Source organism: Rhizobium sp. SVR5-9E (assembly GCF_056755095.1).
In genome coordinates this window covers 1-52,087 of record NZ_JBNDHS010000040.1, presented here as the reverse complement: position 1 = coordinate 52,087, position 52,087 = coordinate 1, and the positions used below count along the sequence as shown (strand labels likewise).

64 protein-coding genes and 2 tRNA genes (1 of these 66 cut by a window edge) are annotated in these 52,087 nt (G+C 59.3%); 43 read left to right on the top strand and 23 right to left on the bottom strand.

What is annotated here, in order from left to right:
* The 8 genes from ACPYOJ_RS18610 to ACPYOJ_RS18575 all read right to left on the bottom strand — a co-directional run.
* A protein-coding gene (locus ACPYOJ_RS18610) for a BatD family protein (protein WP_481417576.1) crosses the window boundary here: on the bottom strand, positions 1-955 show its 5' portion. 335 nt of this gene lie to the left of the window's left edge; 955 of the gene's 1,290 nt are visible here — the first part of the coding sequence; the start codon lies at positions 953-955; the stop codon falls past the left edge of the window.
* On the bottom strand, positions 952-2,505 hold the full coding sequence (locus tag ACPYOJ_RS18605) for a VWA domain-containing protein (RefSeq protein WP_481417575.1): 1,554 nt from the start codon (positions 2,503-2,505) through the stop codon (positions 952-954). The genes ACPYOJ_RS18610 and ACPYOJ_RS18605 overlap by 4 nt, the downstream gene beginning before the upstream one ends.
* On the bottom strand, positions 2,502-3,491 hold the full coding sequence (locus ACPYOJ_RS18600; protein WP_481417574.1) for a vWA domain-containing protein: 990 nt from the start codon (positions 3,489-3,491) through the stop codon (positions 2,502-2,504). Before ACPYOJ_RS18600 ends, ACPYOJ_RS18605 begins: the two co-directional genes overlap by 4 nt.
* Complete coding sequence (locus tag ACPYOJ_RS18595; protein WP_481417573.1) at positions 3,478-3,999, bottom strand: DUF4381 domain-containing protein; 522 nt, start codon at positions 3,997-3,999, stop codon at positions 3,478-3,480. The genes ACPYOJ_RS18600 and ACPYOJ_RS18595 overlap by 14 nt, the downstream gene beginning before the upstream one ends.
* Positions 3,999-4,949 (bottom strand): DUF58 domain-containing protein, encoded by a 951-nt coding sequence (locus tag ACPYOJ_RS18590; RefSeq protein WP_481417572.1) that lies wholly within the window; start codon positions 4,947-4,949, stop codon positions 3,999-4,001. Before ACPYOJ_RS18590 ends, ACPYOJ_RS18595 begins: the two co-directional genes overlap by 1 nt.
* On the bottom strand, positions 4,946-5,923 hold the full coding sequence (locus tag ACPYOJ_RS18585) for an AAA family ATPase (protein ID WP_481417571.1): 978 nt from the start codon (positions 5,921-5,923) through the stop codon (positions 4,946-4,948). The genes ACPYOJ_RS18590 and ACPYOJ_RS18585 overlap by 4 nt, the downstream gene beginning before the upstream one ends.
* 68 nt (positions 5,924-5,991) lie before the next feature.
* Positions 5,992-7,635 carry an arylsulfatase gene (locus ACPYOJ_RS18580; RefSeq protein WP_481417570.1) on the bottom strand — a complete coding sequence of 548 codons (1,644 nt, stop codon included), beginning with the start codon at positions 7,633-7,635 and terminating at the stop codon, positions 5,992-5,994.
* 232 nt (positions 7,636-7,867) lie between these two features.
* Positions 7,868-8,770 carry a LysR family transcriptional regulator gene (locus tag ACPYOJ_RS18575; protein ID WP_481417569.1) on the bottom strand — a complete coding sequence of 301 codons (903 nt, stop codon included), beginning with the start codon at positions 8,768-8,770 and terminating at the stop codon, positions 7,868-7,870.
* A gap of 136 nt (positions 8,771-8,906) precedes the next feature.
* Between ACPYOJ_RS18575 and ACPYOJ_RS18570 the strand changes: the two genes are divergently transcribed.
* The 3 genes from ACPYOJ_RS18570 to ACPYOJ_RS18560 all read left to right on the top strand — a co-directional run bounded on the left by ACPYOJ_RS18570 (position 8,907) and on the right by ACPYOJ_RS18560 (position 13,026).
* Positions 8,907-10,082 carry an HlyD family secretion protein gene (locus ACPYOJ_RS18570; RefSeq protein ID WP_481417568.1) on the top strand — a complete coding sequence of 392 codons (1,176 nt, stop codon included), beginning with the start codon at positions 8,907-8,909 and terminating at the stop codon, positions 10,080-10,082.
* 99 nt (positions 10,083-10,181) lie between these two features.
* The gene (locus ACPYOJ_RS18565) at positions 10,182-11,798 is read left to right on the top strand and encodes an MDR family MFS transporter (RefSeq protein ID WP_481417567.1); all 1,617 of its coding nucleotides are present in this window, start codon (positions 10,182-10,184) and stop codon (positions 11,796-11,798) included.
* A 10-nt stretch (positions 11,799-11,808) separates the two neighbouring features.
* Positions 11,809-13,026: an adenylate/guanylate cyclase domain-containing protein gene (locus ACPYOJ_RS18560; RefSeq protein WP_481417566.1), complete on the top strand. Its 1,218-nt coding sequence runs from the start codon at positions 11,809-11,811 to the stop codon at positions 13,024-13,026.
* A gap of 250 nt (positions 13,027-13,276) precedes the next feature.
* Here the strand turns inward: ACPYOJ_RS18560 and ACPYOJ_RS18555 are convergent, their stop codons facing one another.
* The 3 genes from ACPYOJ_RS18555 to ACPYOJ_RS18545 form a co-directional block, all read right to left on the bottom strand.
* Positions 13,277-13,879, bottom strand: a complete 603-nt coding sequence (locus tag ACPYOJ_RS18555; RefSeq protein ID WP_481417565.1) for a HEPN domain-containing protein — start codon at positions 13,877-13,879, stop codon at positions 13,277-13,279.
* Complete coding sequence (locus ACPYOJ_RS18550) at positions 13,872-14,900, bottom strand: ParA family protein (protein ID WP_481417564.1); 1,029 nt, start codon at positions 14,898-14,900, stop codon at positions 13,872-13,874. The genes ACPYOJ_RS18555 and ACPYOJ_RS18550 overlap by 8 nt, the downstream gene beginning before the upstream one ends.
* 471 nt (positions 14,901-15,371) lie before the next feature.
* A tRNA-Pro gene (locus ACPYOJ_RS18545) sits at positions 15,372-15,448 on the bottom strand.
* 187 nt (positions 15,449-15,635) lie between these two features.
* On the opposite strand from ACPYOJ_RS18545, the gene ACPYOJ_RS18540 reads away from it, so the two are divergent.
* The 3 genes from ACPYOJ_RS18540 to ACPYOJ_RS18530 all read left to right on the top strand — a co-directional run bounded on the left by ACPYOJ_RS18540 (position 15,636) and on the right by ACPYOJ_RS18530 (position 17,862).
* A complete protein-coding gene (locus tag ACPYOJ_RS18540; RefSeq protein WP_481417563.1) occupies positions 15,636-17,285 on the top strand; it encodes a phosphoethanolamine transferase in 1,650 nt (549 codons plus the stop codon).
* A gap of 149 nt (positions 17,286-17,434) precedes the next feature.
* Positions 17,435-17,740: an ETC complex I subunit gene (locus ACPYOJ_RS18535; RefSeq protein WP_168829527.1), complete on the top strand. Its 306-nt coding sequence runs from the start codon at positions 17,435-17,437 to the stop codon at positions 17,738-17,740.
* A gap of 45 nt (positions 17,741-17,785) precedes the next feature.
* Positions 17,786-17,862, top strand: a tRNA-Arg gene (locus ACPYOJ_RS18530).
* A gap of 125 nt (positions 17,863-17,987) precedes the next feature.
* On the opposite strand, the gene ACPYOJ_RS18525 is transcribed toward ACPYOJ_RS18530, so the two are convergent.
* The 3 genes from ACPYOJ_RS18525 to ACPYOJ_RS18515 are packed head-to-tail and all read right to left on the bottom strand — an operon-like array spanning position 17,988 to position 19,416.
* The gene (locus ACPYOJ_RS18525) at positions 17,988-18,248 is read right to left on the bottom strand and encodes a hypothetical protein (protein ID WP_481417562.1); all 261 of its coding nucleotides are present in this window, start codon (positions 18,246-18,248) and stop codon (positions 17,988-17,990) included.
* Positions 18,245-18,913 carry a hypothetical protein gene (locus ACPYOJ_RS18520; RefSeq protein WP_481417561.1) on the bottom strand — a complete coding sequence of 223 codons (669 nt, stop codon included), beginning with the start codon at positions 18,911-18,913 and terminating at the stop codon, positions 18,245-18,247. The genes ACPYOJ_RS18525 and ACPYOJ_RS18520 overlap by 4 nt, the downstream gene beginning before the upstream one ends.
* 2 nt (positions 18,914-18,915) lie before the next feature.
* The gene (locus tag ACPYOJ_RS18515) at positions 18,916-19,416 is read right to left on the bottom strand and encodes a hypothetical protein (RefSeq protein ID WP_481417560.1); all 501 of its coding nucleotides are present in this window, start codon (positions 19,414-19,416) and stop codon (positions 18,916-18,918) included.
* Positions 19,417-19,569: 153 nt separating this feature from the next.
* Here ACPYOJ_RS18515 and ACPYOJ_RS18510 point away from each other — a divergent pair, with 153 nt between their 5' ends.
* From ACPYOJ_RS18510 to ACPYOJ_RS18465, 10 genes are all read left to right on the top strand, one after another.
* Positions 19,570-19,809, top strand: a complete 240-nt coding sequence (locus ACPYOJ_RS18510) for a helix-turn-helix domain-containing protein (RefSeq protein ID WP_481417559.1) — start codon at positions 19,570-19,572, stop codon at positions 19,807-19,809.
* Positions 19,810-20,000: 191 nt separating this feature from the next.
* Positions 20,001-20,183, top strand: a complete 183-nt coding sequence (locus ACPYOJ_RS18505; protein ID WP_481417558.1) for a helix-turn-helix transcriptional regulator — start codon at positions 20,001-20,003, stop codon at positions 20,181-20,183.
* 123 nt (positions 20,184-20,306) lie between these two features.
* Complete coding sequence (locus ACPYOJ_RS18500) at positions 20,307-20,645, top strand: winged helix domain-containing protein (protein ID WP_481417557.1); 339 nt, start codon at positions 20,307-20,309, stop codon at positions 20,643-20,645.
* Positions 20,642-20,905: a hypothetical protein gene (locus ACPYOJ_RS18495; RefSeq protein WP_481417556.1), complete on the top strand. Its 264-nt coding sequence runs from the start codon at positions 20,642-20,644 to the stop codon at positions 20,903-20,905. Before ACPYOJ_RS18500 ends, ACPYOJ_RS18495 begins: the two co-directional genes overlap by 4 nt.
* Entirely contained in the window at positions 20,905-21,084 is a 180-nt protein-coding gene (locus tag ACPYOJ_RS18490; RefSeq protein WP_481417555.1) for a hypothetical protein, read from the top strand. Before ACPYOJ_RS18495 ends, ACPYOJ_RS18490 begins: the two co-directional genes overlap by 1 nt.
* Entirely contained in the window at positions 21,077-21,907 is an 831-nt protein-coding gene (locus ACPYOJ_RS18485) for a helix-turn-helix domain-containing protein (protein ID WP_481417554.1), read from the top strand. The genes ACPYOJ_RS18490 and ACPYOJ_RS18485 overlap by 8 nt, the downstream gene beginning before the upstream one ends.
* Positions 21,904-22,158, top strand: coding sequence for a DUF6074 family protein (locus tag ACPYOJ_RS18480; protein WP_481417553.1), 255 nt, complete (start codon positions 21,904-21,906; stop codon positions 22,156-22,158). Before ACPYOJ_RS18485 ends, ACPYOJ_RS18480 begins: the two co-directional genes overlap by 4 nt.
* Positions 22,155-22,439 (top strand): hypothetical protein, encoded by a 285-nt coding sequence (locus tag ACPYOJ_RS18475; protein WP_481417552.1) that lies wholly within the window; start codon positions 22,155-22,157, stop codon positions 22,437-22,439. The genes ACPYOJ_RS18480 and ACPYOJ_RS18475 overlap by 4 nt, the downstream gene beginning before the upstream one ends.
* A gap of 94 nt (positions 22,440-22,533) precedes the next feature.
* On the top strand, positions 22,534-23,325 hold the full coding sequence (locus tag ACPYOJ_RS18470; protein ID WP_481417551.1) for a ribonuclease H family protein: 792 nt from the start codon (positions 22,534-22,536) through the stop codon (positions 23,323-23,325).
* Between the two features lie 162 nt (positions 23,326-23,487).
* On the top strand, positions 23,488-23,856 hold the full coding sequence (locus ACPYOJ_RS18465; RefSeq protein WP_481417550.1) for a DUF6362 family protein: 369 nt from the start codon (positions 23,488-23,490) through the stop codon (positions 23,854-23,856).
* A 1,256-nt stretch (positions 23,857-25,112) separates the two neighbouring features.
* On the opposite strand, the gene ACPYOJ_RS18460 is transcribed toward ACPYOJ_RS18465, so the two are convergent.
* A complete protein-coding gene (locus tag ACPYOJ_RS18460; protein ID WP_481417549.1) occupies positions 25,113-25,328 on the bottom strand; it encodes a hypothetical protein in 216 nt (71 codons plus the stop codon).
* A 129-nt stretch (positions 25,329-25,457) separates the two neighbouring features.
* On the opposite strand from ACPYOJ_RS18460, the gene ACPYOJ_RS18455 reads away from it, so the two are divergent.
* The gene (locus ACPYOJ_RS18455; RefSeq protein ID WP_481417548.1) at positions 25,458-25,811 is read left to right on the top strand and encodes a DUF3307 domain-containing protein; all 354 of its coding nucleotides are present in this window, start codon (positions 25,458-25,460) and stop codon (positions 25,809-25,811) included.
* Positions 25,812-25,874: 63 nt separating this feature from the next.
* Here the strand turns inward: ACPYOJ_RS18455 and ACPYOJ_RS18450 are convergent, their stop codons facing one another.
* From ACPYOJ_RS18450 to ACPYOJ_RS18440, 3 genes are all read right to left on the bottom strand, one after another.
* A complete protein-coding gene (locus tag ACPYOJ_RS18450) occupies positions 25,875-26,144 on the bottom strand; it encodes a hypothetical protein (protein WP_481417547.1) in 270 nt (89 codons plus the stop codon).
* A gap of 67 nt (positions 26,145-26,211) precedes the next feature.
* On the bottom strand, positions 26,212-26,655 hold the full coding sequence (locus ACPYOJ_RS18445; protein ID WP_481417546.1) for a hypothetical protein: 444 nt from the start codon (positions 26,653-26,655) through the stop codon (positions 26,212-26,214).
* Positions 26,656-26,976: 321 nt separating this feature from the next.
* Positions 26,977-27,237 carry a hypothetical protein gene (locus ACPYOJ_RS18440; RefSeq protein WP_481417545.1) on the bottom strand — a complete coding sequence of 87 codons (261 nt, stop codon included), beginning with the start codon at positions 27,235-27,237 and terminating at the stop codon, positions 26,977-26,979.
* A 64-nt stretch (positions 27,238-27,301) separates the two neighbouring features.
* On the opposite strand from ACPYOJ_RS18440, the gene ACPYOJ_RS18435 reads away from it, so the two are divergent.
* Complete coding sequence (locus ACPYOJ_RS18435; protein WP_481417544.1) at positions 27,302-27,673, top strand: HNH endonuclease; 372 nt, start codon at positions 27,302-27,304, stop codon at positions 27,671-27,673.
* On the opposite strand, the gene ACPYOJ_RS18430 is transcribed toward ACPYOJ_RS18435, so the two are convergent.
* Entirely contained in the window at positions 27,630-28,049 is a 420-nt protein-coding gene (locus ACPYOJ_RS18430; protein WP_481417543.1) for a hypothetical protein, read from the bottom strand. The two genes, ACPYOJ_RS18435 and ACPYOJ_RS18430, sit on opposite strands and share 44 nt — an antisense overlap.
* 103 nt (positions 28,050-28,152) lie before the next feature.
* On the opposite strand from ACPYOJ_RS18430, the gene ACPYOJ_RS18425 reads away from it, so the two are divergent.
* The 17 genes from ACPYOJ_RS18425 to ACPYOJ_RS18345 are packed head-to-tail and all read left to right on the top strand — an operon-like array spanning position 28,153 to position 40,884.
* Positions 28,153-28,680 (top strand): hypothetical protein, encoded by a 528-nt coding sequence (locus ACPYOJ_RS18425; RefSeq protein WP_481417542.1) that lies wholly within the window; start codon positions 28,153-28,155, stop codon positions 28,678-28,680.
* Complete coding sequence (locus ACPYOJ_RS18420) at positions 28,680-30,398, top strand: terminase large subunit (RefSeq protein WP_481417541.1); 1,719 nt, start codon at positions 28,680-28,682, stop codon at positions 30,396-30,398. Before ACPYOJ_RS18425 ends, ACPYOJ_RS18420 begins: the two co-directional genes overlap by 1 nt.
* A gap of 10 nt (positions 30,399-30,408) precedes the next feature.
* A complete protein-coding gene (locus ACPYOJ_RS18415) occupies positions 30,409-32,361 on the top strand; it encodes a phage major capsid protein (protein ID WP_481417540.1) in 1,953 nt (650 codons plus the stop codon).
* A gap of 53 nt (positions 32,362-32,414) precedes the next feature.
* Entirely contained in the window at positions 32,415-32,738 is a 324-nt protein-coding gene (locus ACPYOJ_RS18410) for a hypothetical protein (protein ID WP_481417539.1), read from the top strand.
* Positions 32,738-34,090, top strand: a complete 1,353-nt coding sequence (locus ACPYOJ_RS18405; RefSeq protein ID WP_481417538.1) for a phage portal protein — start codon at positions 32,738-32,740, stop codon at positions 34,088-34,090. Before ACPYOJ_RS18410 ends, ACPYOJ_RS18405 begins: the two co-directional genes overlap by 1 nt.
* Positions 34,090-34,968, top strand: coding sequence for a hypothetical protein (locus tag ACPYOJ_RS18400; protein ID WP_481417537.1), 879 nt, complete (start codon positions 34,090-34,092; stop codon positions 34,966-34,968). The genes ACPYOJ_RS18405 and ACPYOJ_RS18400 overlap by 1 nt, the downstream gene beginning before the upstream one ends.
* 1 nt (position 34,969) lies before the next feature.
* Complete coding sequence (locus ACPYOJ_RS18395; protein ID WP_481417536.1) at positions 34,970-35,284, top strand: head-tail connector protein; 315 nt, start codon at positions 34,970-34,972, stop codon at positions 35,282-35,284.
* A gap of 12 nt (positions 35,285-35,296) precedes the next feature.
* The gene (locus tag ACPYOJ_RS18390; RefSeq protein ID WP_481417535.1) at positions 35,297-35,473 is read left to right on the top strand and encodes a hypothetical protein; all 177 of its coding nucleotides are present in this window, start codon (positions 35,297-35,299) and stop codon (positions 35,471-35,473) included.
* Positions 35,460-35,810 (top strand): phage head closure protein, encoded by a 351-nt coding sequence (locus ACPYOJ_RS18385; protein WP_481417534.1) that lies wholly within the window; start codon positions 35,460-35,462, stop codon positions 35,808-35,810. The genes ACPYOJ_RS18390 and ACPYOJ_RS18385 overlap by 14 nt, the downstream gene beginning before the upstream one ends.
* Positions 35,810-36,229 carry an HK97-gp10 family putative phage morphogenesis protein gene (locus ACPYOJ_RS18380; RefSeq protein WP_481417533.1) on the top strand — a complete coding sequence of 140 codons (420 nt, stop codon included), beginning with the start codon at positions 35,810-35,812 and terminating at the stop codon, positions 36,227-36,229. Before ACPYOJ_RS18385 ends, ACPYOJ_RS18380 begins: the two co-directional genes overlap by 1 nt.
* Positions 36,230-36,231: 2 nt before the next feature.
* The gene (locus ACPYOJ_RS18375) at positions 36,232-36,666 is read left to right on the top strand and encodes a DUF3168 domain-containing protein (protein WP_481417532.1); all 435 of its coding nucleotides are present in this window, start codon (positions 36,232-36,234) and stop codon (positions 36,664-36,666) included.
* The gene (locus ACPYOJ_RS18370) at positions 36,659-37,111 is read left to right on the top strand and encodes a phage tail tube protein (protein WP_481417531.1); all 453 of its coding nucleotides are present in this window, start codon (positions 36,659-36,661) and stop codon (positions 37,109-37,111) included. Before ACPYOJ_RS18375 ends, ACPYOJ_RS18370 begins: the two co-directional genes overlap by 8 nt.
* Before the next feature lie 5 nt (positions 37,112-37,116).
* Entirely contained in the window at positions 37,117-37,530 is a 414-nt protein-coding gene (locus tag ACPYOJ_RS18365) for a gene transfer agent family protein (RefSeq protein ID WP_481417530.1), read from the top strand.
* Positions 37,531-37,532: 2 nt separating this feature from the next.
* Positions 37,533-37,688 carry a hypothetical protein gene (locus ACPYOJ_RS18360; RefSeq protein ID WP_481417529.1) on the top strand — a complete coding sequence of 52 codons (156 nt, stop codon included), beginning with the start codon at positions 37,533-37,535 and terminating at the stop codon, positions 37,686-37,688.
* Complete coding sequence (locus tag ACPYOJ_RS18355) at positions 37,688-39,625, top strand: phage tail length tape measure family protein (RefSeq protein ID WP_481417528.1); 1,938 nt, start codon at positions 37,688-37,690, stop codon at positions 39,623-39,625. Before ACPYOJ_RS18360 ends, ACPYOJ_RS18355 begins: the two co-directional genes overlap by 1 nt.
* Entirely contained in the window at positions 39,622-40,239 is a 618-nt protein-coding gene (locus ACPYOJ_RS18350) for a hypothetical protein (RefSeq protein WP_481417527.1), read from the top strand. Before ACPYOJ_RS18355 ends, ACPYOJ_RS18350 begins: the two co-directional genes overlap by 4 nt.
* The gene (locus tag ACPYOJ_RS18345; protein ID WP_481417526.1) at positions 40,240-40,884 is read left to right on the top strand and encodes a DUF2163 domain-containing protein; all 645 of its coding nucleotides are present in this window, start codon (positions 40,240-40,242) and stop codon (positions 40,882-40,884) included.
* Here ACPYOJ_RS18345 and ACPYOJ_RS18340 read toward each other — a convergent pair whose 3' ends face one another.
* Positions 40,885-41,169 (bottom strand): hypothetical protein, encoded by a 285-nt coding sequence (locus tag ACPYOJ_RS18340; protein ID WP_481417525.1) that lies wholly within the window; start codon positions 41,167-41,169, stop codon positions 40,885-40,887.
* A 95-nt stretch (positions 41,170-41,264) separates the two neighbouring features.
* Complete coding sequence (locus tag ACPYOJ_RS18335) at positions 41,265-41,492, bottom strand: hypothetical protein (RefSeq protein WP_481417524.1); 228 nt, start codon at positions 41,490-41,492, stop codon at positions 41,265-41,267.
* A 45-nt stretch (positions 41,493-41,537) separates the two neighbouring features.
* On the opposite strand from ACPYOJ_RS18335, the gene ACPYOJ_RS18330 reads away from it, so the two are divergent.
* The 5 genes from ACPYOJ_RS18330 to ACPYOJ_RS18310 are packed head-to-tail and all read left to right on the top strand — an operon-like array spanning position 41,538 to position 48,328.
* On the top strand, positions 41,538-41,945 hold the full coding sequence (locus ACPYOJ_RS18330) for a DUF6950 family protein (protein WP_481417523.1): 408 nt from the start codon (positions 41,538-41,540) through the stop codon (positions 41,943-41,945).
* Positions 41,945-44,347, top strand: coding sequence for a phage tail protein (locus tag ACPYOJ_RS18325; RefSeq protein ID WP_481417522.1), 2,403 nt, complete (start codon positions 41,945-41,947; stop codon positions 44,345-44,347). The genes ACPYOJ_RS18330 and ACPYOJ_RS18325 overlap by 1 nt, the downstream gene beginning before the upstream one ends.
* 1 nt (position 44,348) lies before the next feature.
* On the top strand, positions 44,349-45,887 hold the full coding sequence (locus ACPYOJ_RS18320) for a hypothetical protein (protein ID WP_481417521.1): 1,539 nt from the start codon (positions 44,349-44,351) through the stop codon (positions 45,885-45,887).
* A 27-nt stretch (positions 45,888-45,914) separates the two neighbouring features.
* On the top strand, positions 45,915-48,026 hold the full coding sequence (locus tag ACPYOJ_RS18315; RefSeq protein WP_481417520.1) for a hypothetical protein: 2,112 nt from the start codon (positions 45,915-45,917) through the stop codon (positions 48,024-48,026).
* On the top strand, positions 48,017-48,328 hold the full coding sequence (locus ACPYOJ_RS18310) for a hypothetical protein (RefSeq protein WP_481417519.1): 312 nt from the start codon (positions 48,017-48,019) through the stop codon (positions 48,326-48,328). Before ACPYOJ_RS18315 ends, ACPYOJ_RS18310 begins: the two co-directional genes overlap by 10 nt.
* Here the strand turns inward: ACPYOJ_RS18310 and ACPYOJ_RS18305 are convergent.
* Positions 48,325-48,516 (bottom strand): hypothetical protein, encoded by a 192-nt coding sequence (locus tag ACPYOJ_RS18305; RefSeq protein WP_481417518.1) that lies wholly within the window; start codon positions 48,514-48,516, stop codon positions 48,325-48,327. The genes ACPYOJ_RS18310 and ACPYOJ_RS18305 overlap by 4 nt on opposite strands.
* Positions 48,517-49,108: 592 nt before the next feature.
* Complete coding sequence (locus tag ACPYOJ_RS18300; protein ID WP_481417517.1) at positions 49,109-49,477, bottom strand: hypothetical protein; 369 nt, start codon at positions 49,475-49,477, stop codon at positions 49,109-49,111.
* A gap of 674 nt (positions 49,478-50,151) precedes the next feature.
* Here ACPYOJ_RS18300 and ACPYOJ_RS18295 point away from each other — a divergent pair.
* From ACPYOJ_RS18295 to ACPYOJ_RS18285, 3 genes are all read left to right on the top strand, one after another.
* Positions 50,152-51,042 carry a glycoside hydrolase family 108 protein gene (locus ACPYOJ_RS18295; RefSeq protein WP_481417516.1) on the top strand — a complete coding sequence of 297 codons (891 nt, stop codon included), beginning with the start codon at positions 50,152-50,154 and terminating at the stop codon, positions 51,040-51,042.
* Positions 51,023-51,304 (top strand): hypothetical protein, encoded by a 282-nt coding sequence (locus tag ACPYOJ_RS18290; RefSeq protein ID WP_481417515.1) that lies wholly within the window; start codon positions 51,023-51,025, stop codon positions 51,302-51,304. The genes ACPYOJ_RS18295 and ACPYOJ_RS18290 overlap by 20 nt, the downstream gene beginning before the upstream one ends.
* A gap of 245 nt (positions 51,305-51,549) precedes the next feature.
* Positions 51,550-51,981 (top strand): hypothetical protein, encoded by a 432-nt coding sequence (locus ACPYOJ_RS18285; protein ID WP_481417514.1) that lies wholly within the window; start codon positions 51,550-51,552, stop codon positions 51,979-51,981.
* Positions 51,982-52,087 lie beyond the last annotated feature (106 nt).

The window sequence follows — 52,087 nt, the reverse complement described above, 5'->3', positions numbered from 1 at the left end:
GTTCGGCCAAGAGAGGCCCCAGCCGCCGGCCGAGCCACACGAGCGCCGCAGCTGCGAGCAGCGAAAGTATGCCTATCGCCAGCCTCTGCCTGTCGACGTGCGCGGGGCGGCCTTCGTCCTGCGTGCCCGCGTCCGGTGTGATGGTCTGGCGTATCGGTGCCGGTGCTACGGTGACCGGGACGGCGGGAAGGGAGGCCGTATCCTCCCGATGGTTGTCGACATCGAACCAGTCGTAATCGATCTCCGGAAGCGAATAGCTTCCGACCGCTTCGGCCGTGTATACGAGGGTCTCGATCCGTCGGCTGGCCATCTCCCGTCCGATGGCGATGCCGTCTTCGATCTTGGGCTGCTTCACATATTCGTGGAGTCCAGCCACCGTTCCGCCTCGCACGGCAGGAATCATCATGGCTTGAGTGTCCTCAGCGGTGATCGTGATCGTCCGGACGAGGGCGTCTCCCGCCTTCAGCGACGCCGGATCGCGGTCGAACGTCTGTTCTATGGTCAGTTTGCGTGCGGCGAAGGCGACCCGCTCCTGCATGCCGGGGCTTCCCTGTACCACGAAGGAGACCGACGGCGCTGTGACGACGCCGCGGGCGGGCTTGCCATCGACCGAGTAGCCGAGTTCCATTTCGATTGGCGGGACGACGTAGCGGCCGGGCATTTGGGGCACGACCGCGTAACGTCTCCGGATACCGGAATATTGGACGCCGTCCACGGTCTGGAGGAGGTTCTGCGCGCGTTCGTCCGGAAGCGTAACGAGTGCGTTCGGAAGATCAAACAGCGGAAACTGCGGAGGCGACGTGAAGAAGTCCGGCGCGAAGACATCCACCGTGACATACACCTGCCGTCCGGGAACAATGTCGCCGCCGTCGTCGACCGTCGCCTGCGCGAAGGGTTCTGCCGCCAGCGCCTGCAGCGGCGTCAGGAGAAGGAATAGTAGAAAGGCCAGTCTCATGGCGTCGCCTTCCGATCCTCAAGCGCGAACTTCCGCGTCATCAGGTCAGCGGGGCTCACCTGGATGTTCTTCATCCACATCTCCGATGTCTGCTCGGCAACGTTGACCTGCCCCGCCTTGCCTTGCTTGCCCTTGTCGTCGAACTGGACGCTGTCCGGCTTCTGGTTCGGGTCCTGCTGCTGCTCCTCGTCCTCCTCTTGCTGCTGCTTCAGCAGCTGCTCGGCAATACCGAGATTTGCCTCTGCCTCCGGCCAGCCGTTTCGCTTTTCCAGCGCCTTGCCGTAGGCGGCGCCGGCTTCTTCGAACTTTCCGAGGTGGAGGAGGGCATTGCCCTGATCGAACCAGCTTTCGGCGGTGTCGACATTGGCCAAGGAATCGACCGCATCCTGGAACCGGCCGGCCCGGTACAGGGCGACGCCTTTCCACATCGGGTCCTTGAAATGCATCGAAGCTGACGCGAAGTCTCCGCGCTCGAAGGCGAGGCGGCCTTGCTGGTCGGGCGTCAGCCACATGTCCACGAGGCTCGCAGCCTCGGCGGGCGGCGGGGAGAGGAGCCTTGCGCAGGCCAGCAGCACCGCGACCTTCACAACCCATCCGCGGCGGAATGAAAGCCCAAGCAGCAATGCCACCGGTATAAGGAGCCACCATCCGAGATCCCGCCAGCGATCGCCCTCCTTCGCCGCCTGCTGGGCGAAATTCCTTCGCACGTGCTGGGCTATCCATCGGACATCGGAATCGTCGTCGGTGATGGTTGCGACGCCGGCTCCCGTCTCGCTTCCGAACTGCTTCAGGCCATCGAGATCGAGCTTCGAGGCGACCCTGTCTCCCCCGGCGCCGGTCAGGAAGCCGCCGTCCGCCTGCTTGACGAGCCCGCCTTCCGCGGTGCCGACGCCGAGGACGAGGATGCCGCTGCCGATCTCTTTGGCCGAAGCGTTGGCCGCCTCTTCGACACCGTCGGTCATGAGAAGGATCGTGCCCGAGGAGCCATCCGCCTTCAGGAGGCTATCCGCAAGCCTCAGAGCAGCCGCGGTGTCCTTGCCGGGCTTGGGCATGATGCCGGTCGCCAGCGCATCGGTGTAGGTTTGGACGAGCGCTTCGTCCTCTGTGAGCGGCACGACGAGATGAGCGGTTCCCGAATAGGCGACCACGGCCGTGCGCGCTCCATCACGGGCCGCCAGAATGTCATGGATCTTCAGCTTCGCACGTTCGATGCGGCTCGGACTGATGTCCACGGCGTCCATAGTCGGCGAGAGGTCGACGGCGATGACGAGGGAGGCTGTGTCCGAGACGAAGGGTGGGGCTTCGCGCTGCCAGGTTGGCCCGGCCACTCCGAGGACGGCCAATGCCATGAGCGCGGCGATCATCCAGGCCGGTTTCAGCTGATTGCGCCGATCCGGCTCGATGACGAGGCTGTCGAGCAGGTGCGGCGCGAGCATGCCTTTCCATCGGCTTCGGATGTCTCCCGAGTGCGCGGCGAGCCAGACAATCATCGGCGGCACGATGAGCGCGAGAAGCCACCAGGGGCGGAGGAAATGGAAGTCGGCGATCATGCGACAGCCCTCCGTCGAACGAGGCCGATCGCTCCAGCGACGCAATACCAACCCGCCAGCAAGGCCACCGCTGCAGCGAGCGGCCAATGGAAGAGTTCGGTCCGTGGCCGCCAGGAAAGGTTCTTCTGGTCCTCCGGCGTGATGGTGTCGAGTTCCGCGTAGATGGCAGCCAGTTGATCTTGGTCGCCGCCGAAGAAGTATCGTCCGCCGGTGCCGGCGGCGATTTTCTGCAGCGTCGTCGTATCGAGCTTGTCCTCGCCCGTGGCGGCAGGATCCCCGATGCCGACGGTGTGGATCACGATGCTTTTTGCCTTGGCGACCTCGGCAGCCTTCAGCGGCGGCATCTTGCTTGCGGTGTCGTTGCCATCGGTGAGGACGATCAGCACTTTTTCCGGAACGGTTGTCTTGTCGAACATCCGAATGGCCAATCCGAGGGAATCTCCGAGCGAAGTCCTCGGGCCGGCGATGCCCGGAAGCAGGCCGTCGACCATGGTGCGGACGAGCTCGTGATCCATGGTGAAGGGCGCCAGAGGGTAGGGTGCATCGCCGAAGGCGATCAGTCCGATCCGGTCTCCTGTCCGTTTGACGATGAAATCGGAGACGACCTGCCGGACGGCGTCAACGCGTGGCTCGAGCGTCCCGCCGGGCGCGCGAAAGTCCTTGGTGTCCATCGACTGCGACAGGTCGAGCGCCAGCAAGATGTCGCGTTGCGGCTCCGTCTTTTCGATCGGCGGCTCGACGAACTGGGGGCGGGCGAGCGCCAAGACGACCAGGCACCAGGCGAGGCCCTCGACGATCGCCTGCGGCCAGGAGCGGCGAGGAACAACCGAGCCTTCGGTCGGACTCATGCCTGCTGCCTTTGCGACGAGTTCGAAGAACGGCAGGCGGATGGAGGCGGAGGTTTCCCGGTGAGGCGGCAGCAGCCACCAGACAAGCAGCGGCGCCGGCAAGAGAAGGAGCAGCCATGGGAGGTCAAATTGGTACATGGTGCTTCTCGATCCAGCGGCGGGCGCCGAGCAGGAGATCGTCGCCCACGCTCGGCGGAAGGGCTGCGAGGGACCCTTCGTCACGATACTCGAAGTCGTCGAACAACCGCTCCAATGCATGGCCTTCGCCTGCCTCTGCGGAGCCATCCAGGAATTCGTTCCAATGCGGGCCGGCCAGCGACGCCACCCGCTCCCGAGGCCAGACGGCAAGCGCCGTCCGTTTCAGCACCTCGGCAAGGCCTTGAAGGCCGCGTTTGCGCGTCATGGGACTACGGATATCGCCAGCGACGGCGTCGAGCAGGCGTAGCGCCTCCCGGCGATAGGCATTGCGGCGGTAGCGTCTCAGCGCGAGGAAAGCCCAGGCGAGCAGGGCCACGAGAAGGATTGCCGCGAGTGCCGCCCACCCCCAGGTCTGCGGCATCCACGAAACCGGCGGCGGAACCGCGATGTCGTGCAGCGAGCGCAGTGCGGTTTCCGTTATCGGGTCGAGCTTGGGGTTGGGCTCCATCAGTGCCTCCGTTGCCGCCAGGCCGATTGCTCGAGGAGGCGACGAAGCTGGGGCGCGGTTTCCTCCGCTGCCGATACCGGCAGCATCGGAAGGCCGAGATCCTTCTGCCAGGCGCGCAGGTCCCTGCCGCGGTTGCGGGCAAACGCATCGACGGAGCCGCGAACGGAACTTCGTCCGAGCGCAAGCTCCGCCTGCAGTGTGCCGCCACTGACGACGATCTCGCCGCTCGTCGGCGGTTCCAGCAGAAAGGGATCGTAGACAAGCAGGCAGATGACATCGTTACGGCCGGAAAGCCTGAGCAGGAGATTTCGCGTGGTCTCGCCATAGCCGTCGAAATCACTGACGACGATCACCAGATGGTCGTGATGGGCGATGCTGGCGACCTTATGCAGCGCGTCGTCCAGTGCCGCGGGCGAGGGTGTGACGGCATAGGTGGCGGAGAGCTGCGCATTCTTTTCCGCAATTCTGTTGGCGAGCGCGATGACGGCATTGCGGCTGCGGTGCGGCTTGACCTCATCGGTGCCGCCATCGCCGAAGACGAAGCCGCCGACCCGGTCGCCGGAACCGAGAATGCGCCAGGCGCAGAGCACGGCCGCCTCGGCCGCGGTGACGGATTTCATCGACCGGCGGCTGCCGAAGAACATGTTGATCCGCTGATCGACGACGAGGATTGCCGGGCGCTCCTTCTCCTCGCCGTAGGCGCGGACGACCGGCCTGCTGGTGCGGGCCGTCACGCGCCAGTCGATCGAGCGGATGTCGTCGCCCGGCAGATATTCACGCAGCTCCTCGAATATGAGGCCACGGCCGCGCAGGGACGATTGCATGCGCCCTGCAAGCTGCTGATGGCTGCGGGCCTTCTGGACGAAGCTCAGGTCGCGGGCGCGGGCTTCGAGAGCCACGAGCTGTTCAGTCGTCACATAAACACCGCCGCTGACCTTTGCCCCGGTCATGAGACAGCCACCAGTTCGGTGATGCGGTCGATGACCTTGTCGGCGCTCGTGTTCGAGGCATGGGCGTCATAGGAGAGGATCAGCCGGTGCCGGAATACGTCGTTGACGATCGCCTTCACGTCATCCGGCGTCACGTAGTCGCGGCCCTTCAGCCAGGCATAGGCGCGCGAGACCTTGTCGAGGCCGATGACGCCGCGCGGGCTGACGCCGACCTGCAGCAGCTTCGCGAGGTCCTTGTCGTAACGGTCCGGATAGCGCGTCGCAAAGACAAGGGCGACGATGTATTTCTCCACCGGGTCGGAAACCGTCACACTGCCGATCTCCTTGCGGGCATCGAAGACGGCCCGTGGATTGAGGCGTTCTACGGGAGCAGGCTTGGCGCCGCCATGGGCGGCGTTCTCTTCGTCGCGATTGAGCCGCATGATCGCGGCCTCCGATTTCTCGTCGGGATAGCCGACCTCGACATGCATCAGGAAGCGATCGAGCTGCGCTTCGGGCAACGGATAGGTGCCTTCCTGCTCGATCGGGTTCTGTGTCGCCATCACCATGAAAAGATCGGGCAGCGGGTAGCTCTTGCCGCCGACCGTGACCTGCCGCTCCTCCATCGCTTCCAGCAAGGCGGATTGCACCTTGGCGGGCGCGCGGTTGATCTCGTCGGCGAGAATGAGATTGGCGAAGATCGGGCCCTGCTGGAACTTGAACTCGCCTTTTCCGCCTTCGGAAAAGTAGACTTCCGAACCGGTGATGTCGGCCGGCAGCAGGTCCGGCGTGAACTGGACGCGCGAGAGCTCGGAATCGAGGTTCTTCGCAAGGCTCTTGATCGCGCGCGTCTTGGCAAGGCCGGGCAAGCCTTCGACGAGCAGATGGCCGTTGGCCAGGAGCCCGAGCAGCAGCCGTTCGACCATGGTTTCCTGGCCGATGATGGACTGGCCGATGCGCTCGCCGAGGGCGAGGATATCATCACGTGCCGTCATGTGTGCTCCGTGGAATTACGGATGGCGGGCGCGGCGACCGACCGCGCCCGCTTTGTCGATACCGCGCGTTAGCGCGCCGCGGCCGGGCTCTGGTCCAGCGACCGCATCAGCGCCTCGACCATCTGGTCAACGCTGAAGCTTGCCGGGCGTTGGCTCGGCGGATAGTCGCGGAAAGTCTGAAGGAACGGGGCCACCCGCCAGACACCGTACTGAAGGAGGTAGGCGTTCTTGGCCAGCCAGTCGTAGTACTGGTCGGATACCACGTCAGCTCGCTCGTAGGGGTCCATCCTCAAGTTGAAGACCTTCGGCGCGCGCAGGCAGACGAAGGGGTTGGCCCACACCACGAAACCGCCCGGCTCCCGCTGCTCGCAGAAGACGATCTTCCAGTTGCCGTAGCGGTAAGCGACAAGCTCGCCGTCGTCGTTGAAGTAATAGAATTCATCACGCGACGACTTGCTATCCTGGCCCGTCAGATACGGGAGTTGGTTATAGCCGTCGAGATGGACCTTGAACTGGTTGCCGCCGATCGTCGAGCCTTTCACGAGCTTGTCCTTGATGTCGGGATCGCCTGCGGCTGCAAGCAAGGTCGGGAACCAGTCCAGTCCGGACATCATCTGGTTCGAGACCTCGCCGGCCTTGATGTGTCCTGGCCAGCGAACCATTGCCGGAACGCGGAACGCGCCTTCCCAATTGGTGTCCTTCTCGCTGCGGAACGATGTGGTCGCGGCATCCGGCCATGACCACTGGTTTGGACCGTTGTCGGTGGTGTAGACCACAATTGTGTTGTCGGCGATACCAAGATCGTCGAGGCTTTTCAGCAGCTTGCCGACGTCGCCGTCATGCTCGACCATGCCATCGGCATACTCGTTGCCCGGCATCCCGCTCTGGTCCTTCATCGATTCCCGTACATGCGTGAAGGCATGCATGCGGGTCGTGTTCATCCAGGTGAAGAAGGGCTTGCCTGCCTTCACCTGCCGGTCCATGAAGTCGATCGCCGCTGCAGTCGTCTCGTCGTCGATCGTCTCCATGCGCTTCGTGTTGAGCGCGCCGGTATCTTCGATCTTGCCGTCTGCTGACGCTTTCAGGACGCCGCGCGGTGAATTCGTACGCACGAATTCCTGATCGTCTTTGGGATAGTAAGGCCGTTCCGGCTCCTCCTCGGCATTCAGGTGGTAGAGGTTGCCGAAGAATTCGTCGAAGCCGTGATTGGTCGGCAGGAACTCGTCGCGGTCGCCGAGATGGTTCTTGCCGAACTGGCCCGTCGCATAGCCAAGCGGCTTGAGGGCCTGGGCGATGGTGATGTCACGCGGTTGGAGACCCACCGTGGCTCCTGGGATGCCGACCTTGCAGAGGCCGGTGCGCAGGCAGACCTGGCCGGTGATGAAGGTGGAACGCCCAGCCGTGCAGGAGTTCTCGGCATAATAATCCGTGAACATCATGCCTTCCTTGGCGATACGATCGATATTCGGCGTGCGGTAGCCCATCACGCCGAACGAATAGGCGCTGATGTTCGTCTGGCCGACGTCGTCGCCGAAGATGACGAGGATGTTCGGCTTTGACGTGTCCTGAGGCGCTGCGGGTTCGGCGGCGGGCGCTGGCGCTGCGGGTGCCGGCTGCTGGGCCCTTGCCGCCGTGAGGAATGTTGTCGATGCCAGCGCCATGGCGACGGCGGCCGTTGCGGTGAGAAGTCTTCCGGAGAGTTTCGTGCCCATCACGTCCTCCCGGCTTTCAGGTCGTCCAACATTACGCTCTCCCTTATATCCGGCAGGGTACGGCCATGCCTGAACTGGATCGTCGTCATTCGACCCGGAGAGACTTCTCCTTAAAGTGCCTTAGCGGAAGTACGTTACAGTAAACGCTGACGTTGCATGCCGTAAATCCTGCCGTAAATCCTTGCCTCCTATTCGGTTGGCGGCTTCGATCCCGGATCCTCGCCGCATTGGCTTAGGTCATCCACTTCCGATGTTCGACGAACCGTTCGGCGAGCAGATCGATGAACAGACGGACCTTTGTCGGCAGGTGGCTTCTGTTCGGGTACACGGCGTTGATCACGAATTCCACGCCGCGGTAGCCGGGGAGCAGGCGGACGAGCCGGCCTTCGGCCAGGTCTTCCGATACGACGAAGCTCGGGGCGAGCCAGACCGCGCGCCCGCTGATGGCCAGATATCTCAGTGTCTCGGCGCTGTTCGAGACGACCGAGCCGTTGATCTTCACCTGGGTCCGGTCGCCCGTTTCAGTCTCGAAGGTCCATTCGTCGCCGTACGGATAGTACGTGTATTGAAGGCAGTCGTGACCGGCAAGATCGGCGGGAGTTTCCGGCGCCTTGTGTGCTTCGAGGTAGGAAGGCGAGCACACGAGCAAGTGCCTCCATGGCGTGAGCTTTCTGGCGATCAGGCTGGAGTCGGGCGAGGGAACCGGGCGGATGGCAAGGTCATATCCATCTTCGATCATGTCGATCATCCGCTCGCCGGTGATCATGTTGAGTGAGACGGAAGGATAGAGCTCGAGGAACTCGTCGATGACAGGCAGAAGGAAGGGTACGACTGCGGTTGTTGAATGGAGCTTGAGAACTCCGCGCGGCGTCGTGGTCAGCGCTCCTGCGGCGCGGTCGGCCTCCTCGAGATCGGCAAGGATCTGGGCGGACCGGTCGTAGTAGAACTTGCCCGTCTCCGTCAGGCTGACCTTGCGCGTGGTCCGGTTCAGAAGTCTGACGCCCAGCCTCTCTTCCAATGACTGCACGTGCGTGGCGACCATCGTCACCGACATGTTCAGGCGGCGCGCCGCCGCGCTGAAACCGCCGCATTCAACGACCTTTCCGAAGACCGAAAGACTTGTCAGCCGGTCCATGCCTGCCTCCTGATTATCCGCTCTCAGCGTATGATCCTTACCGATATACGCGGATTATCAATCGATGAATAGCGCGGCATCTTCGCGCCATTCAAGCAAGCCCGCGCTCGTTGCGCGAAACCGCAGGAGAATTGAAATGGTTGAGCTGCCCCGCAAGGAGGTGTTCGAGACTTCCGCCGAAGCCGACACGAAGATCAAAGACATCCCATCCGTGCCCGAGCAGAAGCCGGTCCCCGCACCGCCGGCGACTGCCAAGTCGCGGAAGGGCGGCGTCAAGAAGGGTGTGCTTCTGGCCGTTCTTCTCGCAGGTGCTGCCTACGGCGTCCATTTCGGCCACCACTACTGGACCGTCGGCCGCTTTATCGAATCCACCGATGACGCCTACGTGAAGGCGGACTATACGACTGTCGCTCCGAAGGTTGCCGGCTACATCAAGGACGTCCTCGTCAGCGACAATGACGTCGTAAAGGCCGGGCAGGTGCTCGCCCGGATCGACGACCGCGACTTCCAGGCCGCCCTCAACCAGGCAAAGGCCGACGTGAAGGCAGCGGAGGCAGCGATCACGAACATCGACGCCCAGGTCGACCTGCAGCAGTCGGTCATCGGTCAGGCGAAGGCCTCGCTCGACGCCTCCCAGGCCTCGCTGGTTTTTGCAAAATCCGATGCTGCCAGAAACGCCCGCCTCACGACCAATGGCGCTGGTACGCAATCCCGCGCCGAGCAGAGCCAGTCGCTGATGGATCAGGCTTCCGCCGCAGTCGAACGCGACCAGGCCGCCCTCGTCGCCGCCCAGAACAAGGTGCCCGTGCTCAAGACGCAGCACGACCAGGCCGTCGCCCAGAAGGATCGAGCCCTTGCCGTCGCCCATCAGGCCGAGCTGAATCTCTCCTACACGAACATCGTCGCCGCTGTGGATGGCACCGTCGGGGCCCGTTCGATCCGCGTCGGACAGTTCGTAACCTCCGGCACGCAGCTGATGGCGATCGTCCCGCTGCATTCGGTCTACATTGTCGCCAACTTCAAGGAAACGCAGCTCACCTACGTGCAGCCCGGTCAGCCGGTCGAGATCAAGGTCGACAGCTTCCCTGACCTCGAAGTCAAGGGGCATGTCGACAGCGTCTCGCCCGCAAGCGGTCTCGAGTTCTCGCTGCTGCCTCCGGACAATGCGACGGGCAACTTCACGAAGATCGTCCAGCGTATTCCGGTCAAGATCGTCATCGACGACGAGGACCTCGCCGGCCGTCTTCGCTCCGGCATGTCCGTCGAACCCGAGGTCAACACCAAGGCCGCGCAGCTATCGGAAGGGAAGTGAGGATTATCCAACCCCACCGGATAATCCTTCCGTTCCTTTCCCGATTATCGACCACCCAGCGTCATGAGAGATTCCGGACCAGCCGGAAGGAGAAAAGTCATGGCTACCCTTGAGATTGCAGCCAATAGCAATCCGCGCCCGCAGGCGCCCCTGGCGCAGCCCGCCAAATCCGAGATGAGCGCATTGCGCATGTGGATCGCCGTCGTCGGCTCTACGCTTGGCGCGTTCATGGCCGTCCTCAACATCCAGATCGTCAACGCATCGCTCGCAGACATCCAGGGCGCGATCGGCGCCGGCAAGGACGACGGCGGGTGGATTTCAACGTCCTACCTCATCGCCGAGATCGTGGTCATCCCGCTGAGCGGCTGGCTGGCCAGGGTCTTCTCGGTCCGCAGCTACCTCCTCGCCAACGCCATTCTGTTTCTGGTCTTCTCTGTCGCCTGCGCCTTCGCTGCGAACCTGCAGCAGATGATTGTCCTGCGCGCGATCCAGGGCTTCGCCGGCGGCGTTCTCATTCCGATGGCGTTCACCATCATCATCACGCTGCTGCCCAAGCCCAAGCAACCGATCGGACTGGCGCTCTTTGCGCTCTCGGCAACCTTCGCTCCGGCCATCGGCCCCACCATCGGCGGTTATCTCACGGAGAACTACGGCTGGGAGTTCATCTTCTACGTCAATCTCGTTCCCGGCCTGCTGATGGTCGGCATGCTCTGGGCGTCACTCGATCGCGCGCCGATGAACTTGGGTCTCCTGGCTAAAGGCGATTGGCCCGGCATCATCACCATGGCGATCGGGCTTGCCGCGTTGCAGACGGTGCTGGAGGAGGGCAACAAGGAAGACTGGTTCGGCTCGGACTTCATCGTCCGCCTGTCGATTATCGCTGCGGTCTCGCTGACGCTCTTTTTGATTATAGAGTTCAAGACCGCGCATCCGCTGCTGAACCTCCGCCTGCTTGCCCGGCGCAACTTCGGCTTCGGCATTTTGGCGAACGTCCTGCTTGGGGTCGCGCTCTACGGCTCGGCCTTCGTGCTGCCGATCTACCTGTCGCGTATTCAGGGCTACAATTCCGAACAGATCGGCATGGTTCTCGCCTGGACCGGCATCCCGCAGCTCGTGCTCATTCCTTTGGTGCCGCGGCTGATGAAGCTCATCGATGTCCGGTTGCTCATTGCTGTGGGCTTTGCGCTCTTCGCAGCCTCGAACTTCATGAACGTCTATATGACCGGCGACTATGGGAGCGACCAGCTGTTCTGGCCGAATGTCATTCGCGCCGTCGGACAGGCGCTTGTCTTCGCACCTCTCTCGGCTGTCGCCACGGCAGGCATCGAGCAGGAGAACGCAGGCTCGGCCTCCGCACTCTTCAACATGATGCGCAACCTCGGCGGCGCCGTCGGCATCGCTTCGCTGCAGACCTTCCTCTCGAAGCGCGAGCAGTTCCACTCGAACATCCTGACGAACTCGGTCAGCGTCTTCGAGGAGGCAACCCGCGTCCGCGTCGCGAGGCTCACGACCTACTTCATGAACCACGGCGTCAGCGACCAGGCCACAGCGACGCACAAGGCCCTCGTCGCCATAGCTTCGAGCGTGCGCAAGCAGGCCAACGTCATGGCCTTCAGCGACGCGTTCTTCCTGCTTGGCGTCGGGCTGGTCGTCGCGCTCGTCGCAACGCTGCTTCTGAAGAAGCCCGGCCAGGTCTCCGGCGCTGGCGCTCACTAAGGAGATGGACATGAACACGATCATTCAGGAGCCCATGTCCCACCGGGATCCGGCCGGTAAGGGACGGAGCGTCGATCCCGCCTCCATCCTGTCCGTTCTGGAATGGCTTTCCGGTGACGAATGCCATTCCGTCGACGAGGCTGGCCTTGTTGCCGGTCTTGGTCGTAGGCTGCGTCAGATCGGGCTACCGGTCGACCGGCTGAGCCTCCACCTGATGACACTTCATCCGGAAATCCTTGGTCGGACCGTCGCCTGGGCGCCGTCCGAGCCCGTGGAGATCCACGACCGGGAGCATGGCATGAAGATGGCCTTCGCGGCCAGCGCGCTTCGGAAGGTGATGGAGTCGCGGGAACCGATGATCGTCGATGCCGATGACCCGATGTGGCCCTGGCAGCATATCGACGTCTTCGAGGGGCGGGGACTTGTCCAACTCGTGATCGCCCCGCTCTGCAACGTCGATGGCCCGGTGAGCGCCGCGGTATTTGCCACAAAGCGGCCCTCCGGCTTTACGCTCTCCGAGATCCACGTCATCGAGCGCATTCTTCCCGCGCTTCGCAACAGCTGCGAGATCAGGGTACTGCGGCAGGCCGAGCTCTCGCTGCTCGACACCTACATCGGCCCCATGACTGCCCAGCGCATCCTTGCCGGCAGGATTCGCCAGGGCGAGATCGAAACCATGGAGGCTGCGCTTCTTCTCTGCGACCTTCGCGGCTTCACGGAGCTCTCGAACCGGCTGGCCGATGAAAAGGTCCTCGAACTTCTGAACGCCTACTTCGACATCGTGGTGCCTGCGATCACCAGCCAAGGCGGCGAGGTCTTGAAGTTCATGGGCGACGCCGTGCTCGCGTTCTTCCCGAGTTCCGACGCCGCAATGGCGAGCGAGCAGGCCCTGGCGGCCACCGACCAGATCCTCGACGATCTCACGAAGCTCGAGCTGGGAGGAGTCCGCATCGAGGCGAGCGTCGCTCTGCACTACGGAAAGGTCAGCTATGGAAACATCGGCTCCGGCCGGCGGCTCGACTTCACCGTCATCGGATCGGACGTCAACCTCCTCAGCCGAATCCAGACCGCCTGCAGCGCGCTCGGGAAGTCCGTCCTGATGTCCGATGCCTTCCGTCTCCGGGCCGGGACGAACAACATCGTCTCCACCAAGCTCCATCACCTGAAAGGATTCAAGGATCCGATCGAGCTGTTCACGCTGGCGGAAAGAGGAGGAAACGCAGCTTAATATGGTGCCGGCCGCGGCGACCGGCTCGCCCTAGAAGGTGGCGCGCCTGACCGGTGGCCTCATAGCTAAATCACCGTGATAGATGGTCGGAGTGAAGAGATTGGAAATCAAATATGTCATTGAAAGCAACGACTATTTCCACTCTTTGTAACGCTGTGACGGTCGAGCTTCTGTTCAACTGTTTGTCGACGTATAATAGGCAAGCGGAACTGCCATCAATCGTTTCATCACCGGAACATTTGACTTAAACCTACATCAGCGAATGGATCGCTTTTCCGCACGCCTCCAAGTAATTTGTTGTCGCGGTAGCGTCTTGTGGGGAGATCGGTGTCTTAGCATGCGTCACTGGGTCCATGTCGGACTCATGGACGATCGCATTGCGACGTTGAGCGATAAGCCTGAGTTCCGTTTGCGCGTCCTTCGCGGACTTTCCCAGGATTGCGCTGATCCTTTCCCATTTCTGCCTTTCGTCCCAGATGAGAGAAAGGCCGTCAGAGACTTTGATTGGGTCTTGGAATGATAGCCTTCCGAGCTTTCGCACCACTGCTTGCTCAAACACAATTTCCGGCGGCGGTAACGTCGCGGATTTGATTGCGACGTGCGTCTGCATATCAATCGCCTCAGCAAGATATTTGGGTGTTGCGGGGCGGATGCTGGAAAAAATCTGCACCATGCCAATTCTAATCAGGTCGTGCATTAGCTTGTCGAACGCTGCCATCGAAGTGACGATCTGCCCCCTTAGAAGATCATCGGCATTAAACGGAATGCCTTGATTCTTGATGTGATGAAACAGAGCGCTCTGGTTACGTGCCTCGCTTAAGCTGCTGTCGAAAACGGCAACCGCTTTAAGCATAATCTAGCAGGTCCGCGATTTTAGACGATAGCCCTTGAAACTGGTCTCTGAAAAACGCCCGTCGTTCTTTGAAGCCCTCGAGGATGGGACCGGTCGCGTCAAGCTCATCGTCTTCAAGGGCGAAGACGGGAACCCCTGCTTGGTGCGCTTTGGGAAGAAGACCTTGGAAATCGGGAATTTCGCCGAGACAATAGTGTTCCCCTTCCAGCCCTCCATACCCTGCGGGTTGTAACGTCATTCCGGCTACCTGCAAGGCGCTGAAAACTTCTCCCTCAACCACAGCGTTAATTTCATCGATATTGTTTCGATACGGCGCAGCCGCTTTGCCTTTGCGAATGTTGAACCGCTGAATAACCGTACCAACGAATTTGGGTGTGCCCTCCGGGAGTGGATAGGCTGAATCTTGGAACAGGCTGATCGATGAGCGCTTCCAATTCACCCATCGCGGCAGAGTAGTTTTTAGTGTTTGAAGCGCCATAATTGAAAACGGATCGGGATTCGTGGGGATCAGGAACCCGTCTGAAACAAGAAAGAGGTTTTGATTGATCGCACTCAAACTTGGATTGAGATCAATTATTGTATAGTCTATTTCATAGCGTTCTTCGGTTAACCGGATCAGTTCGGAGAACGCGCCCGGCAGATTCTGCAACGTTGTAATAGCGTTATTGGCCGTCTGAGCGAATGTTAGAGCAGCGTCGTAGGCCGATAGGTTCGCATGGCCCGCTAGTAGAAACACATTGTTGTTTCGTGCAGGGCTAAAGCAATCGACAGCCTGAAGGGGCACGGGCTTACCTTCAAATGCGGGCGCAACTCCGTCCTTTAGGTTCTGGTCCTTCGTCGCTTCATCGAAATAATAGGCTTCGAAGTCGTCCCCCAGTAACAGTCCAGAAAGATTGCACTGCGAGTCCGCGTCGACAAAAAGCACTTTAGCATCGGCAGCGAGCGCCCAGCCGACGTTATAAGCCGTCGTCGTTTTGCTCACGCCGCCTTTGTGATTGAATACAACAAGCCGTTTTACCATGGATTTCCCCTTGCGATTTTTGCACGTTACACGGGAGAGGTGAGTCGTCCAACGGTATCCATGTTCCGTAGTTCGGCATCGAACGCGATTCGTTCGTTGTAGTTCAGCAAGGCAATCTGAACGACGGGCAGGGGATAGCGGGCCCGGCGTGATCGCTTCTCTCTTGGCGACCTGTACTTCCGTTCGGCCACGGCGATTTGCGCATGAAGCCCGACTAGGGCCGTAGCAAGACGCGCAACAGCAGCCCGGCGATTCCCGGGCCAACCGGTTCGCGAAGTCCCGATTTGTTGTCGAGGAAGGGGCGAAGGTCTTTTGGGGACTAGGATCCGGGCGAAATATCTTCCGTCGCGGTTAAGCCGGTATCGGTGTTTTGCGGCATTCCAAACTTCCGTTTTGTTACATGGTTTGTAACAGGAAGTTGGCCGAAACCCCAAGAAAATCAGCTTCTTCAGCGTTTTCAGGGCAAAGCGATGGTCGGAGTGGAGAGATTCGAACTCCCGACCCTCTGGTCCCAAACCAGATGCGCTACCAGACTGCGCTACACTCCGTGAGAGGGGCCAATACACGCTTCATACCGGCGCCGCAATATCAAAAACGCGTTTGCCCCATCCTTCGACGCTGCTTTGCCGTTCAGGATAGTGTCAGGAAGCCTCCCCATAGTTACGCGGTTTTGAGTCAGGCGGAAACGCGGTGCCAGCCGCTCTGCGCTGGTGCACACGGAGCAAACCAATCGGCATGGCAAGGGAAAAGCAGAAGGCGTGGGTGCGCCCTGAAATCGGCAGCATCACGCTCGCAGTCATCGTATCGCTCTATATCCTCATCGTCGCCAATTACACGTTCTGGAGCCGGGCATTCGTCTATTTCGACAGCCATCGGCTGGCCTTCGCCGGCTTCGTGGTGGGCATGATCGCGCTGACGATCGCGATCGCCGTGAGCGTCTCCATGAAATACCTCATCAAGCCGGCGCTGATCTTCCTTGTGCTTGCCGCAGTCGCCGCGGCCTGGTTCACCGACCGCTTCGGCGTCATCATCGACCGCGAAATGCTTCGCAACGCCGCTGTCACGACGCAATCGGAAGCACAGCATCTGATCACCGCGAAGTTCATTCTCCACATGCTGCTCGCGGGCGTTCTACCTTCCGTGGCGATTGCCGGCGTGCGTGTCGTCCACCGGCCCTTTTGGAGCAAGTTTCTGCGTAATACGGCGGTGGTGCTGCCTTGCCTCGGCATCGTCGCGGTGGCCGGCATGGGCTTTTACTCCACCTACGCCGCCGTCGGGCGCATCCATCGTGACCTGATGATGACGATCAATCCGCATTTCCCGATCGGCAGCGCCATCTATTTTGCCGCCACCTATGGAGACAATCTCAATCTCGTGCGCCAGCCGATCGGCACGGATGCGCGCCAGATACCGGCGGCCGCGCCCGGCAAACCGCGCGTGCTGATCATCGTCGCAGGCGAAACGGCAAGAGAACAGGAGTTCTCGCTCGGTGGTTACGGCCGCGATACCAACCCGGAAATGAAAGCGCGCAACGTCACGTTCTTCCCCGATGTCACGAGCTGCGGCACGGAGACCGCCGTTTCCATCCCCTGCATGTTTTCCGTCTATCCGCGGACGCAGTACAGCCACCGAAAGGGCCTGGCGACCGATAACCTGACGGATGTGCTCGGCCACGCCAAGATCGACGTCGAATGGTGGGACAACGACACCGGGACTTACGGTGTCGCCGACCGCATCAAATACCAGTATCTGCCGAGTACGCGCGATCCGCGGTTCTGCAAGGACGGCGAATGCCTGGACACCATCCTGCTCGACAAGCTCGATGACTGGCTCGCCAGTGTGAAGGGCGACAGCGTGCTCGTTCTTCACCAGCTCGGCAGCCACGGCCCGGCCTACTATCAGCGCTATCCCGATGATAGCAGGCGCTTTACGCCCGACTGCCGCGTTGCCGATTTCGCAAACTGCAAACCGGAAGAGGTGACGAACGCCTACGACAACACGATCGTCATGACCGACCATGTGATCGCCTCCGTCATCGACAAGCTGAAGGCGCATCAGGAAAAGCTTGCCGGTTCGATGCTCTACCTCTCCGATCACGGCGAATCGCTCGGCGAGAACGGGATCTATCTGCATGGCGCGCCGTATTTCATCGCCCCGAGGCAACAGACCCATGTGCCGATGGCGCTCTGGCTTTCGGATGCTTTCGCCAGCGAAACCCGCTTGGATAGGGCCTGCATCGCGGCGCAGGCAGGGCGGCCGGCCTCACACGACAACTTCTTCCATAGCGTGCTCGGGCTGATGCAGGTGGAGACCAGCGTTCGCAACGCCTCGCTCGATATTATTTCACCTTGCCGCAAGCCTTCCGACAAGCTCGCGTCCAATTAGTTTGCGCCTTTTTTCTTGAAATCCGGCGGATTCGCGGATAGGCAAAATTCATCTCTTTGCGCTATATGGATCGCAAGGAACCGCTCCATAACGGGGCGGAGGTTTGAAATATTCAGCGGGCAGGGCCCGCACAGCCGGAGGCGTGCAGCATGTCTGCCAAGATCTATCGTCCAGCCAAGACCGCCATGCAGTCCGGCAAGGCCAAGACTCATCTCTGGGTGCTGGAGTTCGATCAGGAGCAGCCGCGCAAGATTGACCCGATGATGGGCTATACGTCCTCCGGCGACACGCGCCAGCAGCTGAAGCTGACCTTCGAATCGCAGGAACTGGCCGAAGCATATGCAAAGCGCAACGGCATCGAATACCGCGTGATCGCGCCGAAGGATCCTGCCCGCCAGGTGGTCGCCTATCCGGATAATTTCCGCTATACCCGCACTCAACCGTGGACACACTGAACGTTCAGACATGCCGCGTTGCTGCCGCGCGTCGCAGCGCCGGACGGCCCCTTAGCTCAGCTGGATAGAGCACCTGCCTTCTAAGCAGGTGGTCGCAGGTTCGAATCCTGCAGGGGTCGCCAACACTTTCAAGTACTTAGCTGGAGTAAATTCCCTGCTTTATCGCCTCGGGGTAACATCTGGGGTAACGGCGGCACAAAAAAAGCCCGCCACATTCGCGAGGCGGGCTAGATCGAGGATAGGAAGTCTAGTTGGCCTCGGAGCGCCATTCGGAGCTAAGGACAACCACGCTGCTGCGGTTCAGAGTTTCTGCCAACTGCTTGAGCCCATCGGCCGCGATCCCAAGCAGTGCTACTTCATCAAGCGCGGTGTTGCGCTTGTCGCCGGTGCCGTAGTTCATTCCATCAAGCCTGTCATCGATCACCTGGACCAGCCCAGCCATTCTATTCATGCGGTTAATGAAATCGTCAAAATCCAGCTTCAGATCTCTGTTCTGTACCTCGCTCATGCCACCGCCCTCCCGATCGAGGCAAGCGCCGCCTCTAGTGTCGCTTCTTCACCATCATGCAGATACCCTCGTGCATCTTTGTAGGCCTTGAGGATCCAACTGGCCTTTGCTGCCGCCTCCCTCAGCGAACGGGGCACGTAGTCGAGTATCTGCGTCTCGATCGATACGACTGCGTCTCTTGTTCGCCCTGCTGCCTCCGTAGCTCTGGTGTAGCCGCACTCGCACTCGATACGGTCCCGCTCGCGCCTAAGCGCCGCGAGTTCATCAATCTTGGCTTCGAGCTGCTGCCGGTATCCATCGCGAACACGCTCATCCAAATCCGATATGTAACCCAGCCCTGGGAAATTATTTAAAAGCCGGTCGAAATGGGCGCGAATCTCCCCGTTACTTCTAACCATAATGGGTTTAAACGCCGGATCTCCATCGGCGTCACTGCCCGCCCTTAGCTGACCAATCTGGACGGCGGGCATCCTCATGGACTTCATCGGCTCCTGCTCTCTCACGTCGAACACCGTGCCCCACGCAACGTCGTCGGCTTCAAGCGCGCGATGATGCTCGCGGAAGAGGTCTTCGAGGATCGACGGCTTGCCAGCCTCGCCAGAAGCTACGACTCCTGGCGTGGATGCTGCGATAGCGGCTCCCTTAATGAAGGTGCGACGGTCCATCCTCATGCCCTCCCTGCAAAGTTTTCGACCTTACGCACGACCTTGAACTGCTTTTCTTTCAGGCGCCGCGGCTTACCTTCCAGGCGCCCTTTCCATCGGCTTTCCGCAATGTAGTAGTGGCCGGGAGTGGTGCGGTATTCGACGCGCTCAAGCCAAAGGATTGGGCGCTTACTGTTCCAAAGCTCGACCTCATAGAAGTTCGGGCCGTCGTAGATCGGCCTTGCCGCAAGCTCGATATCCTCCTTCCTGTCGCCAAAGATGAAAACAAACCCTTTCTCCTCATCGATCTTGAACCGGTAAAGCCGCTCCGGGTTTGCTTCGCCCATAGCCTCGGCCAGTGCCTTGGCGTGGTAGCGGGCGGCTTCCATCGGATCTACTGGCGCCGATCGAGCGGGCGCAGGCACCGCGGCGAGTGCTGCGGTGGCAGGCAGTAGCTGCAGAAAACGGCGGCGGGTGGCGTCGGGCATGCCTTCGGCGGCTGCCTGAATCGATGTGTTCGGCATTGTCTTTTCCCTCAAGGTGCTGTGCATTCTCACGGGAGCCTTGCAGTGCGGCACTTCCCCATTGCAAAATGATCCCTTAGGGATTATTTAATACATTGGGGTTAATCATTCAAGCTGTTTAGGATCAAATAATCAAAAAGGTATCATATTTCCATGAACGCAGATCAGATCCGGGCCGCACGCGCTTTGCTTCGCTGGTCGCAAGGCGACCTGTCCGAGCGGTGCAAGGTGTCAGTACCGACTATCAAACGGCTGGAAGCGATGGATGAACTTGTTGGGCACCAGACCACCATCAACGCCATCAAGACGGCCTTCGAGGAGGCCGGGATAGTATTCATTCCCGAGAATGGCGGTGGTGTAGGGGTTCGGATGGCAAAGCGAACCACTCGATAGCGGGAGCAGTAGAGCGGGCCTTACGTACAGTCAAGGTGATGCACAACATTCTGCAAATCCCCGGAATCACTTGGGGAATACTATTGATTTATGCTTCACGAACCTTCACGACGATTCCTAACGCGGCGTGAACATGCTAAGAACATGATGTGTATCTGCAGTCGTCAAAACCCCGAAAGGAACAACCCTGAATGACGTACCTAACTGCCGCCCAAGTAGAGGCGCGGTTCAAAATTTCATCTGTCACACTCTACCGATGGACTAAGGACAAGGAACTTGGATTTCCTCAACCGTTCAAGGTCAAGCGCCGCAAACTCTTCGATGAGGCAAAGCTGAGCGAATGGGAGTTGAAGCGCTCCAGGGAGGCTGCATGAGTAGCCTCACAAACGGAAACAGCCTGCGGTCTATGTTTGGCGACACACCGCAGGCTGCTGAAAACGAAACGCTTATTTCGCGTTCCCCCTTGTTCCAGCGGTTTCCCGCTGGCCTCCCCATCAATGAAAGGTTCATCAATGGCAGTTGCCTCTAAAGCAGAAGTTTCAATCAGAGTCCACGTTCTTAATGACGATAATGAGCCGATTAGCACAGCTTTGAAGTTCGTCGGCCGGGAAGCTTGGACATTGCGAAAGTTAATCGACGCCGGTGAGCGCGGTATCTCGTCGCTAGACTACGTCGGGCCAAGGACCTCTCATTACATCTGGAAGTTGCAAAAGAACGGGATAGCCGTCGGCACGCGCGATGAGAGGCACGCTGGCGATTTCCCGGGAGTACATGCTCGATACACGCTCTGCAGCAGGCTCGCTGTGCTGGAAGAAATCCGGAGGGCTGCGGCATGACGGAAACAACGCTCCCCTGTGTAGAAATTTTTGGCATACGCGTCTCGGGACCAACAATAGTTCATGGCGCCGGGAAGCCACGGCTGGACTTCACATCAATTGGATCGCTGAAGTTCTTCGTAGACGCTGTCGAGGCCGATGGCTGTCGCATCACGATGTGGGACGGCGATTCCTATGAGGAGGCCATCTTGGACGCGGAAGAGCTATCCGCCGATGGCTTTGGGCCGGTGGTGGATAACCTGATCGGAGGCCGCGCCTGATGACGTCAACCGACGCCCCGAAGGTCAAAGAGGCCGCACGTTGGCTCTCTCAGCAGATTGCTCAACCTGCCAACGTGATTCATGAGATCCGCACTAAGTTCGAACTCTCCGCTTGGGAAGCTTGCGAGGCGTGCCGGGTAGCTCAGCATATTCGCCGTGGAGTTGCCCTGGATGCGTAAGTTGCCAGATGACTTCCCTCACGTTGATGAGCAGGCGTTGCCTTTGCCTGCAAAACTAGAACAGCCGACAGACGAGGAGCGGCGCGCATTTACTGCGCGTCGTCTTGAAATGCAGTCTTTCATCATGAGGGACTTTGCAAGCGAGATGACGCCGACCGTGAAGATGGTCGGCGTCTATCTATTGGAGTGCGTCAACAGCGAGACGCTGCGGTGTTTCCCGTCTTATCGCACTATCCTTGAAACCCTCTCACTTGGAAAAAATGAGAAAACCGTTCAGCGGGCTATTGAGGTTCTTAGGAAACGACGCTGGCTGTACGCGTGGCGTCCAGACCGGAAGAAATCGAACCATTTCGTTTTCCTGAAGAACGAAGCGGTCGTTTCACAAATCCTAGACTACCAAGACGTAAAAAAGGCACGGAGGGAAGAGGATCGGCTTGAGCGGGAACAATATGAGCGGACACAGATGTCCATTCGAGAATTTCCGGAAAGGACACAAATGTCCGTTCGCGAGCGGACACCAATGTCCGGTAAATCCTTTAACGTAATCCCTGAACCTATCTTTAGTATAGAACAGGGAGCTTCCCTTATAGGGGCTAACGATTACGGATTGGTTAAGGACGGCGATGTCGATCGTAACCAGCCGTTCGAGATCCCGGAAACCGATGAAGAGACTGAACAGCTTATTGATGAGGTTTTTGCCTGGGCCGAAAGGCCAAGTAACCCGGTGGTGCGCCGCGCACTAAAAGAAAATCTGCTCGACGGAAAACTGACGCCTTGGTTGGCAAGAAGGCTGGTGCTTGGGCCGGAACGGGTGGCCGCATGACGACAGATTGCGAAATCAAGGTCTTCCCGCTGGCGGCGCGTGTCGGAAAAATTCGGCGGGTGGCGGAGGTGTACGGCCGCAAGCACGGTAGCGATGCGACGGGCTATTGGCGTGCACAAGTAAACCAGCTCTCCGAACATCTGTCGGGCCTCGGCTGCGATGGCGACGAAATCGAGCGGCAGCTAACCGCCTTCAAGGACGCGGTAAAAGGCGAACTGCAGCGCAACGCAAGCGGAAAGGGTGCGGCATGACGATCAAGGAACGACAGGAGCGCGAAGCGCACGACCGCGAAAACTCATGGCGGCCCATGGATGAAGCAAAGGCCGGGGGTCTCATCTGCAATCTGCTTTTCAGTAACCTCGGCGGTCATCATTCGCCGGAGGACATAACGTATTTCCTCGACCCTGACGGGCACTGGTATCGCATCGACCCGCCAGGAAGGATCTTCGAGACGCCAATGAACTGGCGACCTGCTTACGTCCGCATGACACCGGAGCGACGAAACGTGATCAAGGGTAGGTGCGGCGAATGAGAATAGATAGCGAAACGTTCCCTTTTACCTTGCTGGACAAATTCGGGCAGAAGTTTCGGCGTGGTTTTGTCATTCGCGTGAAAGAGCGCGGTCAATGGCGGACCTGGGGCGATATGATCTTCGAGACGGAAGACAGTGCCACTTCCACCGCGGCACGATGCGTCAGCGGTGTCTGCGATGTCGTGCCAGCAAGGGAGATCATACATCGAGCCGGCAAACCCTGTTCCTTCAATTTCCGTCGAACGATAATCGTAGAGGGCCATATCTAATGAGCAGTCACTACAAACAGGCAAGCTTCTCCCGCAGACCGGCTAAGCAGCATGCTCCCTTCGATATGTCTCTCGTTGCGACAGGAGTTCATATCTTTTGCGACGGCGCCTGCGAGCCAAACCCAGGCGCCGGCGGATGGGGGTATGCCGTCTATCGGGATGGCGTGGAAATCGCACACCGCAGCGGCGGGCTCGCCGAGACGACGAATAACGTCATGGAACTCACCGGCATGCTGAAAGCCATCGATTGGGTCCAGCAGTTTGCGGAAGGCCAGCCGGTCACGATTTGGTGCGACAGCCAATATGTCGTCAATGGCTGCAACGACTGGCGTCACAAGTGGAAGCGCAATGGCTGGAGCCGGAAAGGGCCCAACTCTCCAAAGCCAGAGAGCGGGGAGGTAAAGAACCTCGACTTGTGGAAGGCGATCGACGCCGCGCTGAATAGCTGCGCAGCGCTGACGATAGCCTGGGTAAAGGGCCACAACGGCACCTTAGGCAACGAGCGGGCAGATGAACTGTCTTTTCAGGGCCGAAGGGCGGCGTTGGATGCTGCAGGCTTAGACGATCCCGTCAGCGACGTGCTCCCCGAAGAATTTCGTGCGGTTGTGGCGGAGTAGCGAATGGTAAAGATCCGCAAGAGACGAGAGAAGAAGATAAATCAGCTTCCGGAGCCCGGCCGTGCGACTCTCCCGGAGAACATCCGGTGGGTGAACACGAGGAGCACGCTGAAGGCTCAGCCGGAACGACGGTCGGCGCCAAGGGTCGTCAGCAGCTGCCGAGTGCCAAGAGCAGAAGTCGAACGCCGCATTCTCACCGCCATGAAGACGCTGAGGGCTCTGCCTGATCGAAATTACTTCATTCAGCGGTCCTCCTCGCCTGATTATGTCCAGGAAGCCGTGACCGCTTATGGTGCGGCGGAGGATATCGCGCCACGCTTTCAGCCGACGCCAGCCGATGTCTCGGATTGCCTCACTGCTTTGTCGTGGGTGCGGCATCTCGAAAAGAACGAATGGCGTTTGATCTGGTGGCGTTCGTTCGAAATGTCGTTTGGTCTCATCGGGAAGTACATCGGTCGAAGCGATGAGACCGCACGCAAACGGTACGAAAACGCTATCACCGATACGTGGTCGGCGGCGAATTCACTATAAAGCTCGCCTCTGCTAGTGATTTCGCTTGGCAAAATTGGCATTATCTGTCATATCTTAGCGTAAGATTAGGTGATTTGCGGGGCTGCTTCGGCGGCCCCTTCGCTTTCCGGCCGTCATACCTGAAAGACTTTCACCTGGCGAATCAGTGGGTGATAAGCCGGAGCATCGCTGATTTCAGAAGGGCTCGCGTTCAAGATTCTAGCCGAAGTTTGTACGCTTGCGTCAACCTCGGTCCACTCTCTCGGCCATGGTTTCTTGTCGAGTTTGACAATAGCGTCAAGATTCCCGAACCCTAACTTCCAGCCGTTGCAATCACGCATTCGAATGCGAGTAGGTTCGAGGGCAATGGATAAGAGATTTCCATTCCTGTTAAGTTGGGGCGTACGAAGCAAATGGGAGCATCAATGGGCGCTGAATCGAAGATGCAACGCTGAAGGAGGCTACCGTAAGCTCCCAAGCGAGATTGCCGACCTTCAGCTGTATCGGCTGCATCAGCGCGCCAGATCAAGGATAGCATGAACTTTTTCAGAAGTTTAGGCTTCGGATTGGGTATCGAATAATCCACGCTTTGTGCTGGATGCTTGATCGCGGCTCGGACGAAGTCGACGCCATACGTATCCGCTGGTCCGAGGCTACGCTCATGCTCTTTACAGAGTAGCTTGTAACTCCAGCGACCATTCTGGAATGTTCTGATCCGTGGATCGCCCATTCTTCCAGATACGAGATGTTTGTCATCTTGCTTCAAATCCAACGCGAGAGCCCGGGGCAGGATGTGGGATTTGACGGTAGGCGAAACGCCGCAGATTAAACAGCGCGGCACATTGACTAATTGCTTCAAGACTAATTGGGTCCATGCCAGCCACCCCTCATCGGGGCAGCGTTGTGTTCAAAATCAATTAAAGCTTGCACGGAAAGTCAGGCATGTCGAGAGGCAGTAGGCGCGAGGGAACCGGCGTGAAGCGCTCGGCCCTTCCTGCGCTCCACCAGGAGAAGGTATCACGATGGTCCTGATACCGTCCGGAGCGTGCTTGGATGGTATTGCCATGATGGCAACACCTTCTAGCAACCGCACCAATTCGAGCATGCGCCCAAGACGATTCGTTCTCGGCTACCCTCAAGGCGGTAGCTGCCCAATCCAAGGCAATGCCTCAACGATATCGGGAGGCGGTGCGACCCGCCCTGAACGCGGCGGTGGAAGAATGCGGCATAAAAGGCTGAATTCCGGCTCCCCGCAAAGAAGCCGGAGATCTTAAGGGCTATTCGCTTTGAATGAACATGATGCGCAGCAGTCCTACAATGCCGGCTGCGTTTCCGTGATCGGATGTCTGGAGCATGCTGACGATGTCGCGCAGCATCTGAGCAAGATCCTCTTCCTCAAGCACACGCTTTTCCAGGAGCTTGTTGATCAACGCCTGCGTTAGAGCCAGGTTTGTTTCGATCATGACGTTAGGGTCTACATTCTGCGCAGCCATTGTGTATCCTTTGAATTGTCTACCCCTGCGGGCTTACGCGTCTTAGTCGCGAATACAAAGCGCTAAACGATCTGTGCCCACCAATCACAGCCCGTCACCACCCGGTGGCGGGTTTTCTTTGGAGAGATCATGGAAAGCTTCCTGACCTTGGCTTTTATGCTGTTGGCCGTTCACTGGCTGCTCGACTACCCACTGCAAGGTGACTTCCTCTCCAAGGCCAAACAATCAGGCCCGCTGCGCGTTTATCATCTGATCGCACATTCCGGCATTCAAGGCGCCGGCGTAGGGCTGGTCACCGGCAATGTGTGGATTGGGTTGGCTGAATGGCTGGCTCACACGATCATCGACGAGGCAAAGGTGCGGCGCATGACGACGTTCGCCCAGGATCAGGCCTCACACATCGCTTGCAAGATTGTCTGGCTGCTCTGCCTCGTTCTACTCGCCGCGCTATCGCATGGTCCATTGTCACCGTTCTGGCAGTAGTGCTCTTTACCGCCGCAGCGCTCCCCGCGTGGTGGCCTGGATGACGTAATACAGCGGGCGCGGTCAATCCGGGATATCGGGCTCATCCCCCCAGATCGCGCTCCCGACACTATTTGCAGTAGCGGAGCCAGCTTTATTTGCCGATGCGAACGGCGAGCTGATCGTCGCGGTGTCTGTAGACCGATAGACAAGCCGATTACCAACGATGGTGCCGACGTATCGCCCGTCTGTCCCATATACCCTGCTGCCCTTGATCCGCCCGACTACTTTACCCGAACGACCGTAGATCTTGTCGCCTGACACCTGGAGCGGCTTACCGTTTTTCGTATACATTTCCGTCTCTCAACGTTGATCCACGCCAGACTTCAAAAAGAGCCAGGCATCAGTTGCGTTTGGCTTCCTATTGGATACGTGGAGGCATCGTTATGAACGAGTCATACGTCCACCACGCCCCGATGCCAAAGGCGACGAACGCTCCAATCCCCGCGAGGATCACGAAGATGTTAACGACCTTTCCGGCTTTCACCGCCTTCGGTCCACCGGCGTAGAGCCATTGGTTAAGGTACGTTCCACCAGACACCATGCCGCCGAGGAGGGTTCCCAGTACAAAAGGTAACAGGCATGACGCATAGGTTGGGATAAATGGCGATTTGATCGCCGCCAAGTGGCCGATGAAGGCAAGCAACGCAACTGAAGCGCCGCCGTTTATGGTGACCATAGTTCGGATCGCATTCTGGCCCGCCACGATGACGGACTTAAACATCTCGATTTCGTTGTTGTAATTGTGTTTTGCGGCCTCGAGATGAGCGCTGAGATCAGCCTTGTAGCGTTCAAGCTCCGCCATGACGGTTCTGCTGATGGGGCGTCCTGAACATTCGAGAGATAATTGATAAGGTTGTCTACGAAGATTGCGGCGGTGCCTTGCTGCTTTATTGCTTCAATCTCTGCCTTCATCTGTGCTGCGAATTGCTTAGCGTTCATGTTTGATCCTGCGTCGGTTGTATTTGCAGGAAAGCGCTCAACCATCCTGAGTCGCAAGTGCAACTCAGCAACATCTTTGCGCCTGCGCTGATTGCATTAACGCTTTGCACATTGTTCGACTTATTCACAGGCAGCAAGGCCGCGTGGTCGAATATATGGGAGAGAGGGTACTCGCCGATCCGGGTTAGGTGCCCTGCTTCATGCCGGCAGCTTTGGAGCGAAGCCGCTCCAGGATGCCCATCCAACCGAGGTATTGCTGGCGCTCCTGAACGTTCGTCAGTTGGAGTTCATCGGCTATTTCGTCGACGCTGGCGTGCGGGTCAACCACATGCCCGGTAACTGGCAGTCCATGGATCCTGCCTTTTAAGGTGCCATCGCCTAGCAGTGTTACTTGAACGAGTTCATATGGGCTGCCGGAGATTCCAGCAAACTCTCTCGGTATCATCCTTGCCATTCCACACCTTAACCCACGCCACTCCTGAAAAACGGAAGAAATCAGAGCATGCCCGATGCCTAAGCTCAAGACGCTGCGTCCCCTGGTCGCTACCATCAAGCCTATGGTCGGCCGGATACCAGGCGAGAAGGCACGAGACCAGCACAGACGTCAAACGCAGCCCTGGCGCGCCTGGTACAATACCCCACGCTGGGAACGACTGAGGCGGCAGGCCTTCGAGCGAGACCTCTACACCTGCCAGCGAAGCGGAGAGCTATGCTCGGGCATAGGCAACGATCAGAACGCGCCAGTGGCGAACCACAGGATCCCCCATCACGGCGATCCGGCTCTCTTCTGGGACATCAACAACATCGAGACCGTGACGAAACGTATTCACGACAGCGTCATACAGGCTGAGGAACGGAGGGCTCACGGTGAGTGGCGATAGTGAGCTTCAGCTGTGCAAGTTCAACTGATGTAGATCCCAGTTCCTCTTGAAGAGAGGCTAGTTTTATGGCCGTGTCTGCCATGTAGGCAGTCGTCGTTTTCTTGTGTTCACGCAGATCGTTCAGATCCTCGTCAACCTGCCCCTCCTTGGCTTTCTTCGCCAAAGTCTTCTTCGAGTCAGAATACATCTCCCACAAGGAGATCAGGAAGTTCGCGACAATGCCGATCCCTGCAATGATTTCAGCCAAACCCACCGCGGTGCCAGAGGCGCTGGCTGAGTATATTTTACAGACGATCGCCCCAAGGGCGAAGTTAATAGCGAGGAGCTTCGCAGCTTTGAAGCCGTCAAAGTTAAGAAGGGGGTTCGTCGATTTCATTGTGTGGGCCTCCGATAGAGTTGGGGCTCTGTAGCAACGACATCTAAACCATTCGTTCGCGGGGAAGGTTAATCGTTCACCTTTCACAACCATCGGGGGGGGTATGAGCGGCCAAAAGCGGCCTCTTTCTCCGGACCCGCGTCCCCCTCATCTACATATTTTTTTCTCTCAGATCGAAATTTTCGGCAGGAAGGCTGAAATGACCGAAAAACCGAAGCGCTCTCCAAAGGGAGGGCGTCCGTCATATCGTTCATCTCTTGAGGACCGCCAGACGGTCGAGGAGATGAAATTCGTAGGCGAGAGCGATAACACCATTGCCCGTGCGCTGGGCATCGATCCTGACACGCTGCGCAAGCATTTTCCGAATGAGTTGGCAGACGGCCACGCCCAACGACGGAAGGAAGTCATTGGCCTCCTGTTCAAGTCCGCCAGGGACGGGAATGTGGCTGCTCAGAAGAAGCTCGAGGAGATGGGCAGGGCATCGGGTGCGGCCGACGCCATCAAGGCTCGCGAGACGAAGGCGAAAGAGCCGAAGCGCGGGAAGAAGGAAGAGCAAAAGATCGCTGCGCAGAACGTTGGTGGCAAATTCGCTCCTCCAAGCCCGCCCAAGCTGGTGGTCGATAATCGCTGATGCAGTGGTCCACAGCATGCGTTGATTGGCGTGAGCGCATCGTCAATCGTCAGTCTCTGATCCCGATCGCGCCGCTCTTCCCCGACGAGGCGGAAGCGGCGTTGGAGGTGTTCAAGTCTCTGCAGGTGGTCGACCTCGCCCAAGTGTACGACCCCGAGACCGAGACGACGCGACACCCGACCTTCGGCGAGGTCTGCGAGGAGTTCGTCTTCGACTTCGTGCGGGCAGTCTTCGGCGCCTATGATGCCAAGAACGCGACGCGGCTGATCGAGGAGTTCTTTCTCCTCATCAGCAAGAAAAACGGCAAGTCGACGATCGTCGCCGGGATCATGCTCACGGCGCTGATCCGCAACTGGCGGCACTCGGCGGAGCTGCTGATCCTGGCGCCGACACGCGAAGTCGCAGACAATTCGTTCAAGCCGGCCGCCGACATGGTGCGCGCGGATCCCGAGCTGCTCGACCTGCTGCACGTCCAGGACAACCTGAAGCAGATCACGCATCGCATCACCATGGCGGTGCTGAAAGTCGTATCGGCGGACTCGTCGACGTCGGCAGGCAAGAAGGCGGCTTTCGTCCTGGTCGAGGAGCTTTGGCTGCTCGGCAAGAAGGCGAACGCCAATGCGATGCTGCAGGAGGCCACAGGCGGCCTTATTTCGCGGCCTGAGGGCTTCGTGATCTACATTTCGACCCAATCGGACACTCAGCCGGCCGGCGTCTTCAAGGAGAAGCTGGATTACTTCCGTGGGGTGCGCGACGGCGAGATCGACGACCCGCGCAGTCTGCCGGTCCTCTATGAGTTCCCGGAGGAGATGATCAAGTCGAAGGCGTATCTGAAGCCTGAAAACTTCTACGTCACGAACCCAAACATCGGGAAGTCGGTCCGCAAGGAGTGGCTGGAACGTAAGCTTGCTGCCGTCATCAGCGGTCAGGACGAGGAAGGGGACACGATCCAGACCTTCCTTGCCAAACATCTCAATGTAGAGATCGGCATGAACCTCCGCGCCAACAGGTGGCCGGGCGCTGATCTCTGGGGCGGTCGTGGCGATCCGAAGATCACGCTCGAGTACCTGCTGGCGAACTGCGACGTCATCGTGCCCGGTCTGGACGGCGGCGGCCTCGATGACTTGTTCGGCCTATGTGTCGTCGGCAGGCACAAGCGGAGGCGGGAATGGCTCGCCTGGTCGCATGCCTGGTGCCATGAGGGCGTCTTACGGCGGCGCAAGTCGATCGCGTCGAAACTTCAGGACTTGGCCGATGCCGAAGAACTGACGATCGTCGACGACGAGCTCGAAGACATCTCGGAGATCGTCGAGATCATCGGCAGGATCAAAGATGCCGGATTGCTGGCATGTGTCGCCGTTGACCCGGCCGGCCTGGGCGAAATGGTCGAAGCTCTCGATGAAATCGGCGTCACCCAGGAAGAGGGACTGCTCATCGGCGTGCCGCAGGGCTACCAGCTGATGAACGCGATCAAGACCGCAGAGCGGAAGCTCGCCAACGGCACGCTACGCCACTCCGGCAGCGGCCTGATGGACTGGTGCGTCTCGAACCTGAAGATTGAGCCGACGGCAACCGCCATCCGGGCGACGAAGCAGAATGCCGGTGATGCCAAGATTGACCCGGTCATGGCGCTCTTCAACGCCGTGACGGTGATGAGCCGCAACCCCGAACCGAAGCGCAAGCCGCAATTCCAGATGCTGGTCGTCGGCGGTCGATAAGGAAGCACACATGAACAGGATGTATTCGGTCCTGACGGTGAAAGCCGTCGAGGAGGAGCAGCGCATTATCCGCGGCGTGGCCACGACACCCAATCCGGATCGCGTCGGCGACATCGTCGAACCCCTGGGTGTCCAGTTCAAGAACCCGATGCCACTGCTGCATCAACACGATCACGACAAGCCTGTCGGTACCGTCACCTTCGACAAACCCACCAGTGCCGGCATCACCTTCGAAGCCAAGCTGCCGATCATCGAAGAGGCCGGTCCGCTGCGCGATCGCGTCGAGACTGCCTGGGGTGAGATCAAGGCCGGTCTCGTCCGCGCGGTCTCTATCGGTTTCCGGGCTCTGGAATATGCGTGGATGGATGGTGGCGGCGTTCGCTTCATCGCCTCCGAAGTCCTCGAACTCTCTCTCGTCTCTGTGCCGGCCAATGCCGATGCGGTGATATCCACCATCAAGTCGATCGATCGCCCTCTGCTCGCCGCGACTGGCAAGGAGCCGAAGGCGGACGATCGTCCTGCTCGTCCCGGCGCCTCGGGAAAATCCACCAAACCGGTAAATCTCAATCCAAGGAAAGACACAGCTATGAAAACCATTGCTGAACAGATCGCGGCGCTGGAAGCCTCCCGGCAGGCAAAGGCGGCACGCATGGCGGAAGTCATGCAGAAGTCCATCAACGAAGGCCGCTCGACCGACCAGGCCGAGCAGGAAGAATTCGACACGCTTGAGCAGGAAGTCGAGCAGATCGATGGCGACCTGAAACGCCTCCGCGCGCTTGAGAAGGCGCAGGCATTCACCGCGAAGCCGGTAGGCCAGATCAAGACCGCCGATGCTGGCACTGCCACTCGCCTGGGCGCCCCTGTCGTCATCAAGGGCGACAAAGATGAGGCCTTCGAAGGCCAGAACTACACCCGCATGGTGATCGCCAAGACCCTGGCGCGCATCTCCGACGTGTCGGCCGTGGGTATCGCTCACAAACGCTGGGGCGTTTCGAACCCGCAGCTCGTCGAGACCATCAAGGCAGCTGTTGCGGGTGGTGGTACGGACTCCGGCGAGTGGGGCGCGGAGCTCGTGCACATCGACCGCTATACCGGCGACTTCATCGAATACCTCTACAGCCGTACCGTGTTCGACAAGCTGCCGCTGCGCGAAGTGCCGGCCAACGTCAACATCGCCGGCCAGGACGGCGCGGCGACCGGCTATTGGGTCGGCCAGTCCAAGTCCATTCCCGTCAGCAAGGCTGACTTCATGGACGTGAACCTGACCCCGCTCAAGGTTGCCGCTCTGGCCGTGGTTTCGAAGGAACTGCTTCGAGACTCTTCACCATCGGCTGAAAAGCTGGTTCGCGATGCTCTGGTCGAGGCCTCGGCGCAGCGTGTCGACCAGACCTTCCTCGGCACTGCTGCGGCGTCTGCAGGCGTGTCTCCTGCCGGTATCCTCAACGGTCTCACGGCCGGTACCAGTGCCGGTACGGATATCGAGGGCGTCATCGCGGACGTGAAGGCGCTCTATGCGGGCTTCATTGCGGCGAACAATGCCGATGGTCTCCAGTTCGTCACCACACAGTCCTTGGCGAAGTCGCTGGGGCTCATTCAGAACGTGATGGGCAACTTCGCATTCCCCGGCCTATCGGCCAACGGCGGCGCGCTCCTTGGCGATACGCTGGTTGCCGGCGGCAACGTCGGTGCGGGAGACTTCATCCTGCTCAAGCCGTCCGACATCTACAAGATCGGCGATCGCGGCGTTGAGGTTTCCCTCTCCACCGAGGCTGCGATCCAGATGGACAGCTCACCGGATGGCGCCAGCGACACGCCGGTAGCGAATGCCAGCGTCGTGTCGATGTTCCAGACGGACTCCGTTGCCATCAAGGTCGTACGTCCGCTGAACTTCGCAAAGCGCCGTGCTTCTGCGGTGGCCTACATCGGCGATGCCGATTACGGCACTCCTGTCGTCACCCCCTAATGCGAATAGGGTGGGGCTTCGGCCCCGCCTTTCTCACTTGAATGGAGGGTTCGATGGACCTGATTGCTACCCGCCGCATGACCTATGGAACACGCCGCCTTTTGCCGGGTGACAAGTTCACTGCATCGAATGCCAATGCCCGCGTGCTGATCGCGGTCAAGAAGGCGAAGGCCACACCAACTGGCTTCGAGGCCCAAGGCACGGCACATGATCCAGATGCCGGAGCTCACGAGCGAGTGGGCCGAGACAGCGCGCCAGGCGACGCATTGGCTGATCTCCGCAAGGAATATCAGGGCGTTTTTGGCAAGCGGCCGTTCAACGGTTGGAACGCCGAAACTCTTCAGACTAAAATCGCAGAGGCAAAGGACGCGAACTGATGCGCCTTTTCGGGTTCAATATCTCCCGCGTAAAGACCGCTCAGAAGGCGATGTCGTCTGTCCCGCAGAGCGGTCGTGGATGGTGGTCGATCCTCGAAAGCTTTCCCGGCGCGTGGCAGCAGAACGTCGAAATCAAGTTCGATTCCGTTCTCTCCAATCACGCAGACTTCGCCTGTCGCACTCTGATCGCTTCCGATATCGCGAAGCTGCGCATCAAGCTCGTCCAGCGGGACGAGGAGGGTATCTGGTCGGAAGTCACCAATGCCGCATACTCCCCGGTGCTGCGCAAGCCTAACGGTTTCCAGAACCGGATCCAGTTTATGGAGTGCTGGGTTCTCTCGAAGCTCCAGCGTGGCAATACCTACGTTCTGAAACAGCGGGACAATCGCGGCGTCGTCACCAGGCTTTACGTGCTCGACCCAAATCTCGTTACGCCGCTCGTGTCTGACAGCGGCGACGTTTTCTACCAGCTGAACACCGACACGCTCACAGGCGTTACGGAGAGCATCGTTGTTCCGGCTCGGGAAATCATTCACGACCGGTTCAACTGTTTCTATCACCCGCTGGTCGGCCTATCGCCGATCTTTGCAGGCGGCCTCGCTGCCATGCAGGGCCTTGCGATCCAGAATGACAGTGCATCCTTCTTCCAGAATGGCGCGCGTCCTGGTGGCGTCCTCACGGCGCCTGGCGCGATCGAGGATGAAACCGCCAAGCGGATCAAGGACTATTGGGACACCAACTTCTCGGGCGACAACTCGGGCAAGGTGGCCGTGCTCGGCGACGGCCTGAAGTATGAGGCTATGAGGGCCAAGTCCACAGATAGCCAACTGATCGAGCAACTGAAATGGACGGCCGAGGTCGTCTGTTCGACCTATCACGTCCCTCCCTACAAGATCGGCGTCGGCGCTATGCCGACCTTCAACAACATCCAGAGCCTGAACGTCGAATACTATTCGCAGTGCCTTCAGGTGCTGATCGAGGCGATCGAGCTTTGCCTCGATGAGGGGCTGGAGATGAAAGAGGGGGTCGGTACCGAGCTCGATACCGACAATCTCCTGCGCATGGACAGCGTCACGCAGATGGAAGTCCTCGACAAGTCGAAGGGTATCATGACGCCGAACGAGCAGCGCAAGAAGCTCGACCTGAAGCCGAAGAATGGCGGTGACAGCCCAATGCTTCAGCAGCAGAATTTCAGTCTGGAGGCGCTCGCCAAGCGTGATGCGCAGGCTGACCCCTTCGGCACCACACCAGCCCCGGGCCCGGCGCCAGCGCAAGCCGAACCTGCTAACGACAACGCGACTGAGGCAGAGGCACGCGCCGCCTTGGTGGAAATTCTCAAAGGACTTCGCTGATGACATTCGACGGTAAGGCCTTCGGCGCTGAGATCGTCAGCGTGGTCAAGGGGTATCTGGCCACGGAGCTAGCACCAATCGCTGCTCGCATTGATGCTCTGGAAAAGCGAGTTGACGCTATCCCGGCACCGATCGACCTTTCCTCAGAACTTGCGGCCGTGAAGACCGCTGTCGAGGCGATCGTGATCCCGGAAATTCCGGACATCCCGCCCGCGCCAGTTCTTCCAGACATAGCGGCGATGGTCAGCGAGGCCGTGGGTGAGGCGGTGGCAGCCATTCCGGTTCCACAGGACGGCAAGAGCGTGACGATCGACGACGTTGCGCCTCTTATCGCCTCCGAAGTCGAGAAGCGCGTCGGTGAGCTTCCTCGGGCGAAAGACGGCGGTGATGGTGTTGACGGAAATGACGGCGTTGGCCTGGCTGGCGCCCTTATAGATCGGGACGGCAACCTCGTTCTGACGATGACGAACGGCGAGACGAGGAACCTTGGCCTCGTCGTCGGCAATGATGGAGAACCGGGGAAACCCGGGCGAGATGGCTTCCAGCTCGAAGACTTCGACGCCTCTGTCATGGATGATGGCCGCACGGTGCTCCTGTCCTTCACGGGCAAGAAGATGGATTACAGGGTCGAGCTCGGCTTCCCCGTCATGCTCTACCGCGGCGTCTTCAAGGACGGCCAGCCTTACGAGCGAGGCGACACCGTCACCTGGGCTGGCTCACTTTGGCACTGCGACGAGAACACGTCCGAAAAGCCTGGTGACGGCTCGAAGGACTGGACGCTCTGCGCCAAGAAAGGCCGCGACGGGAAGAACGGCGAGGTAAAGGAAGCCAAGCAGTTCCAGCCGCTCACCGTTGGCGTCCCGGCGAAGGGGAAGTGACATGGCCCTCGTGACCGTCGAACAAGTCAATCTCGCGCTGCGCCTCTCCCTCGCCGATGGCGATGAGCGGATCCCGGATATCGAACTCAAGATCAAGCAGGCCGAAGACGCGGTCATCGATTACCTCAAAAATCCGGATCACGGCTGGGATGAGACTACTGTTCCGGGCCGTGTCTCCGCTGCGATCATGCTCCTCGTGCAGAGCCTGCTCGACGAGGCGAACACCGGCGGCCTTCTGCCCGGGCTTGGCTCCGGTGATCCCAAAAACCCCGTGGCGGCGCTGCTCTATCGCCTCCGGGATCCTGCAATTGCCTGAAGGAGACCACCTATGGCGCGTGTCCGCTTTACGCATGACTTCGACTACAAGCCGACTTCGCAATCGACCGTCGGCTACAAAGCCGGCATGGAAATGACCGTCAAGCGCAACTGCGCTGATCAGGCGATTGCGGCCGGCAAGGCAGTCGAAATTCCATCCCCAGGAAAGCCCGCCGATGGCGCCGATTAAGCCGACTGCCGGCGAGCTGCAGCACCGCGTTGCCTTCGATGAGCGGACGACCATTGACGATGGATATGGCAACACCGAAGGCTCTTTCGAGGAGCGATTCAAGGTATGGGCCGCATTCCGGCCCCGCGGCGGCTCAGAGGCTGTTGTCGCCGCACGGTTGGAAGGTCGCAATCTGCTTGGCATCTATCTGCGTTCCACGTCGCAGACACGGCAGATCAAAGCCGACTGGCGAATGAGGGACGTTCGGACCGGGGACACCTACGCCATCAAGATTGTTGATGCCATGTCCGATCGTTACTGGGTCTATATCGAGGCACAAACGGGAGTTGCCGCCTGATGAAGGTGAAAGCAAAGTTCCTTAGCCGCGAGAAGACGATGAGCCTTCTGAACGGCATCGTCCCGGACGCTGAGAAGGAGCTAGCGAAGGCTCAGATGGACGGCGCAAAATCCTTGGCCAACAAGATCAAGCCCCGCGCGCCTCGAAACACTGGAGAGTATGCGGCCAGCATTCAGGCAGACAAGCTGGCTAATCGACCGCGGGAGCGATCGGTGGGCAGCAAAGGCTTGAACAACGAGACGAAAGATCCGAACGCGACCGGCGTATTCGCTGACTGTATCTGGCGCTTCCTCGAGTTCGGAACCGTCCACATTACGAAGCGCCCGCATATTTTCCCGACCTATCGCCAGGAGCGCCCGAAAATCCGCCGCAAGATGGCGGCTGCTGTGCGCAAGGCTGTGAAGAAGGCCAAGGGCTAGCAATGGCTTCACCATCACTGGAGTTGCAGGGCGCCATTGCGGCGCGCCTAAAGGCATCGGCTGGCCTGACGGCACTCGTCAACGGTCGGATCTATGATGCCGTACCGACCGATAAGACTTTCCCCTACGTCACAATCGGGGAGGGCGACGAAACCAGCGATGACGTCGACTGCGTGGACGGATTTGAAATCTCTCTCGATATCGATGTCTGGTCGCGAGCCACCGGCTTTCCGGAAGCCAAGCGCATCAGCGATGAGATCCGTAAGGCCCTCAAGTCACCAGACCTGACGCTACCGACGAATGCCCTCGTGTATTTCAAACACAGGCAGACACGCTTCTTTCGTGATCCGGATGGGCTGACAAGCCACGCAGTCGGGACGTTTGAAGCCTTCGCAGAACAACCGACCATCGCCATAACAGGAGATCCCCATGGCTGAACCGACAACTATCCGAGGCGGAAAGGTCCAAGTGCTACTCGCCGTCGATCCCACTGCCACCCCCATTGTCTACGCCGCTCCTTGCGGGTTCAATCAGAGAACCGTTACCCTTAACAAGGGCTTGGAAGGAATCAATATTCCGGACTGCGCAAATCCCGACGACGTTAACTGGGTGGGCCGCGACGCGACGTCCCTTTCCATGAGCGTTTCCGGCGAAGGCGTGCTGGCCGCCGAAAGCGTCGAGACATGGCTTGATGCCTTCGACAGCGTCGAGAGCATTCCGGCCAAGATCGAGTGGCAGTTCCCCGCAACAACCATCACGTGGACCGGCAAGCTCCATATCGAGAACTTCGAGGCTGGCGCTCAGGACGGCCGTCGCGTCACCGGCAATGTTTCGCTGCAGAGCGACGGCAAGATGACCCGCGTCACCACACCGGCAGGGTGACGCCGATGAGCAGGGACGGCTCTTGCGAGCTCGCATTCAACGGGAAGCGGACGTTCTTCAAGCTCACCTGGCGCGAGTTGATGAAAATCCAGGAGGCATGCGACGCCGGCCCTTACGTCGTGCTCGATCGACTGCTTAGCGGCCGGTGGCGGCTTCAGGATATCGCCGAGGTCATCAGGTGGGGTCTGATCGGCGGCGGCATGTCGCAGGCTCAGGCAATCGATCTTGTCATTGCTGAAGTCGAGGGCAGGCGGCCGATGGAAAACCTGGTCGTCGCTCAGATGGTCCTTGGCGCCGGCGTGGTCGGCGCTCCGGAGGAAGATGTCGGAAAAAAATCGGCGGCGGCAAATCAAGGAAAGCGGAAGCCCCGCTCCCGAACGGAAAGTTCCGATTTGCCGCCATCATCGCCAACGGAATAACGATGGGCCTATCGCCTCAAGAGGTGATGGGCCTGTCGATTTTTGAATATCTGGCCGCCCTCGACGGCTTCATCGAGAACAATGATCCGGACAGTCACAAGAAGCTGAGTGAGTCCGAAAAGGACGATCTTTGGAAATACATCGAGGGTGATGGCTAATGGCGACCGACAACGAGCAGCTGGTGCTCAGCATCAGCGCCGACACTCGACAGATACAGCGCCAGCTTAAGTCTCTGGTCGGGCAGACGCAGGCCAATACGAAGGCCATCGAGGATGCATTCAAGGGCATCGATGCCGCTTCTACTGGCGCCTTTAGCCGCGTTGCCGCCAATAGCAACAAGGCATTCACCACGGCCGAGCAAGGCGCCAAGCGTTACCAGGGCGCAATGCGAGCCTCGACTGTCCAGACGGGGAACCTTGCCGCTCAGCTGAACGACATAAGCGTTCAGTTGGCTGGCGGGCAGTCCCCGTTCTTGATTGCCCTGCAGCAGGGAACGCAGATCACGCAGGCGCTGGGCAGCGGCGTTGGTGTCCGCGGCGCAGTCGCTGGCGTTGCCGGGGCGTTCACGTCTCTGCTTAACCCGGTGTCACTCGCAACGATCGCCATTATCGCGCTCGGCGGCGAAGCCATCCAGTATTTCACGACGCTGCTGTCCGACGGCGAGAAATCCGAGGAGACGCTTCAGAAGCAGGCGCAACTGATCCAGCAGGTTGCCAAGCAATGGGGCGACGCGGTCCCGGCTCTTCGTGACTACGCAGATCAGCTTGAGCGTGCAAAAAACGTTGCGGAATTACAGCAAGCAACGGGACTCGCGCAAGCCGACCTGTATGCCAAGATCGGTACGGAACTTACCGCGTTTACTGATGAGTACAGCCAATACACAACGATTTTGCAGGCGGCATCGAACGCTACGGGTGAATCGCGAACAGTCCTTTCTGATCTTGGGTCGGCGTATGCTGCGCTGGAAACAAAGGTGAAGAATGGAAAGGCGACGATAGAAGATTTTAAGGATGTGCAGGACGCCGCGACGAAAGCAGCCGCAACATCCGGCTTTGAGGAAGTTGGCACCTTTTCATCTGCGTTTTCCGATTTAACAGCGCGTATCCTTGGATCGCTTGACGCACTGAAGCAATTTAATAGCCAATCCGGCCCGGCGATCGCGACGAAATTCCCGAGTCAAGGTGCATATGCCGGCGTTGATCGGAGCGCGGACGGTCCTATTCGGGGCGAAGACTTCAGCCTACCAGAACATGGTCCTACGCCAGAGAGCAGGCCACTCATAGAGTTGGAGGGCCTTCCCTCAACTAGGGGAGGAGGCAGTCGCCGAGACTCCGCCGCAGAAAAGGCCAAGCGCGAAAAACAGGCGGTCGTTGATCTGATCGACGCACTGCAGTTCGAGCAAAGTCAGATCGGCGCCACAGACGCCGAGCGAGCCAAAGCAAATGCTCTCCGTCAGGCTGGCTCCGCTGCGACGGACGAGCAAAAGGCTAAGATTGCCGCACTGGTCGAGACAACCTACGCAGAGCGTGACGCCCTGAAGGCCAGCCAAGACGCCATGAAGGAACTGCAGGATGTCGGGCGAGACGTTCTACAGGGCATCGTCTCCGACCTTCGGGATGGCAAGAAGGGCGCGGACATTCTTGCTGGCGCCTTGGGCAAGATCGCTGACAAGCTGGTGAATTCCGCTTTTGACGACCTCTTCGGCGGTTCAGGCGGAGGCAGCGGCATCTTGGGCTCGCTGTTCGGCGGCCTTTTTGGTGGTGGCCAGCTCGGCCTAGCGAAAGCCGGCGGCATCGGTCTGTACGCTAACGGGACTGACTCCGCGCCAGGCGGTCTGGCCATTGTCGGCGAACGCGGCCCGGAACTGGTCAACCTCCCCAATGGCGCGCAGGTCATTCCTAACCATCGGATATCCAATATATCCAAGGCCGGCAACAACTCCCCCTCCATCACTTTCGCACCCGTCATAGACGCCCGCGGCGCAGACAGCGCGGCTGTAGCCCGTCTTGAGCAGGTCATGGCGAAGCAACAGGCGGAGTTCTCGGCCAAGGTCATCGACACCGTTAAGAACGGGCAGCGCAGGAGAATTCTGTGACAATCACGTTTCCACGCGAACTGCCGGATGTCGGCTATGTGACCGCGGACTTCCTTGTGCGTGACTCGGTGAAGGCGTCGCCATCAGGCGCGCGCCTCATCAACTATACGCAGGTAGAGGACCCAGTCTGGGAGGCCAGCCTGACGACGCGGCCCCTGGTCTATTCCGACTATGCCATTGTCGAGGCGTGGTGGCTGTCGCTGCGTGAAGGCTTGCGCACGGTGCTGTTTCGCCACCCGTACGTTTGCTATCCGGCTGCCCATGGCGGCAGCCAGACGCCGGCGGACGATGCTGGCAATCTCGTCTCTGTCACCGACGGCAATGTCCTATCGGTAAACGGCGCGGATGCCGGCCTAGTGCTGACACCCGGTGATCGCATCGGACTCGAAAATGCGGGGCGCTACTACGTTGGCCGCATCACAGAAGTCTCCGGATCGGGAACGACGCGCACTCTCGCGGTCGAGCCGCCACCGTTTGATGCCATTACACAGGCGGGCGCCGTAGTTCGCTTCGCCAAGCCGGCGCTCATCATGCGGCCAGTGCCTGGAAGCTTCCAGGCGCCGCGTTCTGGCCGGTTCTATACGGTCTCATTTCAGTTGAGGGAGAGCCAATAAATGGCCCTGTCCGACGACGTCAAAGACCTCTATGACGAGGGCAGGATTTCCACGCGGCAGATGGTGCGTGTGCAGCTGGGTTCCGGCATCTATGGCTTCATCGCCCGCCGCGAACCGCTGAATTACGCCGGCGTCACGTATCAGCCATTCGGCTTGCTTGAGGTCTCGGACGTCGGCGGCGGAACCGGCACGGCTGCCGATGGCGGATTCACGCTGACGCTCGCCGAAAGTCCGTCTGCTGGTTTGACGCCGGAAATCCTAACGCAGATCGAGACCGAGGATTACCGTGACCGGCCAGTGGTCGTGTATGACGCTCACTTCCATCCAGACACCAGCGAACTGCTGCAAGTGGAGCCTGTCGCGCGCGGCTATCTCGACGTCATCGAGCACAACGCAGACGACGAGCGCGGCTATTACCTCACGGCGCGCTGCGAAGGCCGCCAGCTAGACTATTCCCGCGTGAATGGGCGCAAGCGCACAGTTGCCGATCAGCAGAGGCGCGATCCAGGCGACCGGTTTTTCGAGCACGCAGCCACGGCTGGCCGTGTCGATGTGAACTGGGGCAGGGCAGTCGGATCCGCGGTCAATACCGCGAAGAGCGCAGCCGCAGGTGCTGCTCGCGCGATAGGGTTTAAGGGACTCTAGCTACTGCGGCCTGAAGGCCAGCGTTGCCGACAGCCACGTTGGCAAGAATAGGTCGAGAGCGTAGAAGTCTTCTAGATAGCTCAAGCCCAATTGTTCGAATTCGCGCTGCAGGTCCATGGACGCCTCGCCACCTTTGAGCGGTCCATAAACGGCAATGTAGTCGTCCTCTCCAGTGAGCTCCAATAAGCAGGTGAGTTGCCGAAACCCTTCGAAATCGACCGCTTTGTCGGCTAACGCGGCTTTCCGGACGACAATACAAAAGCCGCTGTGCGATATTCTGTGCATTGCTAATCCCCTTGCCCCCGACAACCTGCGGCACGGGATGTGTTTTTCAAGGCATGGTACGGAACCGGACTCAGGTGCTGCCCGAGCAGTTGGGCTCACGGGGATTTCAATACTGCTTCGATTGCCTCGGAGAGATTGTCGAAGCGGCGAAGAATGTCGCGGTACTCTTCTTCTAGCCGCCAAAGCAATCTGAGTTCCCTTTGATCGGGCTCCGGTGCCATAGCCCGGATGACGATGTCACTCTGTATGTCTGACAGCCGTTCTTGGTAATCCCTCACGGCTTCCACAATCCGTTCTTTGTGCTTCGACAAGACTGAATTCATTTCATCAAGCCCTCGTTGGGCGGAACTTAGGACTACGTGCCCCACATGACTAGACTTCCCGGCTGGGAGAAACGCCTCAACGCGGTTGTGGCGAAGCACCAGGCATTGCCTTCGGAATACGGCGTCTCGGATTGCTATCTCATTCCTGACGACGGCGTCGAAGCAGTGACCGGCGAAACGACGCACGGTGCGGCGGCGCGCAGATACACGACGCCAGCTGGTGCCGGAAAGCAGTTGCGCAAGAAGGGTTTCGAAACCGTGCGTGACGCGCTCGCCGCGAAGTTCCCCGAAATCCCCGTATGTCTCGCGCAACGCGGCGATATAGGAGTGATCGAGCGCGACGGCATTGTCTGCGGCGGTCTTTTCACCTCGATCGGCTTCATGACGCGCAACACTGGCGCCGTGCAGTTCCTGCCTGTCACCGAAGTCACCACCGCATTCAAGGTTGACTGATGCCCTTTCTAGCTCCTGTCGTTTCAGCCGTTGGCGCCTTCTTTGGCTCGCTCGGCATCATTGGCAAGATTGTCGTCGGCATTGGCCTCAACCTGCTCGTCAGCAAACTGACGCAGAAAAAGGAAAAGAGACCGCCGGGCGGCACACAGTTCGAGCGTGACTATGGCGAGAACGTCAGCCGCAAGGTTGTCTGCGGCCTCGTCGGCATCGCTGGCCACGACTGCTATATCAACACATACGGCAGTTCGAACAAAAGCCTCGAGCAGATCTATGCCTTCTCCGATTTTCCGTGCGACGGACTTTCGAAGATTTGGGCTGGTGGCAAGCAGCTGTCCTTGAGCGTCACATCGTCTGACGCCGTGAAGACTGCCTATTCCGTGGCAAGTGGCGACTACGCCGGGCTGATGTCCTTCGCCTTCTACAACGGCACGCAGACGGCTGCGGATGCGGGGTTGGTCTCACATTCCAATCCGCTGGGACGTTGGACGACGGACCATATCGGTACTGGCATCTGCTACATTATCGTGCGGATGACCTACGACCAGGAGAAGTTGAACAGTTTCCCCGATTTCTTCTTCGAGCTCCGCGGTGCGCGCCTCTACGACCCGCGCAAAGATGACACCGTCGGGGGCGTCGGCGATCACCGTTGGGACGACTACTCGACCTACGAGTTTTCCGAAAATCCGATCGTGCAGGAGTACAATTACCGGCGCGGCTTCTCGATCAACGATAACGTGTTCTGCGGCATGGAGATGGACGCGTCCGATCTTCCGCTCGACCGCTATTTCACCGCCATGAACATCTGCGATGAGATTGTCGAGGGCGAGGCGCGCTACCGTTGCTCGATTGTTTTCGATTGCGATGTCGAGCACGGCGACAACATCGAATCCGTCATGGTGTCCTGCGGCGGCATCGTCATTGACAGTGTCGAGGGCTCCTGGCCGCTCATAGGCACGGATCAGCCGATCGTCGAGACATTCACCGATGACGATCTCGTCATTAGCGAGCCGGTGCGCTTTCAGAAGCGCCGCTCCATGGCCGACTTGGTCAATTCCGTTTCCGGAACTTATCCGGAGCCGTCGAACATGTGGTCGCCGGCTGGCTACGACACGCAGACGAATGCAGGCTTTGTGTCGCTGGATCGCCGCACGCGCGACGTCAATCTGGAACTGCCTACCGTTCGTTCGAAACGGCAGGCCAACCAACTCGCCTCGATCTACTTCAACGAGAATCGCTACGAGGCGACCGCTGATATTGTGTTGCGTCCGCGGTTCCAGACCATCAAGGCCGGCGACTGGGTGCAGTGGAACTCGGCTCGTTATGGCAACCGCACCTATATGGTCCAGGCACGATCGATCAAGGCACTGACCAGCGATGGACCGCGCAACGTGTCTCTGTCGCTGCAGGAGCGGGATGGCGCCATCTATGACGCCGTGACCGTCATTCCGCCCGTCATACCGATTCCGAACGATGATCCGATCTATCTCAACGAGCTGCAGGACTTCTCTGTGGCTGCCGTCATTGGCATCGGCGCCGACGGCCGATCCTATCCGGCTTTTCGCGCTTCGTGGTCGCCGATCGACGATGCAACGGTAACCGGCGTCTTGGTCGAGTGGTGGATCAAGACAGATCCGACAAACAAATTTCAGCGGCAGCTAACACCCGACCAGACGATCGCCTTCATCCAGGAGGGCATTCTCAGCCTTACCACCTACCAGTTCCGCAACAGGCTGATTGCCGACCGAACCACCAACTGGAGCACACCCATCGACGTGACGTCGCTGGATGGCGGCAATGCGGATCTTGAAGTCGGTCTCGGCAACCTGAAGCAGGAAGTGAAGGACGTCTTTGCTCAGCTTTACGCCGGGCTGAACCGCAATGAAACCCTGCTCGCGCAGTTGCAGCAAAACCTGCAGGTCACCGGCGGAGTGTCGCAACAGATCGGTCGAACGGTTTCCGTTCAAGGGGCGACTTTCAAGGAACAGATCGTTGTCATCAACTCGAGCATCGCCAATGTAGTCGCACAGACCGAGGAACTGATCGCCCAGTTCGGTGAAAATCTTGCCGATGGCATGGTGGCGTTCCAGGCGGTGGCGTCGCCAGAAGGCGTGACGGCTCGCTTTGCTGTCCTGCTCAAGGGCTCCATCGGCGACACCTTCAAGGAGAGCGGCCTTTTCCTTGACCTGTACACTGATGCCGGCGTCTTGAAATCTCGCGTGGCGTTCAATGTCGACCAGTTCGTAGTGACGGATGGCACGAACACGGCCTTTCCGCTGGTGTTCGAAGGCGGCGTGCTGAAGTTGCAGGTCGCCAACATAGGCACGGTGCTGACCGCCGACATCAATCTCGGTGACGGCAAGGTCCGCATCAACGAAAACGGCATCACAGTGAAGAGCGGCTGATATGGCGATAGTGTGGTTTGTCGGCGTCGACTCTGAAAACGCAGGCTGTGTGAAGATCATGGCGTCGGATCTGTATGACCCGTATCTGACGCCGGACAGTGACTTCTCAAAATTTCTGTTCAACAGCAAATGGGACGCCAACGTCCGGTTCGTCGGCGTTGACCAGCTCAATTTTGCAAACGGTTCGTTTACTTCCTATTTTCCTCCGGGTTCCAACGTCAACAACTTTACTAGAGTCAACATCGGTGACGATTTAGGTCAAGTCTGGTTCTTGTGGAAAAAGGAATTTTTCCAATCTCTAGGCAATCTGGATTACGATCTTCCTGTTTTTGACGTGAAGATAATCAGCAATTCTGGAGTTTATACCTACGGAATCATCCGAAAAAACGAAAACAACAACGGGACTCTATTCTATTCGAACGGTGGCCTTGAGGACGGGTTTTGTACCAATTATTACTGGGGCGGCGGGGCGCCTTTAGGCGATCTTACAATGTCGCATGTTTTGGCGTCCTACGGGGTGTCAGGCCAAAACAGGCGCGTTTCCGTGTGGAATCTCCCGGCGGACGAGACGGATATCCTTGATCCCTCTCTGCCGCCAGTCGCCTGGCAGACACAGGTTGAGATAACGAAAGACTTCTGCCGCGTCTCGAAGCCTGGCTATGCCGTTGAAACGGCCACGCCAAGCCAGCTTGCCTTCGACAGTTCTGCTAGGCCAGCAAAGATCATTGCCTCTGGCGATATCGCCTTGCCTGGCGGGACAACGGTTTTTGATTTCAGCGACCATCTTGAGGGGATCGTCATAAGCGGCCAGCTCGTCGCCGACGTTATCCAGTACAAGGGGTCTACCATCGTCTTCCCGGCGAGTGTCCCGAGTGATGATGACGAATACGGTGCAAGCTATTTCTTCAGCGGAACGACGCTTGTTTTTAGTAACTCGGGGTCGGCTTGTCGCGCTCGATTCCTGATCATCGCTCAAGACAGCGGCCCGCTCACAGTGGGCGATAATGATGTCTGGCGTGAGTTCAACGACGGTACGCGAGACGTCGTGCAATTCCTTCGGCCTGGCGCTGCCAACCCGCCGAATCTTGCTGACGTGATCATTGATAGCCGCTGGCCTTGTCTCCAGATCATCAAGACCGGTGTCTTTAGCATTCCGACCGGAAATAATGAACTTACAGACATCACCTTTAACAGCGCGGGACTTTTCCCGTTCATCAAGTACTTTACGATCCACGGCTCTGGGCGACTGAACAGCACCTTTGCTCCAGGCACGTCGACTGCTTCGAAACGCGTAAGGTTGCCTTTCACGGCTGCGGGATTTGCGAGAAACCCCGATAGCGGAAGCACGATCCGATGGACGTCGGGCGTTTGCACTTACGTCGAACTCGGCACGAATCTGGCTCGGTTCCATACGTTCCGCGGGAACGTCTATCGCTACAAATACACACAAAACAGCAACAATCAGTATGTGCTTGGCAGCGACGACGTTTCCGCTCCGGCCTATGCGATCCGCTACTACATCTTCGGCATCCCGGCTTAGCGCCGCTGCCTTAAGGAACTCCACAACATGGCTGATTACTACATCGCAGGGACGATCGCCCTGACGAACGGCAGTGCTGCGATCGTCGGCACTGGTACTGCGTGGCAGATCGCCAACGTCGCCGGCGGCACGATCTTCGTGCAGGGCGAGGGCAATCCTCTCCCGCTGGCCTCGATCGAGGACGACACGCATGCCACGGCGGCGCTCGAATGGACCGGCGCAACCGGCCCCTATTTGTATGCGTTGCTGCGCGCCACGGCGTTCAGCGAGCAGCTCGAGGCGAACAGCAACATCATGTCGCGGCTTCTGGTCGGGCTCGAAGCAGGGACGCTTTACCGCTATGATGCATCCGGCGACACGGCTGATCTCGCGACATATGACGATCGACCGAAGGGCTTCGCGTTCCTCGCGGTCGACGTTAACCCGGCTGATCTCTACATCAAGGCATCGGCAGCGTCCGCCGATTGGGCAGGGCCGTTCAGCTACGGAACTGGACCGCAGGGTCCGGCGCCTGCCGTGACGTTCGAGCCTGTTGTCACCGGCGCTCCTGGCACCAGCGCCAGCATGGCCGTGACGGGAAGCGGCGAAGCGGGCGACCCTTTCGATATCACCTTCACCATCCCGGCCGGCGATCTCGGCATCAATTGGCGCGGAGCCTATTCCGGCGCAACCGCTTATGCCGCGCGTGACGGCGTGCTGGACAACGGTTCGGCGTGGATCGCGCTGCAAGCGACAACAGGTCACGCGCCGCCTGTCTTGCCGACAACCGCGAATTCCTATTGGTCACTGGTTGCGGCAAAGGGAACGGACGGCACTGGTACAGGCGATGTTATCGGCTCGGGTGCGTCCGTGGCGGGCCGTATTCCGCGATATGTAGGCACAAGCGGCAAGACGATTGAGGATAGCGGCGTACTAGCCGCCGACGTCGTCACCGGTCCCGCATCGTCCGTTGACGGCGCTCTTGTTGCGTACAGCGGGACGACCGGGAAAGCAGTCAAGACACTGACGAACACGCAGGCTAAGGCGTGGCTCGCATCCACGGCCCCCGATGTGTCGTTCAGCAATGCTGTCGCCAATCTTCCGGGATCTCCAACGACGGTCCAGGCTGCGATTGAATCGGTTGCAGCAAATAGCGGCGGTAAGAACGACGCCTTGTTTGCGCTCGAAATCGCGGACCTGAAAGGCTCGCGCATGGGGATGAAAGGCGGGATTGCTGACGCGTTCGATGACGAAACGGGTGTCAATACGGGCGGATCCACCAATCAGGCATATGACGCGACGAATGACTGGTACGCACCGACTTCGACGGTTTCAAATGTAGCGTCATTGCCGGTCAATACTGATGCACCCCTTACCACACAAAGAAAGTATCGAACTCGCATTAGCGCCGCCGGCTTGGCGGCAAGCGGGACATTTATTCGCATTCAAGTTACCGGGCCATCTAGCGGCACACCGAAGCAAATCAACAATATCTTTGTCGGACAAGCCGCCGCAAGCGGTGACGCTTGGGACATGGCGGCGTCTGGACCGACCCCGGCCCGTATTACCTTCGGCGGCTCAAACAGCGTCACGCCGCCCGTTGGCGGGAGCGTCTGGAGCGATTGGGTTGCGTTCGTTCTCGACAATACGAAAGACCATGTCGTTGCCTTTGATACGGCGGCAGGATCGGCGTCTATTCGCTTTGGCTCTGCTGTAACGAATTTTGTTTCGTATTTTAAAGACGGTGCAACTGACGAGGCCGGAACGCCAGACGTATCGGGGTACTCTTCGACCGCGAACGTCTTCATTATGTCGGCGATCGAAACGAAATCCACTGCCGCCAGCTTCAACAACATGACATTGGTTTCTGCCGCTTACACGGCAGCTAGCGCACCGTCCACGGCACGCCTAGCCGTTCAGCTTGTGGAAGTCGATGCAATCACGATCAACACCGACGTCACGGCCGAAGTCTCGCGTGACGGCGGCACGACCTGGTCGGCGGTCACGCTGGCGCTTTCCACGAACCTGAATGGCGTCAAGGTCTATGAAGGAACCGCGTCGATTAGTGGGCAACCTTCCGGCGCGTCGATGCGCTGGCGAGTGAAGACGCTGAACAACAAGAACGTGGATGTTTCAGGAGTGGTGCTGCAATGGTCGTAAAAACATTCGGAAGTGTCATCGTTCCCGGCGAAGCGCCGACGCTCGACCATTACAAGGTGGCGTTCGATGCGCACCTCGATTCCGTCGCGCAAGAGCGGCAATACGACAGCCGTCTAACGATCTTCACATGGCTGAACAGTGCCAACCTACAATATGCTGCGGAAGCGCAAGCCTACAAGGAATGGCAGGACACCGTCTTCGACGAGATGGCCACCATGCAGTCGGCGGTTGCGGCCGGAACGATGCAGCCGCCGTCGATCTCGGAGTTCATTGCTGCGCTGACGCCGATCAGTTGGCCCTAAAGTATTCGGTTCAGGTATCTAGCGCGGTCCTGCCGAACCTTGTCGCCGTTATAGACGCCTTGCAGTTCAGCCCACCGGTATGCGGCAACCGCGCCCCGCACAATAAACGCCAAAAGCAGAAATGGTGCCACGGCGGCGGCCATGGCGCCTGTGCCGATAATCAGAACGGTCTTTGCGATCAGGCGCATAATTTCCCCCTGAACAAGAGTCGGGGAGTTGGAAACTCTCAGAGGAGAGCGCCCGCGCCTTTAGGGTTGCCCCCTGAACATACGCGCGGGCCTCCCCGACCGTTTGTTCGGAGAGTGCAAGTCACGGCTGCACAAAGCCGCCTCTGAGGGGTTTCCACGCCCCACTGCCCAATGTGTGGGCAGCGCGCAAACATAGTGAGAAATCAGACCGTCAGTCAATTGGGAGCTTTTACATCCGCTCAAACTTCTACGCGGCACTTCGCGGCGAGAGCGGAGACCCGGCATAGGGCTGGGGCCTTACCGGGTCTCCATGCCGCGCCGGGTCAGCCACCGGCGCAGCACATTCAATGCTGCGTCGGACGTCGATACACACTTCTTTAGGAAAAGGCGAGAACTGGTGCAGCGACAATGACCAAGGCCACGATCGAGAGCAAGTGCCGAATTGATTCTGCCGACGCGCCGGCTATGTGCACCGTCGTCTTTCCCGTCGCGCTCGGGAAGTTGGCCGAGATAAGCTTCGGTTTGCAGAAGAGACTCGGGGAACAATGAGGCCGCCGGAAGGTTCCGGCCACCCGCATCCGCGCTTCAGCCATTAATCGAGGTAAAAGGTCCGGATAATCGGGCAACCTCGCTTGTTATAAAACTCCGCACGCATGGGACCTCTGCGCGTCATTCCGTCAACTGCGACAGAGTTTGACGAGTAGTTTACAATGCGCCCGCGGCGGATACCCCGATCACGCGCCTTGTCCATCGCAAGGTCGGGATCACAACGGCGGCTAGCGCGGCGATCATAACGGTAGCGGTAATCGTCGTCGTAGTCATAGCGCGGCGCGTCATAGTACCCGCGGGGTGAATCGTAATATCGGGGGCTGCCGGGCCCGATATAAATTTCCTGAGAAAGTGCGATGGACGGGGCGATCACGGCGGCTGCGGCCGCTATCAGCATAACAAGTGCGCGCATTTAGAGTCCTCCTGGTCCTCCTTAAGAGTTGCTTTGGCAATTCTACAGCGCCGATCATGAATGGCGGCAGAACAGACGTTCCGCGCGCCACAAACTAAGCGGTCGGCTCTACGCGCCGGCGGCTTGCCGGAACCTTCCGAAGTATATGGAGCATCCCATGGATCGTGCGAAGTTCTTCGCGACGGTGCGGAGACCCGGCAGAAATTCTGGGGTGCCACCGGGTCTCCTTTTGCCGCAGGGAGGAATGTGCGGCGCGACAATTTAGATGGGGCGCACCTCGATTCGTGCCATCGAAATGAACCGGTAAGGATAACGGCCGGTTAACATCCAATGGACGTGTTCCTGTCCGAGGCGTTTATCGGAGTGTGAAGCGGGGCCAGTTCGATAGCCGCGCCTTGGCAAGCACAGTCTGAGCTTCTCGGCCGACAAGAAGCGCAATGAAGATCAAAGTGATTGTGGAAAAATCCCAGAACATTCGCGCACCTCGAAAAAGTGAGAAAGAGCGGGCCGCAGCTTAACCACTCACCCCCTGCGGCCGCTCTAGCGTCCGTGAGGTGCTCAAGACCTACTATCCATATCAGGCGGCAATGCGTCTGGTTATCGCAAGATATCAGGATGAGCAGGCATCCTTCGCGACCGTCTTCTGCCTAACCCTACAAAATCGGAGCATCCCTATGCAGGTCCTTGACCCCGCAAACGAATTCGCACGTTCTCTCGCCAAGGTGCTTATCATCGAAGGCGGCTATTCCAACAATCCGAAGGATCCCGGCGGCGCAACGATGAAGGGCGTCACGCAACGCGTCTATGACGAGTATCGCCGCTCGCATGGTCTGCCCCTCATGCCGGTAAGAAACATCAGCAACTCCGAGCTGGAGGCCATCTACCGCCAGAAATACTGGGACGAAATCAAGGGCGACAAGCTGGCGCCTGGCGTCTCCTGTGTCGTCTTTGACGGTTCGGTGCATTCCGGCGTTGCGCAGTCGGTCAAATGGCTGCAGCGCGCGCTTCAGGCGATGGGTCTCTATCAAGGGCTCATTGACGGCATTCTCGGGCAGGGGACGCTTCTCGCTCTCGGGGGCGTCAACGACAACGACAGCCTGATTGCGCGCATCCTCGACCGGCGTCTTGCCTTCCTCAAGGCGCTGAAGACATGGAAGACGTTCGGCAAAGGCTGGACAGCCCGCGTCAACGGCGTGCGCGCGGTCGGTCAAGCCTGGGCAACCGGCTCGGTTGGCCCCGAGATCGAGTATGTCGCCGGCGGCGAAGCCAAGGCGCTGATCTCCGACGCGAAGCCCGCTCCGGTGCTGGCAGTTGCGGACGCGACGACCGGGGGCGGCATTGGCTCCGGCACTCTCGCCGGCACACTGCAGCAGGCTCAGGACCAGTTGACGCCGCTCAGCACGAGCAGCGAATTCATCGGCAAGCTTGTCGCGGGGCTGATCATCGCCAGCGCCGTGTTGACGATCGGCGGCCTTGCCTATCGCTGGTACGCTAAGCGCAAGAGGGACGAGCTGCAGGATGCCCTCGATCTGAAGGTGGCGGTCAATGCTCAAGCTGCTGCCTGAATGGCTCAAGATTGGAGCGGGAGCGGCGTTGGGCGCTCTCGTTGCCATCTACCCTGCAATCCTCGTCGGACGCTCTGAGGGGCGCCAGCAAGCCGCAACCGCGGCGCTAGAAACTGCGGTGAAGCGCTTCGCCGAAAAAGGAAAAATTAATGGTCAAGTCTCTTCGCTTGATGCTGCCGCTCTGTGCAATGATTTCGGGCTGCCAGACAGCGACAAAGCCGACTGCATGCGCCGGGTTCGAGAAGCTTCAGCCAAGCCTTGAGACGTCGGTGCTCATCCTCCGAAACGACCGGCCATTTGCCAACCAGGTGGCATCACATAATCGCTTCGGCGCCTCTCAGGGCTGCTGGTAGCGAGGGCCCGGCCTCCTCGTAAGGCCGAGCCCTCCTGTTGCCGCCTCGAAGCTTAGCGAGCACGGCGGCGGCGAAATAGTCGATCGGCTTTCGTCGGTCAAGCATCGCATAGAGCATTTGAAGGGCAGGGCGCGCAGGAATGAACGGAGACACCATGCACATCGAAGTTGAGAAGCCGAAGATTAATCCGGTTCATTTCATCGCCATCATCGGCGCTGGATTGGCCAATGCCTTTGCCGTCGGCGGGGTATGGGTCAGTCTTAACCGCGACATCGCCGATATTCGAAGTGCTCAAGAGCGGACACAGAAGGTTCTCGACGACCCCCAGCAGCAGGTGTCGCAAATTCCACCGCTTTCATTCCAGGTGACGAGAGCTCTTGAGGCGACGGCGGAAAATAAGAAGGGGATCGAGGCGGCAAACGCGCGCGTTGATCGCGTCGTGGAATCGCTCGGGGGGAAACTCGACACCGCGATTGAGAGCATTAACAAGGTCGCGACCCGCGTCGAGGTGTTGAGCAGTAAGCTCGATGATGCTCAGGAGCGAGCGAACAAGACCATGTTCAGGACGCCGATCGTCCGGCCTTAATACGACCAGGGCTCGTCCAAACGTGTCAGAAATGGCGAGCCCTGTCGCATACCACGGCGTTGGTTGGAGAGCGGCTGCCGCGGCTAGGTGCTGTGCTTGGCGGCTA

What these genes read in the sequence shown, in the direction of transcription:
- ACPYOJ_RS18605 (WP_481417575.1), bottom strand. Translation starts at nt 2,505, where the DNA reads ATGATCGCCGACTTCCATTTCCTCCGCCCCTGGTGGCTTCTCGCGCTC.
- ACPYOJ_RS18600 (WP_481417574.1), bottom strand. Translation starts at nt 3,491, where the DNA reads ATGTACCAATTTGACCTCCCATGGCTGCTCCTTCTCTTGCCGGCGCCG.
- ACPYOJ_RS18595 (WP_481417573.1), bottom strand. Translation starts at nt 3,999, where the DNA reads ATGGAGCCCAACCCCAAGCTCGACCCGATAACGGAAACCGCACTGCGC.
- ACPYOJ_RS18590 (WP_481417572.1), bottom strand. Translation starts at nt 4,949, where the DNA reads ATGACCGGGGCAAAGGTCAGCGGCGGTGTTTATGTGACGACTGAACAG.
- ACPYOJ_RS18585 (WP_481417571.1), bottom strand. Translation starts at nt 5,923, where the DNA reads ATGACGGCACGTGATGATATCCTCGCCCTCGGCGAGCGCATCGGCCAG.
- ACPYOJ_RS18580 (WP_481417570.1), bottom strand. Translation starts at nt 7,635, where the DNA reads ATGGGCACGAAACTCTCCGGAAGACTTCTCACCGCAACGGCCGCCGTC.
- ACPYOJ_RS18575 (WP_481417569.1), bottom strand. Translation starts at nt 8,770, where the DNA reads ATGGACCGGCTGACAAGTCTTTCGGTCTTCGGAAAGGTCGTTGAATGC.
- ACPYOJ_RS18570 (WP_481417568.1), top strand. Translation starts at nt 8,907, where the DNA reads ATGGTTGAGCTGCCCCGCAAGGAGGTGTTCGAGACTTCCGCCGAAGCC.
- ACPYOJ_RS18565 (WP_481417567.1), top strand. Translation starts at nt 10,182, where the DNA reads ATGGCTACCCTTGAGATTGCAGCCAATAGCAATCCGCGCCCGCAGGCG.
- ACPYOJ_RS18560 (WP_481417566.1), top strand. Translation starts at nt 11,809, where the DNA reads ATGAACACGATCATTCAGGAGCCCATGTCCCACCGGGATCCGGCCGGT.
- ACPYOJ_RS18555 (WP_481417565.1), bottom strand. Translation starts at nt 13,879, where the DNA reads ATGCTTAAAGCGGTTGCCGTTTTCGACAGCAGCTTAAGCGAGGCACGT.
- ACPYOJ_RS18550 (WP_481417564.1), bottom strand. Translation starts at nt 14,900, where the DNA reads ATGGTAAAACGGCTTGTTGTATTCAATCACAAAGGCGGCGTGAGCAAA.
- ACPYOJ_RS18540 (WP_481417563.1), top strand. Translation starts at nt 15,636, where the DNA reads ATGGCAAGGGAAAAGCAGAAGGCGTGGGTGCGCCCTGAAATCGGCAGC.
- ACPYOJ_RS18535 (WP_168829527.1), top strand. Translation starts at nt 17,435, where the DNA reads ATGTCTGCCAAGATCTATCGTCCAGCCAAGACCGCCATGCAGTCCGGC.
- ACPYOJ_RS18525 (WP_481417562.1), bottom strand. Translation starts at nt 18,248, where the DNA reads ATGAGCGAGGTACAGAACAGAGATCTGAAGCTGGATTTTGACGATTTC.
- ACPYOJ_RS18520 (WP_481417561.1), bottom strand. Translation starts at nt 18,913, where the DNA reads ATGGACCGTCGCACCTTCATTAAGGGAGCCGCTATCGCAGCATCCACG.
- ACPYOJ_RS18515 (WP_481417560.1), bottom strand. Translation starts at nt 19,416, where the DNA reads ATGCCGAACACATCGATTCAGGCAGCCGCCGAAGGCATGCCCGACGCC.
- ACPYOJ_RS18510 (WP_481417559.1), top strand. Translation starts at nt 19,570, where the DNA reads ATGAACGCAGATCAGATCCGGGCCGCACGCGCTTTGCTTCGCTGGTCG.
- ACPYOJ_RS18505 (WP_481417558.1), top strand. Translation starts at nt 20,001, where the DNA reads ATGACGTACCTAACTGCCGCCCAAGTAGAGGCGCGGTTCAAAATTTCA.
- ACPYOJ_RS18500 (WP_481417557.1), top strand. Translation starts at nt 20,307, where the DNA reads ATGAAAGGTTCATCAATGGCAGTTGCCTCTAAAGCAGAAGTTTCAATC.
- ACPYOJ_RS18495 (WP_481417556.1), top strand. Translation starts at nt 20,642, where the DNA reads ATGACGGAAACAACGCTCCCCTGTGTAGAAATTTTTGGCATACGCGTC.
- ACPYOJ_RS18490 (WP_481417555.1), top strand. Translation starts at nt 20,905, where the DNA reads ATGACGTCAACCGACGCCCCGAAGGTCAAAGAGGCCGCACGTTGGCTC.
- ACPYOJ_RS18485 (WP_481417554.1), top strand. Translation starts at nt 21,077, where the DNA reads ATGCGTAAGTTGCCAGATGACTTCCCTCACGTTGATGAGCAGGCGTTG.
- ACPYOJ_RS18480 (WP_481417553.1), top strand. Translation starts at nt 21,904, where the DNA reads ATGACGACAGATTGCGAAATCAAGGTCTTCCCGCTGGCGGCGCGTGTC.
- ACPYOJ_RS18475 (WP_481417552.1), top strand. Translation starts at nt 22,155, where the DNA reads ATGACGATCAAGGAACGACAGGAGCGCGAAGCGCACGACCGCGAAAAC.
- ACPYOJ_RS18470 (WP_481417551.1), top strand. Translation starts at nt 22,534, where the DNA reads ATGGCGGACCTGGGGCGATATGATCTTCGAGACGGAAGACAGTGCCAC.
- ACPYOJ_RS18460 (WP_481417549.1), bottom strand. Translation starts at nt 25,328, where the DNA reads ATGGCTGCGCAGAATGTAGACCCTAACGTCATGATCGAAACAAACCTG.
- ACPYOJ_RS18455 (WP_481417548.1), top strand. Translation starts at nt 25,458, where the DNA reads ATGGAAAGCTTCCTGACCTTGGCTTTTATGCTGTTGGCCGTTCACTGG.
- ACPYOJ_RS18450 (WP_481417547.1), bottom strand. Translation starts at nt 26,144, where the DNA reads ATGTATACGAAAAACGGTAAGCCGCTCCAGGTGTCAGGCGACAAGATC.
- ACPYOJ_RS18445 (WP_481417546.1), bottom strand. Translation starts at nt 26,655, where the DNA reads ATGGCGGAGCTTGAACGCTACAAGGCTGATCTCAGCGCTCATCTCGAG.
- ACPYOJ_RS18440 (WP_481417545.1), bottom strand. Translation starts at nt 27,237, where the DNA reads ATGATACCGAGAGAGTTTGCTGGAATCTCCGGCAGCCCATATGAACTC.
- ACPYOJ_RS18435 (WP_481417544.1), top strand. Translation starts at nt 27,302, where the DNA reads ATGCCTAAGCTCAAGACGCTGCGTCCCCTGGTCGCTACCATCAAGCCT.
- ACPYOJ_RS18430 (WP_481417543.1), bottom strand. Translation starts at nt 28,049, where the DNA reads ATGAAATCGACGAACCCCCTTCTTAACTTTGACGGCTTCAAAGCTGCG.
- ACPYOJ_RS18425 (WP_481417542.1), top strand. Translation starts at nt 28,153, where the DNA reads ATGAGCGGCCAAAAGCGGCCTCTTTCTCCGGACCCGCGTCCCCCTCAT.
- ACPYOJ_RS18420 (WP_481417541.1), top strand. Translation starts at nt 28,680, where the DNA reads ATGCAGTGGTCCACAGCATGCGTTGATTGGCGTGAGCGCATCGTCAAT.
- ACPYOJ_RS18415 (WP_481417540.1), top strand. Translation starts at nt 30,409, where the DNA reads ATGAACAGGATGTATTCGGTCCTGACGGTGAAAGCCGTCGAGGAGGAG.
- ACPYOJ_RS18410 (WP_481417539.1), top strand. Translation starts at nt 32,415, where the DNA reads ATGGACCTGATTGCTACCCGCCGCATGACCTATGGAACACGCCGCCTT.
- ACPYOJ_RS18405 (WP_481417538.1), top strand. Translation starts at nt 32,738, where the DNA reads ATGCGCCTTTTCGGGTTCAATATCTCCCGCGTAAAGACCGCTCAGAAG.
- ACPYOJ_RS18400 (WP_481417537.1), top strand. Translation starts at nt 34,090, where the DNA reads ATGACATTCGACGGTAAGGCCTTCGGCGCTGAGATCGTCAGCGTGGTC.
- ACPYOJ_RS18395 (WP_481417536.1), top strand. Translation starts at nt 34,970, where the DNA reads ATGGCCCTCGTGACCGTCGAACAAGTCAATCTCGCGCTGCGCCTCTCC.
- ACPYOJ_RS18390 (WP_481417535.1), top strand. Translation starts at nt 35,297, where the DNA reads ATGGCGCGTGTCCGCTTTACGCATGACTTCGACTACAAGCCGACTTCG.
- ACPYOJ_RS18385 (WP_481417534.1), top strand. Translation starts at nt 35,460, where the DNA reads ATGGCGCCGATTAAGCCGACTGCCGGCGAGCTGCAGCACCGCGTTGCC.
- ACPYOJ_RS18380 (WP_481417533.1), top strand. Translation starts at nt 35,810, where the DNA reads ATGAAGGTGAAAGCAAAGTTCCTTAGCCGCGAGAAGACGATGAGCCTT.
- ACPYOJ_RS18375 (WP_481417532.1), top strand. Translation starts at nt 36,232, where the DNA reads ATGGCTTCACCATCACTGGAGTTGCAGGGCGCCATTGCGGCGCGCCTA.
- ACPYOJ_RS18370 (WP_481417531.1), top strand. Translation starts at nt 36,659, where the DNA reads ATGGCTGAACCGACAACTATCCGAGGCGGAAAGGTCCAAGTGCTACTC.
- ACPYOJ_RS18365 (WP_481417530.1), top strand. Translation starts at nt 37,117, where the DNA reads ATGAGCAGGGACGGCTCTTGCGAGCTCGCATTCAACGGGAAGCGGACG.
- ACPYOJ_RS18360 (WP_481417529.1), top strand. Translation starts at nt 37,533, where the DNA reads ATGGGCCTATCGCCTCAAGAGGTGATGGGCCTGTCGATTTTTGAATAT.
- ACPYOJ_RS18355 (WP_481417528.1), top strand. Translation starts at nt 37,688, where the DNA reads ATGGCGACCGACAACGAGCAGCTGGTGCTCAGCATCAGCGCCGACACT.
- ACPYOJ_RS18345 (WP_481417526.1), top strand. Translation starts at nt 40,240, where the DNA reads ATGGCCCTGTCCGACGACGTCAAAGACCTCTATGACGAGGGCAGGATT.
- ACPYOJ_RS18340 (WP_481417525.1), bottom strand. Translation starts at nt 41,169, where the DNA reads ATGCACAGAATATCGCACAGCGGCTTTTGTATTGTCGTCCGGAAAGCC.
- ACPYOJ_RS18335 (WP_481417524.1), bottom strand. Translation starts at nt 41,492, where the DNA reads ATGAATTCAGTCTTGTCGAAGCACAAAGAACGGATTGTGGAAGCCGTG.
- ACPYOJ_RS18330 (WP_481417523.1), top strand. Translation starts at nt 41,538, where the DNA reads ATGACTAGACTTCCCGGCTGGGAGAAACGCCTCAACGCGGTTGTGGCG.
- ACPYOJ_RS18325 (WP_481417522.1), top strand. Translation starts at nt 41,945, where the DNA reads ATGCCCTTTCTAGCTCCTGTCGTTTCAGCCGTTGGCGCCTTCTTTGGC.
- ACPYOJ_RS18320 (WP_481417521.1), top strand. Translation starts at nt 44,349, where the DNA reads ATGGCGATAGTGTGGTTTGTCGGCGTCGACTCTGAAAACGCAGGCTGT.
- ACPYOJ_RS18315 (WP_481417520.1), top strand. Translation starts at nt 45,915, where the DNA reads ATGGCTGATTACTACATCGCAGGGACGATCGCCCTGACGAACGGCAGT.
- ACPYOJ_RS18310 (WP_481417519.1), top strand. Translation starts at nt 48,017, where the DNA reads ATGGTCGTAAAAACATTCGGAAGTGTCATCGTTCCCGGCGAAGCGCCG.
- ACPYOJ_RS18305 (WP_481417518.1), bottom strand. Translation starts at nt 48,516, where the DNA reads ATGCGCCTGATCGCAAAGACCGTTCTGATTATCGGCACAGGCGCCATG.
- ACPYOJ_RS18300 (WP_481417517.1), bottom strand. Translation starts at nt 49,477, where the DNA reads ATGCGCGCACTTGTTATGCTGATAGCGGCCGCAGCCGCCGTGATCGCC.
- ACPYOJ_RS18295 (WP_481417516.1), top strand. Translation starts at nt 50,152, where the DNA reads ATGCAGGTCCTTGACCCCGCAAACGAATTCGCACGTTCTCTCGCCAAG.
- ACPYOJ_RS18290 (WP_481417515.1), top strand. Translation starts at nt 51,023, where the DNA reads ATGCTCAAGCTGCTGCCTGAATGGCTCAAGATTGGAGCGGGAGCGGCG.
- ACPYOJ_RS18285 (WP_481417514.1), top strand. Translation starts at nt 51,550, where the DNA reads ATGCACATCGAAGTTGAGAAGCCGAAGATTAATCCGGTTCATTTCATC.